This is a genomic window from Paenibacillus sp. TY11 (assembly GCF_059772165.1).
Genome location: NZ_JCBAIQ010000030.1, coordinates 1 through 57,671 on the forward strand (window position 1 = coordinate 1; position 57,671 = coordinate 57,671).

Sequence of the window (57,671 nt, forward strand, 5' to 3'; positions counted from 1 at the left end):
GTTGCGTCGCTTCCGCTGGAGCGGTCACGGCGGGCGCGGCGGCGGCGGCCTGCGCCACGCTCATAAGTGTGGCCGCAATGCATAGCGCGGATAGCTTCGTATTTATTTTCATACTAATATACACCCCCATATTCATATGTCTGCATAAACTGCACACGTTTCTATTATAAGAATTTCGCTTCTCGATTAGGTTGCTAAATTGTTTCTATTTGCCTTTTTTTGTTCATTCTGCACGAAGTTTGTCCGTATTTGCCGGGGACGATTGTTCTGACTGTTTCACCCGCTTTGCCTCCATCTCTTCCAAGGATAGTGACAGTTGCTTAACAGATCGGTCAAGCTGCTCCAATCTGCGACTTAGGGTGACGAGGATGTATTTTAACAGAATCAGACTTAATGCAGCAGGGAATCCGACATTAGTTACGAGCTCAATCATACCTTCAGTCGTTAAAGAACTCACAGATTCTGCCTCCTTTTTCATACATATATTCCATCGATAAGAACTAATGTTCCCATATTTATGGAAATCAATACGTTATCTTTTTTGCTGTCATGACAAAAAGAGCTCCGATTAGCCCGGAGCCCTTTCTGTTTTTGTTCATTCGAGTTTCATTTCAGCCAGCTATCGAACTACATATCAAGGAGTATATATATTCGGCTTCTGGGGCTTGGACATCCCTTCTCCCAGATAAAACCCGGTGTGCGGTGGCTGATTATAAGCTACGTTCTGCCAGGCTACACTCAGGCGGTACACTGGATCATGCATAAGCGTATAGAATCTGTGTTCTGACTCGTATGGTGTTGTGTAGATACGCAGCGCCGAATTATCACTTTTGCGCCAAATGACTTCCTCCCGCCAGTCACCGAACAGATCGGCCTGCAAGGACGGCGTTCCTTTGGTTCCGTTATTGGAACTCGTTCCTGTTGCCGTAAGCAAGTTGGAAGTAGTCGAGTTCGTATAGTTCCACTTGTCTATTTTTCCAGCGCTTGATGAAGTATGATCCAGCAGTTCACGGAGGAGATCCCCATCCCACCAGATGCCAAAATTAATGGAAGACGGTAGCGTATTGGTAATAAGCTGTCCCTTGGCTGAACGTAGCCCAATGCCCGGTGCCCAATGCTCGTTCCCCTTGGTCCGCGGGTCAATGTCTGCCGACATGCCTCTTCCGGTATCCTTACCTGTATTTACGCCCCATAAAATGTTTCCATTACGCGGGTCGTACATGGCAGCGCCATAGGTGGCATTTTTGTCTTCGTTCACCTTGAAGACTTCATAACCTGAACGGTCCGGGTCCAGATCCCCAACATGAAGTGCATCTCCGTGTCCCATACCCGTGTTAGCCAGCTTCGCTCCGTTATCGTCTACAACCAGCGAGCCATACACGATCTCATCCTTATCATCTCCATCCACATCCGCCACACTCAAACTGTGGTTCCCCTGTCCAGCCGTCCCGGCATTGGTGGAGCTGTTGCTGTCAAATGTCCAGCGGCGGCTCAGGTTACCGTTCCGCCAATCATATGCGACCAAAACCGTGCGGGTGTAATAACCACGTGCCATCACAATGCTGGGCCTCACGCCATCCAGATAAGCAACCCCGGCAAGAAAACGATCTACACGGTTACCATAATTATCTCCCCAGCTGGATACCGTTCCGCGCGGCGGCACATAGTCAATCGTGCTGAGGGCCTTACCTGTATTACCTGAGAACACGGTCAGAAACTCGGGGCCGTCCAAAATATACCCATTCGCGTTGCGATGATCAGCCGAAGCGTCGCCAATCTTTACACCTGTACCATCTACCGTGCCGTCTGCTGTTTTACATACGATCTCTGCTTTGCCGTCTCCATCAAAATCATAGACGAGAAATTGCGTGTAGTGGGCTCCAGCCCGAATGTTCCGTCCCAGGTCGATACGCCATTTGCGTGTTCCATCCAGCTCGTAGCCATCCAAAAATACATTTCCCGTATAACCGGATTGCGAATTATCCTTGGCATTGGAAGGGTCCCATTTTAACACAATCTCATACTCGCCATCTCCATCGAGATCCCCTACGCTGGCATCATTGGCGTGGTACGTGTAGTTTACATTATCCGGAGTTGTGCCTCCCGCGGGCTGCTGGATCGGAACATCCAAATAGTTGTTGTTCCATACCTTCACCGCAGGAGAAGCGGCCTGCTCTGCTCCATTGACCACGGCACGAACGGTATACGAAGATGAGGTCGTACCTGCCTTGTCCAAAAAGTTGGTTCTCAATGTAATCGGCGTATCGTTCACCTTGCTTGTCCCTCTGTACAAATTAAAGCCGACCGAATCTGCTTCCGTGCCCAGCAAGCGCCAGCTCACCAGTACACCCTCTGGCACCTTAACTGCGACGCCTCCCCGGTTCAGCTTTTCCATTTGCCTCGCAGAGGCAGCAGAGATCTGGCTATCCATCGGGGTGACCACTCCACACAACATTACACCGAGACAGAGCAACGCAGTATACCGAAACCTTTTGTTCATCTGAATCATTAGCTCCTTTCATTGGTTTGTATTTTCAATAAATTTATTTTATCTGACTGATAAGTTATTGTTGTTTAAATTTTATGATAGCGCTTACATTAATGTAAAGGGACGAATACGTCCTTTTTGTTCAAAAATCCGGGCTAATGCTTTAAAAATCAGAGGTCCATGAATAATCGTTCTTCATCCGCTATGCTCTGGATATCCTCCGAGCTAATACTGATATACTGATAGCCTTCTACCTGTTGTTTTTTTAATGCCAGTTCCTTCATAAAACGTGGACTGCCCTCTCCGGCATCCTCGTCGTAAACAAGTAATAAACCATCTGTTTTGCGAAAAAGCAGTTCATCCCGTGCCTTGAGTTGCCATATTCCCTGATAAGGCTGGCGGCTGACTACTCCCACATAGTCAACTTCATCACAAATCTGCTGAAAATATTCCTTTTTGTCCTCTTTCCATTTTTCCTCCATATTTTGATAAGCCATCATAATAGAGCATTTCAGGTGGGGATATTGCTGTTGTTTTAGTGCAATAACGACCTCACAGGCCCACAGATCCACCCCGTATTGGCCGGGGGTAATCACCCATTCCAGCCCTTCTTCGATCAGGGGAATAAGCCTGCCTGCAATCGCCTTTTTAATGTATGGAATGCCTTCGTGCTTCTGACTGAAAATATTCAGTTCATGGGCACGATAGCCCGAAACGAGCAAGTTTTTCATCATCTCAACGTCCTTCTCGGATTATCATAAAGGTTATTGTACCACTTCAGAGCAGGCCACTAAACACTTCGTTTTTTGAAGGAACGAATTGAATATATCGCAAAAGACGAACCTCTTCCATTTGGGATGGATAAGGTTCGTCTTTTGGAGTCTGGTGCTAATTCTGAATTGATGATTAATTAATCCCTATTACCTATTTTGAGCATAATCTTCGCTTGGTGTTTTCGTTAATACAACATACAGACTAGACGTGATATCTGCGCCGTTGCGATAAGAAAAACGCTCGTCCCCGGTGATAAGGATGATATCCCCTTGGACCACCGCCGTTTCCTTCCCATTGGTAGTTACAGTCCCATTTCCATCAAGCACCAAAATATAAACGTTAGCACCCGGATGATTATGGGTCGGCAGCTCGGCTCCTGGGCTAAAATTCAGCAGAAAAATTACATTGTCTGTTTCCTTGTGAATAATGCGTTTGGTGAATTTGTTCTCCTGATATTCTTGAAACTGGGTAAGATTATTCTTTTTCATTCCGTATCACTCCCTGTTTAAGAATAGTTTTCCATTCATTCGCGTACATCTTGAATTCTAATATTGCTACTAAATATACCGGCATCGCTACTTAGTTTGAACGACGGGTAACTAGGGTCTGCCTCAAGTCGCATTTTGCTGTCGAACTGCTGCTCTTGCTGCCGATCTACCCAAAAAGAATAGGGCACAGACTGAACTACTTTATCGGTTGCATTCGGCGTAGTGACAACCAAGATGACAAGTACGCCGTTACATCCGCAATCTTCCGTGTCATAAAACAACTTGAACATTCCCGGTCGCCCTGAAAGGGCCGTTTCCAGCCTTTCAACGGACAAGGAATCCAACTCTAAATGTATACTCATGAGAACTATTCCTCTCCTTTGTGAATGAGATGTTTGGAACCGTCGGCCCCAAAAAGACTAAATTTAAACTATGTATATATTATAGCCATCTTTTTCTATATATCTATGTGACTGCACTCACTACTATAAATGAACGCTCTTCATTACATTTTGTAAGTATGCAAAAAAGGTGTAACTCTCCATATGTTGGCGGGTTACACCTTTATATTTAATTAATGCCTGTTCTACAAGGGCAAAGGTCTAGTCAAGCATACCGATTATGGCGTATGCTTGCTGATGTACAGGCCGTGTCAGGAAGCCGTAGGATCCCATTGAAAGGTAGCCGCAGACTTGGATGGAAGGGTAGATTTGAAAACCTTGTTTCCCTGCCGAACCTTAAATGTCTTTGTGTTCTCTCCTGTATTGGCGGCAATCAGGACAAGCGTACCGTCGGGGTTACGATAGGCGACCGTTTCGATACTTCCACTATAATGTGTAGAATCAATACGTACCGCACCTGGACGGACAAATTTGCTGGCGTGCCCAATCGCATAGTATTCCACATTTTTAGTAACGGCACCACTTAACGGGTCGATGGTAACTACACCTCTACAGTTGGTGCACCCCCCATTGGTCGGACCGCCGGACGGGTCAAGTGCAATATTCCAAAAGAGGACATTTCGCGACCAGTTTCGGGGTGCACCAATGATCAGCTTGGACATGTCCCAGCTCAAATCATCTCCAAAGCCCGGACTCCACGCTCCCCCACTACATTCTGTCATGTATACAGGCTTATCAGGAAAAGCATTATGCACATCTGTCATCGCAGTCGGCTCTCCTTTGTAGCAATGAAAGGCCGTTCCGTGCGTATAGTTTCGAGCCTGTTCATCTCCCAACACAGTCTTGGCATATTCGCTTCCTGTATCCCAGTTATGATCAAAGGCAATAATGTGAGTGGACAAATGGTTTCGACTTAAGGCAGGGCCCAGATATTGTTTAATAAAATTCGCCTGTTCGGCTGCCCCCATACTCATGCTGGGATACTTGGACGTAGTGAATTCTGGTTCATTTTGAATGGAAATCGCCTGAATCGGGATCCCCTCGTTCGCATAAGCCTGTATATAACGAACAAAATAGTCAGCATACGCCGAATAAACGCGTGGATCATTATAGTCCAAATACCAGCCATTATAAATTTGCTCCCCATATTTCATCCAGGGCGGAGCAGTCCATGGAGTCCCCATAATCCTTAAATCCTGGTTTCTTCTTAAGATTTGCTTCAGCACATCGATCACATCGCGATCCTTGGCAATGGAGAAATGGTTTAGCTCATAGTCCTTGCCTGTTGCCACATCGTCATAGGTATAGCTGCCAGGCTGTCCCTGTTCATCTACGGAATAATCTGATGCCCCAATGGTATGGCGAATATAACTCAGTTGAATGCCACTGGCGGTAAACAAATCATTTAGCAACTGATCACGCTGATCCGCAGACATGCCGTGACTCATCAGGTAAGCGGACGAACCGGACACCGCTGCGCCAAATCCCTCCATCGTCTGGTAACGAATATCCGGCTTAATCTCCACCGTCAGTGTATCCGAATTCGCTGCATTTTCTTTACTGTCGTCATTTCTCCAATGGATTGGAGCTTGTTGCGTTAGGCGATTCGCCGGGTCCGGTGTTGTTAGCCACATGCTGACATCATTCTCGACTTCCATGTTCGGACCATTCTGCATAGCCATACTGAACAGGACAGCACAGATCAAAATGACTGCAACAGCTATAAACAGCCAGATGTTAGAACGTCGTTGCTTTTGGAGTTTCTTCATCTAATATCCTCCTCTCCCCATAATCAGTCTGCCTCATCCTTCCTACTATTTTAGCTTTCACTTGGGTTTCCCTTTGCATACCCATTGGACGTTACCTACCTATAGCAAAAAGAGAGCCGGTGCTTATGCCCGCGCTCTCTTGAATATAACCACTTTAAAACAAATGTAACGGGATTACTTTTTTGCCTTTTCTGTAGAGGTTGCCGGAATCGTAATACTTCCTGTCAGTCGCATATCCTGAGAGGAACTGCCTACATAAATTGGCACTTCTCCAGACGGCATAACCCACGCTTTGGACTTTTCATCCCAATAAGAGAAAGCTTTCGGGTCGAGCTCAATGCGAACCTTCTTCTCTTGGCTTGGCTTTAACTCTACCTTGGACCAGCCTGCCAATTGACGGGATGGGGTCTCTACGTTTGTCGGAAGCTTACCGCTGTACACCTGCACAACCTCAGCTCCGGCTGTTTTGCCAGTGTTTTTCAATTTAAGCGAAACCTCGACGGAACTCGTACGATCAGATTTCTTTCCACTCGCATGCTGTTTTGTTTTCAGATCGCTATATCCGAATGTCGTATAGGATAAACCGTGTCCAAAGGAGAACGCCGGTTGAATACCCGATTTCTCATACCCACGGTATCCTACAAAAATACCGTCCGAGTAGTCACCTATACCGTTCACACCCGGAAACTTCTCTGGTGAGGATACGGGTGTAGACTGCTCGTTAACCGGGAAGGTTACCGGTAACTTGCCAGAAGGATTCACATCCCCAAACAGGACGCGCGCTATGGCATTCCCTTGCTCTTGACCAGCAAACCATGCCTGTACGATGGCAGGAACTTTGTCCTGCCAGGTATCCATTTGCACGGCTCTGCCGCTCATTTGTACGACAATGGTTTTCGGGTTTGCGGCGGCAACCGCACGGATCAGACGATCCTGATTGTTCGGCAGCTCCATATCGGAACGCTCAACATATCCTTCGCTCTCATACGTACGCGTGACAACAATCGCAACATCCGACTTTTTCGCCAACTTCACAGCATTGTCAATCAGCTTGTCTGACGTATCTGCCGGAGGCTCCCACCCCAGACGAACCATACCACCGGAATCACGGCCATTTGTCGGATAATCGGCACGGTATTCAATACGTATCTTGTGCTTTTCACCCGCTTTAAGGGAGATGCTTTTCTTCGTAGTGCCCAGCTTTTCACCTTGATTATCCACGAATAGCTTATCGTCGAGATACAGCTTGCTTGATCCCAAACTGGTCAATGACAATGCATAGTCACCATCCTTGGGAGCTGCAATTGCCCCTGTCCAACGTGCAGATATCAAGCCGTTCAATGTCGTTGGTGTATTTGGAACTTTAGGGGACTTCGCATTGAAGCCCTGATAATTATAAAATCCAAGGTTCATATTGACTTGATCATCATTGCGCACAAGAATCGGATTGCCTTCCATCTTGTTATTCTTCCAGTATTCGCCTCGCAGTCCCTGTTCGCCATCTCCATAAGTAGCATATCCAACACTGATATCCTCTTTCTGATCGGATGTAGTCAACAGTGAAGATGGAACAGCCGATGGGCCTGGCATAATGTCTCCTGCAGAGATCGGGTCTGTGCCCGGTGCGTACTGGACGGTAACTCCTTTGCCGACACGATTACGGATGCCTTCTAAAGGACTCACGGTATATGTCGGATTCACCAACGAGCTGCCTCCGCCTGCCACAGTGCCGTTATCTGCATCAGGGCCAATCACAGCAATGGATTTGAGTTTATCTTTAGACAACGGTAATGCGTTATTTTTATTCTGAAGCAGCACCATACTTTCCTCAGCCAATTGACGGGCTGTCTTGCCATGGTCACGGGCATCAATTTGATTATTTTGAGCCGGGTGATCAAACAACCCTTTGCTGAACATTTGCACGAGAATGCGCCCAGCCTTATCATCAATCGTTTTTTCACTTACCTTGCCATTCTTGACAGCAGCCAGCAGCTGATCTCCCCATTTACCATAAGGTGTCCCCGGTGTTTCCAGATCCAATCCGCTATTGGCCGATTCGACTGTACTCAGGTTCGCACCGTAATCACTCATCACGAAGCCTTTGAATTGCAGTTCCTTCTTCAATAGGTCCGTCAAAAGAGTTTTGTTCTCACAAGCAGACTCGCCGTTGACCTTGTTAAAGGAGCACATTGCCCCTCCCAAATCAGCCTTGGCGATGACTTCTTGAAACGGGCGTATGTAAATCTCATGCAACGCACGGTCACTGACTTTGACGTTCGTCGTGAAGCGCTCCGTTTCCTGATTATTCATAAGGTAATGTTTTGCAGTCGCCAAAACAGGGTGGCTTTGTATGCCTTTGACATAAGCGGTCGCCATTTGCGATTGCAGTAGCGGGTCCTCACCCATAGATTCAAAGTTTCGCGATCCCCATGGAATACGGGCAATATCCATCCCCGGTCCAAGCGCAACATTATGAGTTGTATTATAAGCCTCGTCTCCGATCAGATCACCGTACTGTTTGGCAGCTTGAGTATCCCACGTTGCAGCCAGCGCAATTGGAGCAGGCAGTGCAGTCGATTGCTTGTCCTGTACATCTGGATTGGCAATACGCACACCCGCAGGGCCGTCTGCCATCGTCAACGCCGGGATACCCAGACGCTCCATCGAATTATTATAAAATCCATAATAATTGTTGACCTTACCAGTCACCAAATCTATTTTTTCTTCCAGCGTCATTTCCTGTAACAGCAGAGCCGTCCGTTTCTCTGCCGAGAGGGACGTGTTCATCCAGGGCCGATCTGCCTGGCTTCCTGCCGCTCCTGCAATATTCATCGGTCCGATCACAACAGCCGCGATAACTGTCATCATCACCATGCGGAATAACCATGTTGATTTCACTTTCACGTTTGTAATTCCTCCTTGATATTTGGTCATGAAGTGAATGCGCCTATTCACTTTCACAGGCTTGCAAAGGCTCTCGATCCTGCGAGCTCCGACAAGAAACAAGAGCCACGGGATAAGCAAGCAAGTCAGCAAAAGCCGCAATGGCTCAAGTGACACGTTTACCACCCTACCGCACATTTTCGAAAATTTCATTGAAAGTTTTTGGAAATACAGCACTAGGACCTTCATTCGTTTTCATAAAAAGAGAGCGCTAACAATTCAGTTAACCGATAATAAAATTACACTTTTGTAACTTTTTAATGACGGTTTTTTAACTAATTCAAATCGCTAAAAATGATTCATATGACCCACTCTTTGACATGCTCATATGGCGTTTCCTAACGTGTGACCAAAGTCGCTATTTTGAAATTGGAAATACTTATGTATGAAATTACAACGATAAAAAGCAAAAAAATTCCAGAGAACCTGAAAGGTCCCTGGAATTAATGTGATTATTCAAACGGATATCGAAGTCCCCACTGTGAACGAATCTGATCCATCAGTTTCATAATTCCTAATGATTCATCCAAAGAAATAGTGGAACTTTCGAGCAAACCTTCGCTCAAGCAACGTCCGACTTCTTCTGCTTCAAAGGCATAGCCCGTAGAGGATCGGTCATCCTGAAAGTTTTGTGTCTCTTCACCGTCCACAACTAAAGTAGCCGATGTACTATTCAAGAATGACGGAATGTGGATATGACCCTTTGTTCCATGGATATATGCTTCATTCGTCAATCCGAGACGAACAGCCCCGTTAAGCATAGCCGTGCGCCCTTTTCCATAATCCAGCAAGATAGAAAATGTCTCGTCAACGCCCGTTTCCCCGATATGAGCGGTACTCCATACATGCTCAGGTTCAGGGCCGAAGATCATCGAAGCAAAAGAAACCGGATAAATTCCTGTATCTAATAAAGCACCTCCGCCCAGATCGGGATTCAATAATCTCCCCTCCGGGTTCCAATCTACACGAAAACCAAATTCCGCCTTAACCAGCTTTACCTCACCAATGCGTCCCGCATGTATCCACTCCCGCACTTGGCGAATCGGAGGCAAAAAACGTGTCCACATTGCTTCCATCAGAAATAGCTTACGCTCACGCGCAAAGCCGATCAGTTCCTCCAGCTCTTTGCTATTGACGGTGAAGGGTTTCTCACACAAGACGGCTTTGCCCGCCCGAAGAGCTGTCAGAACATTTTCCTTATGATAAGGATGAGGAGTCCCTATGTAAATAGCATCCACTTCGGGATCTTGTGCTAATTCCTCATAGCTTCCGTAAGCCTGTGAAATTTGATGCTTCGCCGCAAATTCGGTAGCGTTTTCAATAGTGCGTGATCCAACGGCATACCCTTCTCCATTCGTAACATGCGCCAAATCCGTCACAAATTGATCTGCGATCCAGCCTGTGCCGACAATTCCCCATTTAATCTTTTGGCTCATACTTGTGTCCCTCCCAGCAATATGGTTAACGTTGACTTACAACATACCCTTTTATTCTAGCAAACCCCTGTCCTAAACAAAAGGAGCACCTGCTTGACGGCGCTTTCCTTTGTGGTCCAGCAGCATCTTCGTTTATACCCATTATTGAATAACGTATTTATAAAACTTTTTATCCACTTTCATAACTGGAAAACCAATCGGCAATTCACCAAGAGCTATACTAACAAAGCCGTTCTTCTCATAAAAACGATGAGCTGCTACGAATTGCAGTGTTGTTCCAAGATAGATTTGTTCAACAGACCTTTCCCTGGCCCATCCTATGGCATGATGTAATAATTGATTCGAAACATTGATTGTTTTACCTCTATAGTTTTGTTTTACAAACATCTTTCTGAGCGCTGTCTTATGGTTCCCAATATCTAACAAAGCTACAGTCCCTACTACGGTCCCTTCACTAAGAGCTACCCAGAAGTTGCCGTTACCACGCTGATAAAAGTTTTCAATATCAAGCAGATCTGGCTGCTCTTCTTTGGTTATGGCGATATTATATTCATTTTTTTGAATATGCAAAATTAAATCGATAACTTGTGATTGATACTCGGTTGAGTACTCTTTTAGAAAGATACTATTAAACATCGTTGTGTTCTCCTATTAACGTCAATTGTTATACTGTTAGATTCCCATCAAACCACAGAACCTAAAATATTACCCATATCTCCTTATTCGCGCTTGATACACGCTCAATATTAAATAACTCAACCTCCGCAACTAAACTATGTTTCCACCTACACAGTAGAGGATTTGAAACCATTGTCTAGGTGCGAACGTTGAGTTAATGTTGAATCTCTATATATCAGAATTCTATTCTACGCTTGAAGCTGTGTAAGAATTTGCGGGTCCTTGATCTTCTGATCCTCGGCCAACAACACAATTTTGGATAGAATCTCCGCTGTTCTTGGGTCTTCGTCCAGAAACGGCAGGAAGATACGTCCACGATGCTGGGAATGCACCGGAATAATATGCAGTGCTCCCTTCGCTTGCTTGTAGACACCCCCGCTTCCCAGATGCACAGCATATTCGCCAAGAGTCCCATCTACACGTGCATAATTGCCATCCAAGCGTACATTGCTAATTTTCAGCAAGCGAAGTGATTCCTGCACAATGACCCTACGCATTTCAATGGTCGTAAGACTAGCCTCTGGATCAACGCCGCCTACATGAGCAACACTGACAACCAGATCCACGTCCCTCATAACTTCGGAGAACAGAACAGGAGGGACTTTGTCCAACGGCACGCTCTTGTACGTTGTCCGATCAAAGAACTGCACTGTCTCCAGCGTAGGAGCCTCGGTATCCGCTGGTGAGAACCAGTCCGCCATTGCATACAGGTTCGCAATCAGATTCTCAGCATAGTATACCTTTTGCAGTCCGTCCTCATAGCTGACCGTCCATTGTCGACCTTTTAGTAGGGATACCGTTTTATTCGGCTGTACCTGGTGTCCCGCATATCGACGAGAAACTGTCGCGTTTGCACGTTCATCTGCATTCGGCAGGTACAGCTCACGGAACACCTGCTTAAATGGCTGGCGTATCTGGCGGTCGAATAAATCCTTCTGGAAGTCGCTCCAACGACCACTTTCGTACAAATGAAGTGGGTGAGCGATAATCAGCTTGTCCTCTTCTTCTATAGTATGCTGTTCAGCAGAAAGGGCAGTCAACGCTAACGTTTCCTCATTAAAATATCCGAGGTGATCATCAGCCTTGAAAACCAGTGTCCGCACCAACGGAGCAAGCACAGGATTACCCAGCAGTCCTCTCAATTCCTTCACCATAAAGGTCGTACCAGACTCCATAGAGCGTTCCAATTCTTTGCGAGCTCTGCGGTACTGATCCACTAGATCTCCTTTAAGCTCCTTCAGCGACGTAACATACTCATCCTTCTTGAAACGAGCCGGAATGGATTTCAGCTTCTTCCCTTTGCTGACAATTTCAATATCTGCCGCTCCTTCATCATCAATGACGAGCTGTACTGTTGTAGCCTCTTCCAAAGCATGTGGCTCAAAATAAGACCGGAGATCATCCAGCTTACGAGCTTCCATGTCCCAGACGAGACGGGTTACGTCATCATAACCTGCGTTACGTGCCAAATTCCCGAGAGCAATCCGTGAAACCAGAGCCTCACTGGCTTTACGCTGTGCCCCGAATTTTTTGCTTTGTTCCAGAAACCTCTGGATGAAATCATAGCGTTCCCGTACATCTGATTCAGGCGGCCCTGCAAGTGGAATCAGACTGTAGGTCAGCAAATGGTCTTTGTTTCGCTTGTCTTCCACCGATTTTTCCATTTCACTCCGTTTCAGCTTACCCAGCGTCGCATCCGCAAATAACTGGGATCGGCGATGATTGGCCCCGGCCGAAATATACTTGGCACAATCGTACAGCAGATTAAATCGTTCCTCGCCCAACGTCTCATAGGCCTCATGAAACCAGTGAATATCGAAGGCACCATCATTAAAATCTTGCGGAGCAATCGGCGAATAATGAGCTACAATCGTTTCCTTCTCGGCCGAAAAACCTTCATTGATATGCGCATGGAAGTACCATGCCGCACTGCGAAGCCCTTTCCACCCGAGATAATCCGCTACAATCTCAATCCACTGTGGAGCATACATTGCCGCCTCCAGCAGACGTTTATCTGTAATTTTAGTGTTTTTCAGCTTTTCCTTGAGCAACGTAGCATCCTCGCCATCACTCGGATAACATACCTTGAGCAAGTGGCTGAACGATTCCTTTTTGGTAATACGATCACCGTAGCCGTACACATAACCACGCACGAACGTTTCCTTGTCGAGACCCTCCAGAATACGGATAAAATAATCCATACCTTCAATCCGGCTCAATCCCATAACCTTTGGCGTAGCCTCAGTAGGCAAATCACCTCGAACCAATTCAACCTCCAACACTCGGTCAATAACCGTACGACGTATCTCCAAAAATTCCGGCGTGCTGGCAATCCATGTATTGCGAGCATTTGTTAAGGAACTCATATGTCTTCTGCTTTCACTACCAACCAGCAGTTCCCGATACACTTCCCCTACACTGATCAACCCTTTTTCATATGCTTTGAAATAATCCTCCAGATCCAACGGTGAATAAAAACGATTTTGTGAACCTGACAGTTCTTCGTAGTTCACAAAGGTATGGAAAAAGCGTTTAAAGGACTCATCATCATGTACACGCCCCTTCTCCAGTTCTACCCACGGTCTAGATAGCAGGTCTAGCATTCCCATGTCCTCAGCAGGTCTGTCCTTTGGCATAGCTTGCATCAGTGTATTCAATGATCGGTCAATGGTATCAAAGGTTTTCTCGCCAGGAGTGTCCAGGAAATAAGCGTTAATCAGTGTGCTTACCTGATCGGCATACGTCAGCTCTGTTATCCATTGCTTAATCTCCTCAATTCGTTCTAAAGGATACATTTGTTCAGCGAAGTCTTTACGCCATCCTTCTAGCAGCTTGTGCTTGCTCAATTCTGAGTAGTTCATATTATGGGAGAAAAAACTGTAGTAACGATCTAGGGTCTTATCCATAGAAACCAATCGGTCATACACAACAAGCTCTAGCAGTTCACTCGCTTCCATGTCACTCTCCTGCAAATAACAACTCCATTCCTCGTGAAGAGGATATAAAGACAACAGGGAAGTTGCTTCTTCATTAGGCTGGACCATCCGTACGGTACGAAAGTTAGCGCCGACTAGCAACGTTTCTTTGTAACCCGAATAATACTCAGCAGTATATTCTACATCACGATGCTGGTGGACAAGCTCATCCAATCCACTCAGGAATCGCTTCATTTTCTCCAATGAACCAACAAAAACATCGCTCAACTGGAAATCACTCAGATCAGGCTGCTTCTCCAACCAAGCCTCCTTGGCATTGGGCTCGTACAAACCAAAACCGTTAGCCCCAGTATAAGCTTCCTCCTGTCCCAGCTTGGACAACATCTGTTCTTCCTTAGCCGTCGGTTGCTGAATGATATCCGCCAAAGACCGAAGGCTCTCATACTGTTCGGCACGATCTGGGTCTGCATATATCTTCGTTAATATTTCCAATCCACCCAATCGTTGCAGTTCCGCCTTAGCACGAAGCAAGCGTTCCAATGAGCCAGCGAGCGGCTCCTCCGATTGTGAGAGCAACACACCAATGACACTTTGTCGCAACGAGCCCGTCTTGAGCTTTAATAAGGCCTCCATTTGTTGCATTTCTGGTTCCGTCAGCGTCAGCTTACGCACCTTGGCCACGGCGAACTCACGGATGCTCATACTTTTGTCGGACAAGCTGGAAAAAATAAAATCACGTTGTACCGTATCCTCAGGGTTTTGCACAAAATGGTTCAACAGCTCGCCACGCAGATTAGGGCTAATCTGCTCCTTTAAGGCTACGATTTCCCCAATCCAGGAAGCGTCCATATCATAACCAGCGAGATACAGCATTTTTTGAATAGGTGCATCTGAGCGATGATAGAGATTTACAAAATCCAGCACCTTGGAGGGCTCGGTGGACTCACCCTTTTTCATATGTACAAACAGGTTATGAAGTCGTTCAAAATCCTTACGCCTCTCCTCTTTGCTTGCCAGCAAAGGAGTGCGCACCACTTTAACGATCCGATCCGCGACCGTCCCGCCTTCTACCCATTCATAAAAATAATTGCTTGTATAGTTCGTCAGTATCCAATATTGAAGCTCCGGGTCCGTTTCATCCAGATATTCTCTCGCAATTCCGAGGCGCACATCCTTGTTTTCACTGTTAGACAGTACATAAAGTGCTACGATCTTCTGGTAAGGTGCTCCTTGCTCCATGAGTTTCCGAACCTGTCCATACAAATCACGTTCCTCATGTACTGCCGTAGCCCACAAACTCATATATACTTCATTGGCATTTGCACTGGTCAGCCATTCTTGGCGCAGTTCACTATGGGTCAATGCTTCATATGCCTGTTCGATCAGTTGACGAACGACCCGCTGATTGGCGGACTCCAGCCCCATGCCCGTCCATACTGCAAGCGCCCGCACTACCGAGCTGTAACGAATGAAGCCTTGGTCGATGATCACCTTCAACAGATATACAAGAGCCTCGGGAGTCCCTTCATCCATTTGTTCCACGATGCTTTGACGCAATCCCTCCTGAAGCTTGGCAGCTGCCAAAAGCTCGCCGATCATGTGATAATTCTCCTCCTGATGGCTTAAGAGCATTCCTTTAATCATGCAGCGTGTAAGTAACGCCGCCTGATTATCCCCATAAATAATAGCTTTTAACGCCTCCAACACCTGCAAATTACCCTTGTCCAGCTCATAGGCAATCCGATGACTAATCGTCTCTTGAATCCGATAATCCCTGCCCTGTTCATATTCCTTTTTCGTAAGATAATCGATCATTGAGAAGCCGAGGCAGTCCATTCGGATCAGCTGCACCATTCTTTCATAAATCCGCGTAGTATGAGTTGTGATATCCGAAGTACGAAACGGTTTACGTTCATACCCTTTGCTGTACGGATATTCAGTCACATGATCCGTTATATAAGCAAACACATCACCTGTCGTTTGTCCCACTAACTGACGCATCACCTCTGCCAGTGGCTTGAACAGTGGCTCTCCGCTTTCTTCTGCCATTGCTTTCAATATGCGCTGGCATTCGTTAAAAGGCTCCTCTTCCTCGTGTATGTAATGAAGCTTACTCAGTTCCACAACATACTGAGCCAACTCCTGTTGTTGTCCATCCAGTTGCGCCGCGCGCTCCTTCAGTGTGGCGAAATACTCTTGCTCATTGTTCTCCTGATGCATATTTCGTTTCCCCCTCTACCATAGGCCTCCAGCCAGCATTGTGAAGCGTATAAATACAATCTCATCCTCATCCTTAAGCGATAAAGGAGCATCTAGTTCAATAGTTTCCTCGTCACATACAAAAACCCTGTATAAACCATCTTCAAAAGCCTGCATCGCCGTGTTCACGGCATCCTTAATATCCGAAACAGCATCATTATATATGGAACCGAATCCTACTTTGCCTGTCTCGCCTTGTGCCTGAACTTCCTCTCCCGTGAGGAACGGAATCAGCGCAACGCTCTCCTGTTTTTCCCGTAGCTTTTGAACATTCAGGGCAACGGTTGCAGTAATCAAATCTCGCAATGTTTCTGGAGCAGAACTCAGCTCCATTTCCTGTCGTGCGAGTGCTGGCTTGCGCTTTCCCAGACTTTTGACAGTTACAAACAGCTTCATGTCGTTCCCCTTCCTTTTTATTCACGCTTTTGGCCCGTTGTCAGCTGAATTTTTTGACCCATATAAAAACACCGTTAACGAAATCGAAAACGAATGTTTGTTCGTATATTTATTTTAATATGTTCCTCAGCATTACTCCATCGCCCTATATGACCAAAATTCACAGCAGTGTAACACCCTAAAACCTTAGAAACTAAGGCTTTTTACCCTGTTTTCGATAAATTTTATCCATATTAAGGATGGAAAAGAAAAAGACCTGCACAAGGAATTTCATCTGCTCTTCGCAGACTTCATTACCTTATACAGGTCACATTTCATCATAAAACGATGTTTCAAAATATTTATTTAAAATGCTGGAACAACGCTATCCTTGTAATTGTCCTCAAAAAATTTGCGAACTTCCGGTCCAGTCATTCGCTTTGCCAGCTTTTGAATGGCATCGGAATCTGCATTATCCTTGCGCGCTACCAGATTAATGGCAAAGTGTGTATCGTCTTTTTCGGTAATCAGCGCGTCCTTCTTCGGTGTAAGACCGAGCGGCTTGGCATATGCGGGATACATAGCAGCCATGTCCACATCATCCAGTGACCGCGCCAGCATCAACAAATCCACTTCTTTAAACACAAACTTTTTCTTATTCTCAATAATATCAGCCTGTGTAGCATTATAGCCTACGCCTTCTTTAAGCTTGATCAAACCGTTTTGCTCCATCATTACCAAAGAACGTCCTGTGTTGGCCGGGTCATTGGCAATGGCAATAGTCGCACCTTCGGGCAGGTCTTTAACGTTCTTGTATTTTTTGGAGTACGCGCCATAAATGGCGTTATAAATTGGTTTTATTGCTACCAAATCAGACTTGTTGCTTTCATTATATTGTTGCATAAACGGAGCATGCTGAAAGAAGTTAGCATCCACTTCATGGCTTGCCAGTGCGTTGTTCGGTTGGATATTGTCTGACAGCACGACGATTTCCAGATTGACTCCGTCCTGTTTAAGCAGCGGCTTCACGATATCCAGCACATCTGTCATGGGTGGGATTAGTGTTGCTACTTTCAGGGTCACTTCTTTTTGGGAAGTTGCTTCTTTAGACTGTGTTTCTTGAGCAGCCTGCTTTTGACCACCGCATCCGGCAATCAGCAGCATAACCACTGCAAATAGTGTAAGTAATTTCAAGTTCGTTTTCATGTTGTTTTTCCGACTCATTCGATGAGGAACCTCCAAGTAAATTGTGATTGGGAAGATAAAAATGAGTTACAGTACAGCCGCTTCGCGAATGATTTGATCTTACGATCGCTGTTGAAAGGGGATTCTCTCTGATTTATAAAGTAATTTATAGGTTAGAATCCCATTTCAAAGGCGAACGCTGACGCTTCTCCAGAACAATTCTGCCCGCTCCGCTTTTGAGGTACTGTAAAGTCATTTTTATTTCCCATAGTGAGTTGTGCAAGTGTAGCGAAAAGTTACATTTCTGCCCTATCGTTTGTCGATCCGGCGGGATATGGTGCTTCCGGTGAACTGGATCATTTGTACGAAAATAATCATGACGACGATGGTGAACGCCATCAAGCCTGTTTCAAAGCGCTGGTAACCGTAGCGGATGGCAAAATCGCCTACCCCGCCGCCGCCCACAATGCCCATCACCGTGGAGTAGGAGATGAAGCTAATGGTGGACGTAGTCAAACCCAGTACAAGCCCGGAACGGGCTTCCACGTATAGAAATTTAAAAATAAGCTGGAGGGTGGATGCCCCCATAGAAGTAGCGGCTTCAATTACACCCTTGGGTACATCCAGCAGTGATTGCTCCACCAGCCTCGAATAATAGGCGATGGCCACCACTGACAAGGGAACCGTAGCAGCCATCGTGCCCAGTGCCGTGCCCACGACCAGACGTGTAAATGGAATCATAAACACGACGAGCAGCAAAAACGGAAACGATCGGATGACATTGACCAGACTGTTCAGTATGGTGAACAGCAGTCGATTTTCATATTTTTGCCCTTTGCCGCACAAATACAAAATCGTTCCTGCCGGAAGACCTAACAGTACAGCTGCTGCGATAGAAATACCCACCATGATAAACGTCTCTCCGATGGCTTTCCATATCTCTGACTGATACTGCACAATGATGTTCAACATTTCATTCATCAGCTTCACCTGCTTCCGCTGTTGAACCTACCGTAGGGTCCGCTACCCGTTGCGTTGAAAGCAGATGCCCATCCCGCATCTCTGATACGCGGGTACAAATATTGCGTACCACGTCCATATCGTGCGTTACGATCACAATTGTGACCCCCAACTCGCGGTTGATCTCCCATAACACGCCCAGAATATCCGCGGTCGTCTGTGGATCAAGCGCCGAGGTCGGCTCATCACAAAGCAGCACCGCAGGTCGATTTGCCAGCGCTCTAGCAATCGCCACACGTTGCTTCTGGCCTCCGCTCAGTTGTGCTGGATACTGTTCTGCCTTGTCAGCTAAACCGACAAATTGCAGGCATTCACGGACGCGTTCCGCTCTCTCTTTTTTCGGGACGCCCGCCAGCTCCAGCGGCATTGCCACATTTCCACTTACCGTCCGATTGTGAACAAGATGATAGTGTTGAAAAATCATCCCTATGGATCGCCGCGCTTCACGGAGACGTTTTTCCGGCATGCGAGTCAGGTCTTCCCCATTCACAACCACGTTTCCCTCATCCGGCCGTTCCAATACATTCATCAACCGGAGCAACGTAGACTTGCCGGCACCGCTGGCACCTATGATACCGTGAATTTCCCCCTCCTCCACTTGAAGGGACACGGATTGAACCGCATGAAATTGGCCGCTTGAGGTGGTATAATGCTTGCTTACCTGATGCAGCGTAATCATGAAACCTGGCCTCCTGATGATCCATTTCTCCGGGAAAATGTAATAAGCCCGCCAGCCCAGGCGGGTCTGTACGAGCCGTCAATTCCCATTGCATTAATATACCACAGAGCGGAAACCGGGCAAAGCCTTTTGGCAACAATTAACGTACATCCCACACCCCCACATAAGGAAAGCGGATACCGAGTCCCCAAGCCAGCGTAAGCATCACTACAAAATAGAAAATAAATACAATATCTACAGCCGAATAGCCGATCGCATAATAATACGTGCGCTTGGTTTCATTAGCAAAACCCTTGGCTTCCATGGCAATAGCAATTCTCTGCGCACGCCGGATACTTTGAGCGAGCAGCGGAATCGCATACCTGCGAAGCGTGGCATACATATTCCATTTGGACACATGCTGATGTAAACCTCGAATACGATGGGCATGTCTCAATGCCTGGAATTCCTCCAGCATCATTGGCATCAACCGCATGGCTGCCAAAAAGCTGTACGCATACTTCGGAGGAATCTTCCATTGCTGCATCAGCGAATAAAAAAGGTTCACCGGACGAGTCGTTAAACCAAACAGCAATCCTACCGCAGCCATACTCAGCGCACGAAAGCCCAGATGCATGCCCCGGTAAAAGCTTTCCTGCGTAATATGGATCAGGCCCCATGTCCACCAGGTCGTCACCCCTTTACCGAACATCATCATACCTGCTGAGGTTGAAATAAACACCAGGATAAAGGGAGATCCGTACAGCAGCAGCCGCTTCCACGGATGGCCTGACCAGATAAGCAACAGCAGCATAGCACACGCTATATTAAACATGACGTTCGGATCATGAATGACTATAACGACCACAAACAGCAGGGAAAACATAACGAGCTTTAGGCCTGGATTAACACGATGCAGCCATGTTTCATGATGGGGAAAGGACAGGTTCATACCGTAGTTCCCCCTTCTGAATCCGCCATATATCGGTGCAATATCGACGGACAATTTCCGGGTCATGCGTGACCATCACAATTGCTGTGCCTGCCGCTCTAAGCTGCTCCAACATATCCAGCATGACAAAGGTATTACGCGCATCCTGCCCAAAAGTCGGTTCGTCCAGCAGCAGCACTTCCGGCTCACGGATCATAGCCGTAGCAATGCTCAACCGCCTTTTTTGGCCCAACGAAAGCTGATACGGATGACGCTCGTCCAGCCGCTCCAATCCGAACTGTACGAGCATTCGATCAACCCGTTCCCTGCACTGTTCAACGGTAAACAAGCTCTTGGGTAACGAATACTCCAGTTCCTTCCGTACGGTGTGCGCTACAAATTGCAGCTCGGGATTTTGAAACGCGAACCCCATACGCTCTGCCAGTTGTTCCGTACTGCCTGCCTCAACTCCGCGCACGCTATAACGTCCCTGTGTGTGAAGTAAGCGCATCATGGAGAGCAGAAGCGAGCTTTTACCAGCCCCGTTTTCACCGACCACGCCAATCCAGTCGCCAGGCTTCACCTGCGCTTGCTCCACATGAATGACTGAACTTAAACCCCGAAGGCCGCTAAACTGTTCCAGCTCCAGCAAATCAGTTTTAGGTGCCGAGGTGGACGGACGATCGACACGTCCCGCACCATTCTGCTGCGTCACCGATTCACTCCAACGTGGTGAAGACGATTCATTCCATACCCCCGGATACCACACACCGTACTCGGACAATGCCTGCCGATGCATATGAAATACTTCTTCCGCCCTTCCGTCCGCAATGATCTCCCCTTGAGCAGAAAGCACCACAATCCGATCCACATCATGGACAATTTCATTAATTTTATGCTCTACGATCACCAGTGTCTGGTCTACCGAAATGTTGCGAATGGTATCCCATACCTGTGTGGTGCCTTCCTCGTCCAACAAAGCCGTCGGCTCATCCAGAAAAAGCACTTCTGGCTCCATAGCCAGCACAGACGCAATCGCCAGCCGCTGCTTCATTCCCTGTGACATGCTGCCAATGGGCATGTGTATATCATCCGTCGATAGACCAACCTGTACCAGCAGCTCGCGAATACGAGATCGCATCTGTTCCCGGGGAACCTGATTATTTTCCAACACAAAAGCCAGTTCCTCGTCTGCATACGACATACAAAACTGCGTATCGGGATCTTGAAATACAATACCGGAAAGAGCCGGAATTACGGCAGCATCCCATTTCATAGGCACTTCTATCATGCGTGGAATCAGACCACTTAACACTTGAAGTAGCGTTGATTTGCCGCATCCGCTCGGTCCAAGCAGCAGCAGCTTTTCCCCCTTGTGGACAGACAAAGACATATTGTGAAAAAGCAGCTCCTGCTCACCGGGGAATTTCAACCGAAGACGGGTGATCGAAGCCACCACATCTTCGGTTGCCCAACTCATCAATCCAACCCCTTATAATCTTGTTCCGTTGCAGGTCTCAAACTTCGCGTGACCCCGGTTACCTCCAGTGCCTCAGCCAGATAGAACGCGAATACTCCGGCAATCACAATGCTGCCAATCATGCGAAACCCAATATACAAAACATAGTTCCAGGTCGATAGCTGATCAATATACCCATAGCTGAAGTCTAAAATCAGAGAAGCGACAGCCGCCCCGGCCGCAGCTAGTGAAGTGACCCACAGGTTTGCGTTCCGATACAGAAAAGCCGCAAAGAACAGCTCTGCTCCCAAGCCTTGGATCAGGCCATAGTACAAGGTGGACATTCCCCATTCGCTTCCCAAAAAAGCACTGACCGTTGCCGCTGCCACTTCTGCCAAAATCGCAACCCCCGGCTTGCGAATGATGAGATAAGCAAACGTGCCTGCCATAAACCACATGCCATACATCAGTTGCTCGGCGTGCAGACCGAATGGTTTCATCAAATCATAGGCAGGCCCCCATATTTTATAGACCAACCCGAACACAACAGATATCACAATCGTGACCAAAATATCTGTCAGCTTCAACCCTTTGGACGCTCTTACAGCAGTATTCATTATGATATGCTCCCCTTTTTCATTAAAATCGGCCTCATGGCCATAAAAAAAGCTTGTCTGGAGCTGAATCTCCAGGCAAGCTTTATGCGCAGTAAAAGGTGAAGCACCATACAAAACATCATTCGTCGATATGCCTTATATAACCAGTAGACTAAACTACTGCACTGATACCAAGCCAAAGTCAGGGTCAAAGCAAAATGCTCCATGGATGTAAGTAGCATTTTGCAGTCCCGCAGGCGTATAGCTTGATTATAGGACATACATTGAATCTACGACAACCGCAAAACAAGCGGCATTCCTGTATAGTGTTCTAAGTTTCTCTACGCTGGCATTACCCAGATCAGATTTCACGGTCAGTGGCAAGGGCCACCCTCTCAGCCTGACTTTCTCAAGCTCCCGACAATGCTTTTTAATTCACTATAATATATACCTTATCTATGGCTTTGACAATCCTATAATCTGAAGAAACGTTTGGCCGTCTCCGTCGTCGCGATTTCGATCTCCATCATGCTTCGGCCTGTACATTCGGCAACCGTAGCAGCAATGTGAGCGAGATAAATCGGCTCATTACGCCCTTCTTTCGGCTTCACGGGCAGATTACGCGGGGTCAAAAATGGAGCATCCGTTTCAATCATCAGGCGGTCCAAAGGAATATCCCTGACCAGTTCACGCAGATGCTTGCCGCGCCGTTCGTCGCAAATCCAGCCGGTAATACCGATATACAGTCCCATTTCTACATACGTATGCAATTCCTGTGCAGTGCCGGTAAAACAATGCACCACCGCTTTATCGACAAGCCCTTGATGCTCCCGCAGCATAGCGACAAAATCCTCATGCGCATCTCGTTCATGCAGAAATAACGGCATATTCAGCTCACCCGCCAGTTGGATTTGCTCCCCAAACCATCGGCGCTGCACATCACGCGGAGAAAAATCACGGTTATAGTCCAGTCCGCATTCCCCTATGGATACGACCTGCGGCTGACCCGCCAACTGGCGGAGCTGCTGAATCGTATCCGCATTGCAGTCTTTGGCATCATGGGGATGCACGCCAGCCGTCGCATACAGCTTGCCCGGATAACGTGCTGCATACTGAGAAGCCTCCCGACTGCTGCGGAGACTGGTCCCGGTAATAATCAGCGGTGAAATCCCTACGGCTGCCGCTCTCTCTACGACCTGCTCCCGATCGGCATGAAACGAACGGTGCATCAAATTCACACCAATATCAATCAACGGTGTACCCATACCCATCTAAATCCCTCCTTTGTTAACTACAATCTCGGATCAATCGGTTCCGATTCCAGCGACAGCGCCGCAAGCACGCATTCATGAATACGCTCCACTGTATCCTTGCGTACGAAACGTTCCACGCCTTCCATACCAAGCGCTCCCTCCATCAAGGCATGCCGCTCCTTTTTACGGGTTCGTCGCTGCTTCAGGCGCTTTAAATTCTCAGGCGCAAGATAATCCATGCCGTAAATGATGTGCAAATACTTGCGGCCTCTCACCTTGAGTGCAGGCTGAATCATCATGTCCTGGTGTTTCATCAAAAAGCATTCTGGCTTGATCACAATGCCCTCATGACCATCCTCTGTCATCTCGCTCCACCAGCGAATGACCTCTTCCTCGCTTGCCTCGTCCGTGATAACCCGATACTCTGTCTCCATAAACAGGGAAGACAGCCCGGCCAGCTCCCGGTTTTGCTCCATATGCCAAATGTGAGAATGGTCGAAAAAAGTCCTTTCGCTGTGTGCCAGCGTATGAAACGGTGCAATGCGAATTTCATCCAAACCGTCCACATCCCAGCAATATTTTTGAAAAGCCTCTTGAAACGTTACGGCATTCGCATATTTCCGTTCTATTTCCTCCAACCAGTCTTCAACCTCCCGACCTGCAACCTTTGCCTGCTTCAGCTTGTCTACCAGCTTACTGCGATCCAGCAGAGCTGCTTCACCCACATGCGCATACTGTGAAGCAATCAGTTCCCGAGCCTTGAGATTCCACGGTACAATTTCCGCATCCAGCAAAACAAACTCCGTTCGATTCCGTTCAAAATACCCGTTGGTCCGAAGATCCTCATTCAGCTTCTTCAACACCTGCTTCCCGATGCTCGGTTCAAAGAAAACCCTCCCGCTCCGACTGTAGATCGTGCCCAATGTCGGGTAGCCTACATATTCAACAGCGGCCTGTTCGTTTTTGAATAATAGCAAAATCGCCCGGCTACCCATATGCTTTTTCTCTGCCACCATCGTTTGTACTCCTAGCCCACGATAATAAGCCAGCGCCTCACGCGGATGCTCCAGATACCCTTCCTCTGCAGACACCGTTGGAGCAGGACTCATCGTCGGTGGAATATACACCAGCTCCTCCATGGGTATAGTCACATGTGACACGGTATCTATAGCGGATTTGATCCATTCTCCTTGTACGCGCACTTCGCCATACGATTCCGTCAGCACACTGTAACCAGCGATTAGTTTGCGTAAATTCGGAGGGGAAAACCGTTTTCTCTGCCACCGGACAAGTGGGCTATCGGGATCATTCGCATAGTTCTCATGTGCCGGAACGCTGACAAATTCCTTTTCCGGATAACGATAAGCGGTCAGCATACCGCCAAACACCACACCCTGATCAATATTCACCGTCTGGTTCACAAGGGTAGGCTGCGGTCTCGGATCATGTCCCCATACCACTATTTCTCCCGATTCATGGTCTACGAACCAATCTTTGCGGATCGGTTTTCCGTTCGCATCCTGCCCTTCCGTATCTCCATAACGGCAATAATCTGAAATACGTGCCGACTGTTTGCCAATAAAATGATCCTTAATCCCGGCATGAGCCACGACCACATGTCGCAACCCATTTCTGCCAAAAATAAGATGAGAGGGTGCATTCAGCAGAAAATCCCTCAGCTCGCTTCTAAGCTGTTCTGCCGCTGCCTTGCCCGCTTTTTGTTCATATTGGACCAGTTCCTCTGCAAATCGTTCATCTCCATGACTGAGAGTAACCTTTCTCCCATCGAGGTAACGGCCGATTTTCCAGCCATGATTGCTGTCAATCATATACGCTAGTCCGGCATCCACGTGTTTTTTCCAGAACTGCATCGCTTGTAACGATTCCGGACCACGGCTCATCACATCCCCGACAGATACCAGTCTTCTGCCTTCTGGATGATGGTATAGTCCTTCTGTATCTTCCGTATATCCAAGCTTGTCTATCACTTCCAGCATCTCATGGTAGCACCCATGGATGTCACCAATGATGTCAATACCTGCACCAATGTCATGAAACAGTGGATCAGCACGGCGTACAAAGTTCATTTCTTCTACATCCTTGAGGACATAACAAGCGTTAAAGCCTTCCTCACGGATACCGCGCAGGTTCCGTTTTAACAGCTGTGCCTGCTGCTTGACCCGTTGGCGGCCACGCGGATGCTCCCTACCTGAATCACGTTCCAGCAGCACAGATTCGGGTACATCCAGCACCAAGGCCATAACAGGAACATGAGCCTTGGCTGCCAGCTGTACATATTTTTGACGGTCCTCAGCATACAAATGGGTGGCATCGACAACCGTCAGCTTATTCAGGCGACAGCGCATGGCCAGAATGGTATCCATCGCCTCAAACGCCTTGGCCGACATCTGCTGATACTCATAGAACAGCACGTCCGACTCCAGCCTTGGAAGTCCACGCCAGTCTATAAATTCTGTATCTCCGACCAGCTTGCGAAAATGATCCGAGGATACAACTTCCGTCTCCAGCAAAATCCCTTCGCTCACCAGCCTGTCCAATAAAGTGGTTTTACCACTGTTGGAGGCACCCACCAACACAACCAGTCCAGCATGCGGTAAATCAATCGTACGTTTGGATGAAATGCTCATGCTTCCTTCTCCTCCTTTCTGCACGTAAATACAGCCATTTGGGTCGGTTGTCCAAAGCCTTCGACCTCTTCCCCGATCCCCTTTAGCGCTAACGAATAAGGAGCTTCGACAATCCATTGCTCGCATCGTTCCTGAAACTCGCTTCTACTCCATTCAAAACGGTGATCGCCATGCCGCAGCTCTTGCTGATTCATACGATATACTTCATTATATTCACGATTGGGAGTCGTCACGATCAGCACACCCGGCTGATACTCCGCTACAATCGTTTCCATTACCCGGTTTATTCGATGCTCATCCACATGCTCAATGACCTCACACAGGATCATCACATCTTTGCCCCGCAATTGTTCATCATAATAAAAGAGAGAGCCCGTCACTGGTGTAGGACTGATCGCGTCGGCATGCCGTTCCAACTTGGCAAAACGCTCCATGGCTCTCACCTGTGCATACGCAGACGGCTCCACCGCCCAAATCTCTTCAATGCCCGTCATTCGGGCCATCCGAGCCGAAAGCTTCCCTTCCCCTGAACCAAAATCTACAATTTTCTGTCTTCGGGGCAGCTTGCGAATCACGTCCATAATGGTTTGATACCGCAGCTCATTCAGCCGTACTGCAGGCTGTGGCTTCACTTCCTCCTGTGACTGTTCTTGCTGCTGAACCTGTTCGTGCCCATGCTTTTGATCTTGGTTAGCATGTTTTTCAGTATGTGTTTCATCACAATCAGACTGCTCAAATTGCTCAATCAGATTCGTAAAACGAAGCGTGCGTCGAATGATCAGCTCGCGCAGCGGATGCTCTTGCAGCCAGCCTTCACCATAACGTCTCAGCTTGTCAAACTCTTCTTTACTAATGTAGTAGTGCTTATAATTATCCAACACCGGAATCAACAGCAATAACTGACGCAACGCATACTGCACCGTCTGATAACCACTTAACGTGATATATCTAACGGTGCTTCGATTCTTCAGCTGAAAAGAATAATCGGCTTCCCCTCGTTCTATGGCCACTTGATAGCCCAGCGGAGCAAATAGTCCCTCCATCACAGAATCCGGCAAATCCGAAGCAACGGGTCCAAACGATAACTCCAGCGCAAAAGGGTGCGTCACCCATTCTGCATAGTCTTCCTTGGGTTTGCCGTTCAAGGCCGTGCCGAGCGCGCCACGAATATAGGTGCAAAATAAGCTGCTGGTCACAAACTCCCGGTCATTAATATATTGTGTAATGTCATAGCTGTCCGGACTGTTTTTGACCAGATCAATCGAATCTGGCGAAGCATGAATGACGATTTCAGCCTCTTCCTCGGTAAAAACGGTGTATACCATGCGTACACGTGCGCCTTTTTCCGTGCGATCATACGTATTGTAAGGGTTCTTAGCAAGCAAATGCGAAATCATCCCTGCATTTGTTCCGGTTGCTTTTAGCGTGATGTGCATACTCCTCTTCTCCTTCCCAGCTTATGCTTTCCATACTTCATTCACCGCAGCGCGGAACAAATCATCCAATTGCTGATCACGTCCACTCTCCATATGCTGAAGCAAGGGCGCTTTTTGTTCAAAATAAGCAATTTGCTGCTGGATAAAATCATTCACCACCGAAAGCTGTGGCTCAATATCCAGTTCCTCGCCCGCTTTTTTACGTTGCAGCAAATGTCCGATCACGTGATAAAGTTCTGTATCTGCCGGAATTAATTCCTCTAGCAAGTCTACGAATTCCATCGGAGGCATGCTATTGTAACGTTCAATCCAGCCACAGGCCAGCAGCGGGCGCAGCACGTAAAAATACTTTTTAATCTTCACCTGTTCTCCTTGCAAATAATCCCGATAGTTTCCCCGCGCCATATTCAGATAGTGGTACATACAGGACTTCGGAGAGAAGGTTAACGGCGATATAGCGCGAATCTGATCAGCCACTGAATACTGCTCCAGATAGGGAATCGGAGATTGCAGCCATTCCAGCAAAGGTGGATTGGACTTGCGAAACAAATGGAGTGCCTTTTTCAAATCCCAGCCGTTCATGTCCAGCAAATCGCTGATTGGCCGCTCAATCACATCCCGCTTATCAAAAATAGACAAATACCATTCCACGGGTCTTACATAGATAAATCGCACATCATAGTCACTGTCCTGTGAAGGAAAACCCCATGCCCGACTGCCTGATTCACAGGCGTATACAATGCGCACCTGCTCCTCCTGCTCCAAAGCGCGCAGCTCACGCAAAATCGTTTCGCGCATTTCCGGTTTAATGAAACCCTGCTCATGCTTCATATCTGCCATGCTGTTCCCTCCCTAATCATTTAAAGTATTTCCCGAATCTGTTCTCTAATCGACTCCTCCGTTTCATCTGCCGATAAGCGGCGAAGGCGCTCTGTCGTTTCCTCTCCCCACATCTCAGAAGGCCATACCTTGAGTACATGAAGCGCTGCACACCGATTGGAGGTCACTGAACTCCAAAGTCCGGCAGCAACTAACGGTTGTCCCAATCCTTCGTAAGAAGACAATATTTGCAACAGCATACCCAGACATTGATGGGCTTCATACTCCGGTCCAAAGCCAGGCAAGTCAGCAGGGCCGGAAGCAATCTCTCCCAAAGGCAAGTGCTTTTCTGCAAAAGCCACCAGCTTACCAATCCGCTGTTCATCCTCTGTCTTGATTAGTTCAAAGTACAAAGTAGGTTTGACTCGGTATTTGCTTAATTGATCAAATAGCACGGGCCATACATCTAGTGATAGCATTCGAGCTACGCGAATGGCATAGTGGAGATGAGGTGAATCTGCATGTTGTAACTCCTGCTCTACTAGCTTCACCCACTGCGGATCGTTCATCATCTGCTGGCAAAGCGATCCGTAACGTTGACGCAGTTCCGGTGTCCATTCATGCTCATAACGTGCCTCCCATGAATCGTCCTCTTCATCCAGGAAGTCTGCAATATCCATGATCATCGTAAAATGCTTCACAGTAGTACACATGGTCTTGGCGTGACGAAGGTAGTTACCAATGACCATAGCGGCATGCTCATAATCATCTATACTTTCCGCAGGCCCGCCTGCTGCCAGCAAAGCCGAAAGAATGTCGCCTGCTCCATCAAACAACTCCTGATCAATGTGCGGTGCTGCCATGGCTGTGTGCAGCTCCCCTTTACGAGCGCACTCATAAGCAAGGTACTCATACATGACCTCATTGCGGAATCCTTCGCGCAATAGCCAATCACGTATTTCCTGACGCGTAGGCTCCAGCCGTTCCACTACGTGAATACGTCCCCATCCATGTACCTGACGTGCTAACGTATACAACTGTTCATTGGCCTGCTCCGAAATATTACAGATTGCTACAGCCGCATATAGCGTGAATTCATCATGCTTCGCTAGCGTTAAAATAAGCTTGTGGTGCTGCTCTGTCTCCAGCAATCCAAGCAACGCAATACCGATCTTCACCACATTGCGATGTGCTCCGTGTTCAGCCAGCCAACGCGCTTCCTCATACAATCGATCCGGCTGAATTGCTGGATGCTGGCGCACCGCATCCAGCAACGGATCAATCAGGCTGAGCGCATTTTCCTCCATCAAGCGTACATACGTCTCCCGTCTCGTCTTCATCCCTGGCTTACGACATTGTCTGGACAACAACTGCGCCAGATCCTTGATTTTGTCGGCCTCTCCATCTTCTCCGACGCCATGATGCCCGAATGCTCCATCCAACCCTCCTGCCACCCAACGCATCGTGTGACCTGCCCAGTATTCTTCATCATCCGGCAAATGATCATCAGTCAGCCTGCCCTGAGTGTCCAGTCCCTGCATAATCGTTTCATAAATCGAAAGTTTGCCTACCCATGGATATAACTCTTCATTTTTGCGTCGTCCAAACATGTTGCATCACCCTTCTGTTATGTATTGCTTCTTACTCATCGTGCTACCTTGTATCCCTATGATCCTTTATTTTGAAAGTCGTGAACATGGTGAAAGTATTACAAAGAAGAATAAATTCCCTTTTTCCTGCATCTCTTCCCTGTTAGAATAAAGGGATACTTGTTTTCGGAGAACGGCTACAGAAACGGGGAATCCATCATGGCGAGAGAGAGTTTTGATAAAGAAATTCAATTCCTGCGCATGCTCACACTGACTAGCGGCGCTTATAATCGGCAGCAATTTGCAGACAGACTTGGCATTTCGGTGCATACCTTTGATAAAACGATCCGGCGTCTCAAGGAAATTGTCCAATCCGTACAGCAGCAGTTGCCTGCGGAGCAGGGACATGATTTTAATGAGATGCTGCGCTTTAATTATTACGAATCCGCTGATCCATTACTGCTATTCCTGTTTCGGGCCAAATCGCTCAAGGAATCGGAAAGCGTCCGCTTATCTCTTCTGCTGACAGCGCTACAGTCACAGCCTCTGACCACCATGGAGCTGCTGGATGCCTGCTGCGACGGGCTGCCTGCCGACAGTGCGCTGCCGGATGAGAAAACGATCCGTTCCGATCTGAAATATCTCGTCGAAGTCGGCGTGGTACGCAAGGAGCCCGGCGGCAGACCTTACCACTATGCTGTCCGCAATGATCTGGTTACAGGACTGACGGACGAGGAATTACTGGATTTATATGATTTTGTAGACATTATGGCCAACACCCAGCTTCCCTCTGTTCAGGGATATCTGTTGCGAGATCATCTTAAAAAAGCCATGCGCCGTCAAGCTGGAGATCGGGATATGGCAGAACCTTTTTTATATAAATACCACTATTATTCACGCATTCTGGACGAAGCCCATATTCATCCGCTTCTGCATGCCATTCGGCAACGTCGCTGTGTAACTTTTTTATATTTTTCGACATCCAAACGAAGCATGTACGGGTCACAGAACACAAACCCGCTGTTTGAAAAAGAGACCGAAGGCCGTGAACACACCATTCTCCCCTTGCAAGTTATCTATGATCATCAATACGGACGTTGGTATGTGCTCGGTCACGTAGGCGGCAAAGGAATCATGAAGTTTCGTATGGAGGGTATGACTCAATTAGTAGAGGGCAAACCTGTCCCAGAGCAACTTTATGCTGACCTTCTAGCGGTGTTGGAAGAAAAAATGCGGTACAGCTGGCTTGTTGATACCGGTCGCCCCGTGAAGGTACGGGTACGTTTTTTTAATCCTGAGGGCGCGAAGCGCAACTTTATTCGGGAACGTGTGCTGTCACAGGGACAGTGGGGTACGATTACGGAGGAAGAAGGTGAATCCTTTATCTATGAAATCACAGTGAATGGAATTACCGAGATTAAACCGTGGATTCGCAGCTTCGGATCAAGCTGTGAGGTGTTGGATCCCCAGCGGCTGCGTAAGGAATTCAGACAGGAATGGAAGGAGCTGCAAGCCTATTATGAGCCTGTTCGAGAAAATATTTAACTACCAGATCGTCTCTCGGCTGGATGAATCGGGCGCTTTTGCTACCACATCGCAGGAAAGAGTCTGGCTCCAATCTATGCTGACAGACTCGGCAGCTATAGAGGCTTTTACCCCGTCTACACTTGATAAGCTTCGGCAGATGCTCGCAGATGACGAGCCTCTGGAGGCCGATGGCAGTTTGCGGGAAAAAGCAGGTATCCCTGCTGTCTCGGTGTATCATCCACTCTTGCGTGAATTGCGTCCCATTCTGCGGTCCCGTTCAGGCATCTATATGACCTACAAACTGCGCAACGGACGCATGCATGAACGGATGTCCGGTTTTCCATATAAGCTGGAGTTTTCCATGGTCAAAAAAGAATGGAGCCTGCTGTGGTATAACCGCAGACACCGCGCGCTCATGTCTACCAAGCTGTCTAACATCGTGAACGTCACGGAAAATGAGCTTTTACCTGAAGAGGCTGAAAAATTCACCCAACGTATACTAGGTATATTGGAGTCGCGCAAAGAGCAGGGCATTATCGAAATTATTCCTGTATACAACGGGGAAATGTCTCGTATTTTATATGCTTTTTCCTGCTTTGAAAAAGAGGTCGAATATGTTCAGGAAGCAGATACCTATCGTATTACGCTCACTTTTCAGGCAGACGAATGTGAATATGTGTTATCCAAAATCCGTTTCCTCGGCAAACGTGTCAAGGTCGTACAAGGCTCCCGGCTGATTTCACGAATGAAGGAGACAACGGCCAAGGCCCTCGCAAGATACGAAGAGGAATAGCTGCTGAGGAAATATAGGATGCATCCACGTAAAAAGGCCCTCCCTGTCCGTTCATTAGACAATGGGCAGGCCTATTAAACCACGATTCGTATAACAAATACACTTACATACACATAGGCCTGCTGTAACAAACTGTCCGCGGTACGAGTTACGGCAAGGCTTGTCCGCGCGCACTTACATACAGTTCATACCATTCCTCACGGGTCATCAGCTCGCTCTGGCGTTCCGCATCCTGACATGCCTTGATTCGTTCAGGATTGGCGCTGCCAATGACGGGCTGAATCCGTGCCGGATGCTTCATAAGCCAGCCAAGGACGATCGCTTCACGTGTCGTTTCCTTTTCAGAAGCCAGCTTCTGCACCAGCTCTGCCGTCTTAATGACATGCTCCGGCTCCCCTTCCAAAGAACCTCCGCTAAAACGTCCCTGCGCCAGCGGTCCCCATGCTTGGAGCTGAATATCCTCCGTTTGGCAATATTCCAGCAAACCTTCACCAAAATGTACATTCGTCCCCGCCTGCTGGTTCACATGCACTGTCTGATCTACAAAATGCAGATGCGCCAAGCTCATCTCCAGCTGATTAGCGATCAGTGGCTCCGTCAGGCTACGCTCCAGAAACCGAATTTGGCTTACATTCATATTGGAAACGCCAAAATGCCGTACTTTGCCGGATGCCTTAAGCTCGCTGAACGCCTTCGCTACTTCTTCCGGCTCTACCAGCGGATCGGGGCGATGCAGCAGCAGGATGTCCAAATATTCGGTACCCAGGCGCTTCAGGATACCGTCCACGGACTCCATAATATGAGCATATGAGAAATCAAAACGACCCGGAAGCGTACCATCCGGCAGAAAAATGCCGCATTTGGACTGAATTACGATTTGTTCACGCAAGCCGGGCTGACCCTTTAAAACCCGACCGAAAATTTCTTCCGCTTTCCCCATACGATAGATATCCGCATGATCGAACATCGTAATCCCAATGGATTGTGCAGCTTCTACAGCTCTTTCCGCTTCAATGACATGCTCCTGCGTAAACGGTACATGGCTCCATTCTCCACCAAAAGGCATGCAACCGAGCGCCAGACGACTATCGGAGATTCCACGTTTCTGTAAAGGCATAATCTTCATGCTGCTCCTCCTTCAATCCTCAAAATATTCCCTGCTTCATCAACATATGAATAGCCCGTGAAACCGCTATCACACACCTATTTTACCACTTACTTATTGGGCGTGTATCACTTTGGTCCCCATTCGCATCTTTTTTATCCGAATATCCCCATGCTCAGATAACGCTCTCCGGTATCCGGGGCAATGCAAAGCACCCGTTTGCCTGCCCCCAAACGCCGGGCTTCCTGAATGGCCGTCCATATCGTAGCTCCGCTGGAGGGGCCAACGAGAATCCCTTCCTGGGCAGCAATCGCCCGTGTCATTGCAATCGCATCCTCATCCGAAACCTGCACGATTTCGTCATAAACCTTCGTATTCAGCACGGTGGGAACAAAGCCTGGACTGGTCCCAACCAGCTTATGCGGACCGGGTTTTCCCCCGGACAGCACGGGCGAACCCTTTGGCTCGACTACAACAATCCGCAGATCCGGCAAATGCTGGCGCAGCACTTCACCCGTTCCCGTAATGGTACCGCCCGTTCCCGAAGAAGCGACGAACACATCCAGCTTCCCTTCCGTCTGCTCTAAAATTTCAAGTGCCGTCGTCGTACGGTGGATATCCGGATTTGCCTCATTTTCAAATTGATGCGGGATAAAGCTCCCTTCAATTTCAGCCCCCAGTTCGAGTGCCTTGCGAATCGCTCCTGGCATCCGTTCTTCCGCTGGTGTCAGTACGACCTCAGCCCCGTAGGCTTTCAAAATATTGATCCGTTCCTTCGTCATATTCGAAGGCATCACCAAAATCGCGCGGTAGCCTCGGGCTGCCGCATTCATCGCAAGACCGATTCCCGTGTTGCCACTGGTCGGTTCAATAATGGTGCCTCCTGGCTTCAGATGCCCCGCCTTTTCCGCCTCGGCAATCAGGTTGCCCGCCGCCCGATCCTTAACACTGCCGCTTGGATTAAAATACTCCAGCTTCACATATACTTCTGCATCTTGCGGCCCTGTGAGCCGTTGGAGCCGTACACAAGGCGTATCTCCAATTAAATCCGTAATACTATGTACCACTTTAAGTGTCATCGTTATATCCTCCTTGGATCGTTCCCTACATCGTCATTTTCGATCTTAATATCATACTACCAAAATAACATACTTAGCTCCTTCCTGCCGCTTTTGTAAATTGCATAAATCTTATCAAATTAGTATGTAAAATTTTTGCAAATGAGTCGCCAGATATCGTCTGTAGTGATATACTCGCATTACTATTTTTTCAGGAGGATACAAGAAACTTATGAGTACTCAAGAAAATATGACAGCTAATCGCTTCCCCCCCTCCTTGCTATGGTTGACCCTTGGTGCCTTCGCCATCGGTATGACCGAATTCGTCATTATGGGACTTCTGCCTAATGTAGCCCATGATCTTCATGTTACGATTCCGCAAGCCGGGCAGTTAATCACCAGTTACGCGCTTGGTGTCGCCATTGGCGCACCTGTGCTTACCGTATTAACCCACAAGGTACCGCAGAAAAAGCTGCTATGCTTGCTAATGACCATATTCATTTTAGGCAATCTATTTTCCGTCATTGCTCCCAACTACGAACTTCTCATTGCAGCCCGTATGGCTACTGCGTTATCACACGGAACCTTTTTGGGAGCCGGTTCCCTGATCGCCGCCCGATTGGTTCGTCCTGATAAGCGGGCAGGTGCTATTTCTATGGTGCTGACCGGATTGACCGTCGCGAACATTATAGGCGTGCCCTTTGGTACCTTTATCGGACAACAGCTCGGATGGCGCGCTTCCTTTGGAGCCATTGTTGTGATCGGCTTGATTTCTCTCTTTGGTATCATTCGATACATTCCGGTGATTCATCAGGACAAGCCTTCCAGTCTTAAACAAGAAGTCAAAAGTCTGTTTAATCCAAAAGTACTGCTGATGCTGCTCACAGGTGCAGTTGGCTGTGGTAGCCTGTTCTCTGTCTTTACGTACATTACGCCTTTGCTTACTGACATTAGCGGCTTTGCCGAACATAGCATTACCTGGATTCTCGTCCTGTTTGGCCTGGGCGTAACGATCGGCAACATCGTTGGCGGCAAGCTCGCAGATTGGAAACTGCTGCCGTCCTTGATCGCAAACTATGCTGTACTGGCTATTATTTTGGCTATTCTGACGTTTACGCTTCAAAGCCAGGTACTGGCCGTCATCACCGTCTTCATCTGGGGCATTGCCGCGTTCGGCATCATGCCGGGTATTCAGGTTCGCATCATGAATCTGGCCTATGAAGCTCCTTTGCTTGCCTCCACCTCCAGCCATTCCGCATTGAATCTGGGTAACGCAGGCGGCGCTTTTATCGGGGGAGTCGTTATTAATCAAATGGGGCTGGCCGCCATTCCATGGGTCGCATCTCTAATCACTGTCGGCGGCCTGCTACTCATGCTGGTCAGCTACATTATCGATCGCAAAACAGCTCATACTGAAGCTATAGCGAAGATACAGTCATAGAAAAAGGGACTTTCGTTCATTTGAGCGAAAGTCCCTTTTTTATGTTTAAAATCCACACACTCTGCCTCGTCATTTAGCTTAACCATTGATCAAAAAAGTCCCGATAGCCCTGCTTCATCACCTGACTCGAAAACTGCTCCATTGCGTATGCCTGATTTTCTTTAGAAACCCGGCGCGGTGAGGCGGCAGCCATATTGACCAACTCGAACCAGTTATTCTCATTCCCTGAAAAAGAATGCGTAGAGCTGATATGTCCGTAGCAAGGATGCTCTGGCTTCACGACGATTTTACCCATAGCCAGCGCTTCGGTCAGCGGCATCGCGAACGTGTCGAATTTGGAGCAGCTCCAATACACCTTCGCTGTGTTCATCAGTGCAAACACCTCATCTTGCGTCAACGCAAATTGAAGTTTTACATTGTCTGGGATGTCGTACTTCTTCATGCTTTCCTTGTAGCGTTCACCGCCAAACACCATATAGACATCCTTATCAGGATTATGCCTCGCATACTCCAGCACCAGATCAGGCCGCCGATTCTCCTCATCTCTACCAATCCACATCACCCGGTTCTCTACGACTTGTGAGGGATCAAAATGTTTTTCCACCAGCCGCTCATTAAATCCGATCGGGATGACTGTCACATCGGTTACGCCAAACTTGGAGGCCATCTCCTGCTTGAGAAAAGCAGTCTGCACAATAGCCTTGTCCACGATCTGATAAAAAGGCTTCATCATCTCATAGCCTGTAAGCGCCGGATCAGGAAAACTGTGCGGAAAAAGCACGCTGTTTTTAAAAAACATGTTCAAATAGGTAAAGCCGGATACCGTATAAATAACGTGCTCAATCTGCTGCTCATGGAGTTGGTCCAGTACGACGTCATAATTGACCAGGTCGCCCTTTTCGTGCTCATAGCCCGGAAGCCAATCATGGCTGCTCACATGGCGCTCCGGTGATACAAATACAATGTCCACCCCCAATTCCAACCCAATCTGCTTCAAACGTTCTGCAAAAATACGAGGACCCTGCGCTTCAGCAAATTGTATTTTTCTCATGACCAAACCGACTTTTTTCATGGATTTCCCCACCTTCTTTTGCTAACTAAATACAGCCTATGTCTTAAGCCACTATTTACATGGTTGGGCTTGTCCCCAGTCCATCATCGCTGCACATTGGTTCAAACAGGCTAACGTTTCATCCAACTGGGCCTCTAATTGCTCTTTTGACCATTTGTCACCGTTTCTATGCAGGTCCGTTCCAATCCTTTGCAAATCACTTGTGATTAACAACAGCATCCAGAGCGAAAATACCACAGCAAACATGCCATATTCCAGCATAAATGCCGTTCGATCCACTCTTATCCCCAACAGCTCCAGCTGCTCCACATAGGTGTCCAGCATACGAATACGCAATTCGGGCGTCATGCGTCGGGGAAACAACGGATGGGACATGTCGATCAGGTGATATACATCCCAAAGCGGTGTGTTCAGATGAGCATGCTCCCAATCCAGAACCATAAGCCGTTCCCCACTCAGCGCATAGTTACCCGGATGAAGATCACCATGAGACAGTACAAGCTGCTGTGAAAAAGATAGATGCTCCAGCTGTACATAAATACGCTGCATCTGTTGCTTAGAAAATCCTAGTGAGCTGCAAAGCTTTAACACATCAGGCTTGCGCGTGTACAACTCGGAAACCATTTCCTGAATGAGTGGCTTCGGTCCCCGCAGTGGCATCCCAGCAAAACGATCCGGCGGCAAAGCATGCCACCGTGCAACAAGTCCAACAGCTCGCAATAGGGTTTCGTCTGCGTGTAGATGATGTAACGGACCAAGGTCCTCAAAAACCATCCATTCTCCTCCGCCATCCGCGCCTGCATCAGAACAGGCTAGCAATCGGGGATAGATCGGTGATAACGCAGGAAGTACATGCTCATACACCCATCTCTCCCGCCCCTTCTGATCATCGTTGGTTAGCGGTTTGAATATATAACTTTCAGAGGATGACACGTAAAAACGTTCCACATGCCGGCCATTCGTACCTGTATATAAAATTTCACGATTCCGTACCAGCATATCATTCAAAGTACCGTCAGCATTCACATATTGATGAAATAGATTCATAGCTACCCAACTTTTTTGTATAAAATGTAATAGCACGATCATATCATAGTCCTCGTTCCGAACGAAGCCCGGATCATCTTTGGGTACCTCAATGTACCAAAAAAGGAGCTGTCCAATCAGATCATACGACCTGTTGGACAGCCCCTTATCATATCCGTACTCCTATCCTATACCGATTAATATTGAGTATTGCCGGACTCGCTCGTATTACTGGATTTAAAGCCTTTGAACAATTGTTTCACATTGTGATAACGAGTGTTTGTAATTTTAGCTTTGCTGTTAGGACCGTCCGATCTCAGGATCGAATCCTTTACATTGGAAATATCCGAGTTATCCAAAGTCATATTCACTCTGAAGGTAGAGCCGCCCAGCTGGCGAACCAGTTTTCCGATATCATCGGCTCTAAAGTTTTTAATGTTAATCGTGCCCTCTGCATTGATTTGGAAAACTTTATCATACGCATGGAACGCTCCACCGCCCGTAATGTTTACCGTGCCTGGTTCTTTAAGCGTCAAGGCATCTTCACCTACATCCTCCCACGTTACGTTGGAAATAGTTCCGTTGCCATAAACATGCACACCGTCCGCCGCAGGTGCAGCGATGATTACATTTTTCAAAACCGCATTATTTTCAAGCTTGAAAATAGGCTTTTGAGCCTCTTTCTGGCTTCCGTCACCCAAGGTTTTGGGATCAGCGACTACCGTCTTCCCTTTACCATCATAAGGTTGTCCAGCTTTTACAATTATGGTCTCATGAATGACTTCTGGAGCTGCATGAGCAGAATAATTGCCGACAAATAAAGCGACCAACATACCTGATAAAGCGATACTCATTCCCTTTTTCAATACTTTAGCTGTGTTTGTGTTCATTTCAATTCATCCCTCTCGCAGATAGTTTTTTATTCCTGTCTCACAATTCTTCGTTGACTAGAGCGCGTAGACCGTATCACCACCTTCGTTCAATGAACCCATTGACCGATACACGTCTGTGAAAGATATATTATTATTTGCATATGTATACTTGGTATTTGGTTCAAAATTATCGAATCGCATAAATTAATCAAACACAAATTGTAAATACAGCGATTACATTTACAATTTGTATAACTCTATTATAATCATACTTCCAGTAATTTCAATATATTTTTCGGCAAAATATGTCCTTTTTTTCAATTAAGTACACAATATTGCCTTTTTTATGCTTGTACAAGTTGATTTTTCGTCAAATTATGCATCTATTAATTTCATGATCTAGTCTCGCTTGCATGCTCTACATCACCAAAATGGTAATCAGAACCTCTTTCGTCCTATACCTCGTTTTTGATGTGATCTATACTATTGAATGACACGTTTGATGAACGTATAATGTATTTAGTGCTTTGAAGCGTTACATCTCAACATTACTGGTGAGAAAAGAGTGGTTATGGTGCAAAACAATAGTGAGATTCCATTAAAAGAACAAAATATTGTGCTCATCGGCTTTATGGGCGTAGGCAAAACAACGATCGGTTCCCATCTAGCGCGCAAGCTATATCGAGATTTCGTGGATATTGACCAGGAGATTGAACAAGAGTACAACATGCCAACAACAGAGATTTTCAAAACTTACGGAGAGAAGCGTTTCCGCGAGATCGAAAAAGAGCATATTCTGAAGTTGTGCAGCAACACACGCCTTAAAATCATTTCCGTTGGCGGTGGTGCGTTTTTACAAGAAGAGGTGAAGCAAGCTTGTTTGGCTTCATCCATTGTTTTCTTCCTGGATTTAAATTGGGATTCCTGGAAAGATCGGCTCAAGATGTTGATTGACACTCGTCCCAATCTGCAAAACAAGACTTTAGGGGAAATTGAGGATCTTTTCCGTTCCAGACAGGACATTTACGCGGTGAATCACTCCAAGATCGATACGGATCAGTTGGATGCGGAAGAAGTCGCAGACTATATTATCCAAACTCTGAATCTGGGTTGGGAGTTGTATGAGCCTACTCGGGGATTGAATTAAGAGTTACAAAAAAGGAGGGCTCCAGCATGCTTCTCGCATGGGAGCCTTCCTTTTTTGTTCACTGCGGATATATGCTGGCTGGCAGTAATGCCATGCGTCTTTAAGAATGACTATGCAGTACCGTCAATATCTCTCTCAGTTCAGTGACAGGAATCTGCCCTGGCGCGGAAGCTTTCTTAGCGGCACCAAATGTCAGAGCCGAACCAAACAGTTCTCCGGTCAGACGGCTCACTACACCTTTTCCCGCCATCGACATCGTGATGATAGGCCGATCCGCATGCTCTTCTGCCATGATACGCGTAGCATCCAGCAAGGTCAGTACATCGGCTGTATTGGTTGGCATCACTGCTATTTTAGGCAGATCGCCTCCCAATTCCTGTGCCTTACGTAACCGGGACACTATCTCCTCCTTCGACGGCGTCTTATGAAAATCATGATTAGATATAATCACATACACGTTATGCTTATGTGCTGCTTCCACCAGCGTTTTCACATCAGCTTCCTCATTAAAAAGCTCTACATCAATAAGTTCGACTTGCCCCGTTTCGGCTACCGTGCGGTTCAATTCCACATAACTCGCCGCACTGATTTCCTTTTCTCCGCCTTCCCGAGCGCTACGGAACGTAAATACGAGCGGAACATTTACTAAAATAGACCGAATTTCATGTAAGGCAGCCTTAACCTTTTCCAAATCCTCCACATGCTCGAAAAAATCGACTCTCCACTCCACGATATCCAGGTCGAGCGTACGCAAATGGGTAGCTTCTTCCTTCAACTGCTCCAACGTTTCTCCCACCATGGGCACACAAATTTTTGGCGCTCCTTCACCGATCAGAACATCTTTCACCTTTACGATTTTTGCCATCTCTATCTCACTCCCAAATTACAGTTTCAAGTCGAACATGTACAATAATTCATAGTATAACGCATTCTGAATAAGCATGCAGATGATTAGGTCCAGTCGTCATTTATTTGGTATCAAGTACAATTTTAGGGGACAATTTGCGACTTGCTGGAAAAACTAAACTGTACCGAAAATTAACAAACACCGCCAGTGCGATCCCTAGCACATTCACAATAATAGCTAGCATAAAAACACTGGATATCTGAGAATGTTTCAAAAGAAAGCCTGTAAACACAGGAATGATCGTGTATGACAGCGAGGTTGCTGTATAAACAAACCCGGTAATCTGTCCTTTTCGTTGACTAAAAAATTCACTCATTACGGTTAATGTCAGCTGAAGTACACCTGATATTGAAAACCCGATGACACTCGCACAAATAATGGCCGCAGCCCCTGACTTGAATAGGAGAAGCGCTCCAAAAGCCAAGAGAGAAATACATGGATAAATAAGAATAATGTGAACAGGTTTAACCCATTTTCTTAACACAATTACCAATACAAACACGGAAATCAGCGAACCGACATTGTAATAAACTAATAATCTGAGAGACTCTGATTCGGTCATACCGATAAACTGTTGTCCAAAAGTAGGCAGCCATAACTGCACAATATAAAGCAAAGTCGGTCCGGTAAATCCGAGCAAGATAAGGCATACCCCTTCCTGCCAAAATCGCGGCTTACTCCGATCATTTGCCTCCAATTTTACTGCTTGCTCAACGCTCGATACAGAAGTATCACCAACTGGCTCCTTGGGTGACTGAACCCGCATGTCTGGAAACTTCATTCTGAACAAGTAGATTGCATTCAAAGTAAATATGAGGGCTGGTAAAAAGAAAGAGAACCCGTAGAAAATGTCGTGATTCATAAAAAAGATAATCATTAATGGTAAAAATGCCGCCCCGATGGATATAAAGCCTCTCACCAACACTGTAGCCGAACCAGAGGATTGGGGAAAAGCTTCGATCAGCGCTGGATAAGTACCTGAATCAAGAAAAGAATTCGCCACACCTGCCAGCACAGCCAGTACGATCGCCATCTCAAAGCTGGGACTCAGCGGTATACCGACCAAGAATACGGCCATCAGTAGCCCTGCTGCCACAATAAACGGCTTACGACCATAACGGTCGGAGAGCACGCCGGATATGTACAGCGTAAACAGCCTGCCAAATCCCATCGCAGAAACCAAGAGACTGATGCCCGCCTGATCTGTATGCAAATGCTCTGTTAAAAAAGACATGTGGGACGCCAGCATAATATTAAACATGCCGAACAAAAGATAGTTTACATAAAGGCCTGTCGCCACTGGAAAAGAAGAACGTTTCATCATGAATTCACCTGCTTTTGTGAGTAAGTCTTGTAGTATTAAAATGTGAATCATTTCACATTACCTGTGTCGATGATGAAGTATAGAACACATTTTAAAATTTATCAAGTTTAAATATTGCGGGACCTAGGTTTAGACGCGCTGATGCGTTTTCAGATAAAACTCCTTGCCGTAGCTTAGTGCAAAGTTCCGAAAGTCCACTACTGCCGGGGATAAATATCTATTTTTGATGCTGGCCAGGTAGATAAAACGCTCGTATTCTGGATTTACAATAGGCAATGTTTTGACGTTAAAATAATCTAACGATGAAATTCGGGGCATAACCCCAATCCCGTAATTGACAGACACCAGCCCTGCCATTGCCGTATCCTCTTCAATCTCGCAAATAATCTGTGGCGTAACGCCCGCTTTGGCGAACAAATTTTCAATAATGGGCCGAATCCCACTTTTTTTGTTGAAGAAGATAACCGGGTAATCTGCCGTATCTTTGAGATCAATCTGGTCCAGAGAAGCCAATGGATGATCAGGTGAAACAATGACAACCAGCTCCTGCTGAGCCAGCGGAATAAACTCCACATCCGGTTCATTTTCCATGTGAGAGCAGAACGCCACATCATAATGTTCCTGCTTCAACCCCTGGATAATATCGTTCGTATTTCCTTGGTGAAACGAAAAGGAGATGTCTTTACGGGCATCCAGAGCTGAAAAGGCTTGAATGATCGCTGGAATGAAGTGTGAACCTAACGTGTAAATGAACGCCAAATCTATATTCCCATGGCTTGGACTCACTAATTCCCGTAAGTTGTGCTCCCCCTTTTCTAATTCATCCATCGCGTGCTCCACGTACTTTAGGAAAAATCGTCCGTATTTGTTTAGCCGAACATTTCTCCCCTGCTTCTCAAACAGGTGAACTCCCAAATCCTTTTCTAATTCTGAAATCGCATGACTTAAACTGGGTTGAGTAATACATAGTCGCCCAGCTGCCTGGGTAAAATGCTCCATCTCTGCAAGTACACGAAAATATTGTAAGTGCTTCAGGTTCATAATTATGTAGTCTCCTTCTTTAATTCATATTTTAAATTATAGACCTAAACTATGAAAAACGATAGAAATATGCATTGGATTTATAATAGCACCCCTTATATAATAAAGACATAGAAACAATGTGAATAATTTCACTTATTTGTAGGCGTACTGTAATACAGGTGGACGATGCCTACCTAGACCATTGATCTAAAATTTAAGTTGGGAGTTACACTCATGAAAAATCCTTATATCAGAATGGCAGCAGGGCTTTACATCAACTATTTTCTTCTGGGTATGATCAATGTTATTCTCTCGTCGAATATGAGCTTTCTAACCGTACAATTGAACACGGATAAAGCAGCCATCGGCTATCTGGTGTCAGCGATTGGGATCGGTAAGCTGCTCGCTCTCGGGGTAGCCGGAAAAATGTCAGACAAATACGGAAGAAAACCACTCATTGTTATTGCATCATTTGCTTATTTAATCTTCCTGATCGGCATTCCGCTTGCACCAAACTATACGTTGGCATTCGTGTTTGCCATTATCGCAGGGCTTTGCAACTCTATGATGGATTCGGGAACGTATCCTGCATTAATTGAAGGCTTCGGAAAAAAAGCCGGATCTGCAACCGTGCTGGTCAAAGCATCCATCTCTATCGGTGCCATTGTTATTCCGTTCATGATTGCATTCTTTATCAATCACGATATGTTCTATGGATATTCATTCTTTATTCCAGCAGGGATTTATCTGCTGAACGGTATCTTCTTGTCGATGACAGCTTTCCCCAGCCACAAAGCAGAGGAACAAAAGGCTCCAACCGAGGCTGCCCAATCCACAGACACTTTCCGCAGCAAGCCTAAGTTTTGGCAAGAAGGTTTATCTCTGATTATTATCGGTTTTACTTCCACTGTATTGTTCATGATCGTGCAGCTATGGCTTCCTACCTTTGGACAAGAGGCTCTGGGCATGGACAAAGCCAGCGCCATTAAACTGCTGAGCTACTATAGTATTGGTTCATTGGTTTCCGTTATTCTGTTAGCTGTGGTACTTGGTAGATTCATTAAACCGATTACTGTCATGATTGTGTATCCGCTTATTGCCCTGCTTTCTTTGCTGGCTTTAATTACATGGCACAATCCTGTCGCTACTTTGATCAGTTCATTCTTGATCGGCTTGTCTACCGCAGGCATATTCCAAATTGCCCTCACGGTTATGACGGAATTTTTCCGTAAGAACAAAGGAACTACGACTTCTCTCGTGAATATTGCAGCCAGTCTTTCGTTCATCCTGATGCCTTTGGCTACCGGGGGCATGTCCAAAAGTCTGGGAATTACCTCGGTATTCGTTCTGGATATTGCGATTGCCTTAGTCAGTATTTTGCTCGCTGTGTTTGTTGCTTATCGATATAAAAAAGTGTTTCATTAGATTACACAGATTACTTGGAGGCTTATATCATGAAAAATGCTGGACGTATTGACGGAAGAACACAATTAATCGGACTGCTTGCTACACCGATCGGACACTCTTTGTCCCCAGCTATGCATAATCTTGCGTTTGAAAAACTGGGCCTGAACAACGCGTATATGGCCTTTGAAGTAGGAAATGAACAACTCGAAGAAGTGGTACGGGGGATGCGTGCTCTGAACATACGCGGTTATAACGTGTCCATGCCTAACAAAACAGCTATTTTACAGTACCTTGATGAGCTGGACGACAGCGCTAAATTTACAGGTGCCGTCAACACCGTCGTGAACACAGATGGTAAGCTGAAAGGCTACAGTACAGATGGATCTGGTTATGTTCGCAACTTGCGTGAACACGGCATTGACCTGAAAGGTAAGAAAATGACACTTGTCGGCTCTGGCGGCGCAGCTACACCGATTGCTATTGAAGCGGCTCAAGCAGGTCTGGCTGAAATTTCAATCTTTGCCCGTAACGATCAGTTCTTTGCTCGTGCAGAAGAGAATGTCCGTATTATTAATGAAGATATGAAACACACCCAAGTTAAGGCGAATATCTATCCATTGGAAAATCAAGAACAGCTACATGAAGAGATCCGCACAAGTCATATTCTCGCTAACGGTACAGGTGTTGGTATGAAACCGCTGGAAGGCAAAAGTGTGATTGAAGATGTGTCCATGCTTCGTTCCGACCTGATCGTAACCGATGTAGTGTACAGCCCAGCTAAATCCAAGTTGATGGAACAAGCCGAATCCGTAGGTGCAACCGCCATTAACGGTCTGGGCATGATGCTGTGGCAGGGCGCATTGGCCTTCGAACTGTGGACAGGCCAAGAAATGCCCGTCTCTTATATTAAAGAACAGCTTTTTGCTGACAAACTGTAAACATAGAGCTACTAACAAACGCATCAAGCAATGAATTCCTTCTATTATATACTCATTTATGTACTCAAAAGACTATGCTTGGCAAATGAAACTTCTGCCGGGCATAGTCTTTTTATTAATCCTTATAAGGGTCAAATTCGTTGGCCCCAGCCATGCATACCCCTATAGGCTTCAGCTCATGCAAAATTTCCACAGTCTCAGAATGAGCGTCCAGTACCTCACGCAGTTTACGGTAGACGAACGGGCTTTCATCTGTACCGGCTCCGCGCAGCTCGACACCATAGTTCCGAACGGCCTCCTTCATCTGTACGTCCGTGATTTGTCCACCACTCCGTGTGCGGGTTTTCCAATTCATTTTACCGGCTGCCTGGGTACGACTCATAATACGACCTGCCCCATGAACTGTACTATAGTAGGAATCCCGATTTTCTACCGTATCTCTTCCGCGTACAATCACCGAAATATCGCCCATGCTTCCTCCAATAAAGCCCATTTGACCAGGGGCCGAGGGAGTAGCGCCTTTGCGGACCACAATGGTGGCACGCCCATCATGCTGTTCTTTCCATGCGTAATTATGGTGGTTATGCACAGTAAAGTCTGCTTCGGTCCCCATAATACCAAGCACTTGTTCTATCACATAGTCACGTCCCGCATAGGCATAGCGTCCAGCAAGGCGCATCGCACGGTAGTACATGTCCCCCAGCTCACTGTTCATATCCAGCAGCACAGGCGGCTGATCCATATGCTCTCCCGGCGCCTTTCCGAGAAACTCTCGTCCAGCGGCCAAGTTTAGAAACCCACTTGCTGTTTTGTGTCCAAAGCCCCGGCTGCCAAAATGATTGGCAATCCAGACCTGTCCTGTCGCTTCCTCCACGAATACATCAACAAAATGATTGCCACTCCCTACTGTACCCAGCTGTTCTCTCGCCAAGGACTTCAGTTTGTCATGTTCTTGTTTCCCAATCGCTGCATATACCGCCCAGTCCGGATCATCGAACAGCTCATGGTCTACCTGAATCGCATTAACACGGCCTACGCCAAACGAAATTTGACGTGCAATCTCATCCATCACGGCTGATATACGCGGCATAATATCTGCTGCAGACAGCTTGGTTCTTACCGCCTTATTCCCGCAGCCGATATCATACCCAACACCTGAAGGCGAAATTTGTCCGTCATACACCATCACACCGCCAATCGGCTGACTGTAGCCTTTATGATGATCTGCCATTAACAGCGCCTGAATCACATTCCCGTTTTCGGCACATGTATGGGCTTGAGATAATGCCCCTGGATCAGGTGCTCCCCATACTCGTACTCCATTGATTTCTTGATAAGCCATCGCCGTTTCATCCTCCTGTAAGTCACTCCATGATTAAACTTGTAAAGTCGTTAATTGCATTATGTACGTTTTACCAGCTTCCGAACAGGGCGTAAGTATTACAAGTACAATAGTAGAAATCCCCTAAGAAAATGAAAAAGGATATCCATGCAGCCAAACAGACTGTAGGATATCCTCTTCAACTATAACACTCATATTAGACCGCTCTGCTATGCCCTGTGTGGATTTGGCTTACTGTGCCGATGAATGCGTACGCTTAAAATCTTCCTTCACCGCAACCAGTAGTGTTTCATTCACCAGCAGCTCCAAGCCTGACAAGGCTAACGCTTTGGCTCCAGTCACTAAGGCTTCCTCCCCCTTCTCAGAGCCAGCCGCTTCACGGAATTCTACCGTATGAGCGATGAGATCATCCGGACCAATTTTAATGTAAGCATGTGCAGTCGGGATAACATGGCTCACATTCCCCGCATCCGTCGAACCCAGACCAGCACGAGGACCACGATCCAGCTGTTCTCCCAGCGCTTCTAGTTCACGACCTACTACCTCGTCCAGCGTATCGTTCAGAATGAAATCACGCACTTCATTTTGAAAACGTTCGATTTTCACAGTGGCTCCTGTTGCCAAAGCAGCAGCATCTGCGATATGGCGAACTTTCGTGGAAACCTCCTCTGTGCGCTGCCAAGTGCTTGCCCGAATGAAAAAGCGTGCCGACGTATAGTCCGGAATGATATTGGGCGCGTCTCCTCCATGCGTAATGATGCCATGAATACGCACATCGGTCGGCAGTTGCTGACGCAAAGCATTGATACCGCTGAACAACTGCAGCACCGCATCGAGCGCATTGATTCCCTGCTCTGGTGATCCTGCGGCATGAGCCGCTTTTCCGTAAAAATGAAAGTCTAGCGGGTCAACTGCCAGACTCGGTGAGGTCAGCCGGGTCACACCGGATGGATGAACCATCAGCGCAGCATCAATCCCTTCGAACAGCCCGTGCTTCACGAAGCTGCCTTTTGCACTGCCATTAGGACCGCCTTCTTCCGCTGGTGTACCGAACACATACACCTCGCCTCCCGTCTCGTCGATCACCTGCGCCAAGGCGATGGCTGCTGCCGTGCTTGCGGTTCCGATAATATTGTGGCCGCAAGCATGGCCCAGACCGGGCAATGCATCATATTCAGCCAAGTATCCGATTTTCGGACCTGGTCTAGCAGAAGCCTTACGGGCAATAAATCCGGTTTCGTGTCCCGCTACATTACGAGTTACCTCAAACCCCGCTTGCTCCAGAATACCCGTCAGTGCCTGGGAAGCTTGAAATTCCTGATTGCCAATTTCGGGATTAGCATGAATAAACCGGCTCGTTTCCGTGTAAAGCTGACGAGACTCCTCAATTTTCTCAATAATCCGCTGTCTATGTGTATCGACCGTATTCGTTGTACTCATCGCAATCTCTCCTCTTTTCGAAAATAGATTAGTATGCTTCCAACCCTACTTCTGTTCAACATTCTTATTTCTTTTGCGCTTTAACATCTGCTACCAGCTTATCCAATGTGGCCTGCAGCTCTTCGGCAGACTGGTCTACCACGACGTTAGCTCCTTTGGAATCCTGTTTTACCGCCTCGGCTACATCAGCATCATGGTACAAATCCACGATCGTTTTGTAAGTCGCATTATCCTTATCCTCCGCACGGGCAGCAAACACGTTCACATATGGCTTCGCTTCTTCGCTGCTTGCATCATCCTTGTAGATGGCTCCATCCAGCTTGAGCCCGGCATCCGTAGCAACGCCGCTGTTCACGGCTGAGGCGGCTACATCAGACAAAACGCGCGGCGTCTGCTGGGCAACAACTGGAACAATCTCCAGCTTCTTAGGATTACCTTCTATTTCATCCGGGGTCGGATACAGGCCCGCGTCCTGCTTCAACTTAATCAGCCCGGCAGACTGGAGAAGTTTCAAAGCCCGTCCCTGATTTGAGGGATCATCCGGTATAGCAATTTTGGAACCGTCAGGAATATCCGATACGTTTTTGAATTTTTCAGAATACAGTGCCATCGGAGCGATAATCGTTGCACCAATAGGGACGATATTCACATCATTTTCTACATTAAACTGACTGAGAAAGGCCAAATGTTGAAAGGAATTCAAATCTACCTCTTTATTGGCGAGCGCCTTATTGGGTAATGTATAATCCGAGAAACTGATCAGCTCAATTTCAATATTTTTGGCCTCTGCTTTCTTCTTGAGCACATCCCAATACGTGTCCTCAGATCCTGAAACCCCGATTTTAACATGTACTTTTTCATTTGCATTTGAGCCCGAACCGTTAGCTGAGCAAGCAGATAGAACCGCTACACTAAGAATAGCTAGTAAACCCAAGCGAAATATTTTTTTCATTTTCATTTCCCCCTTAATCGTTATGTATAATACTCTGTTCCCATTAGCGCCGTAGAAATTTACGAGACAAGTAGTTCCCCGCATATTGGGCGACCTGTACAAAAAGGATCAGCAAAACAATCGTGACAATCATGACCGAAGTATCGAATCGTTGATAACCATAAGTCATTGCCAGATTCCCCAGACCACCTCCGCCCACCGTACCAGCCATGGCAGAGAAATCAATCAAGGCCACGGTAATAAACGTCAACCCAAGAATCAAAGGTCCCAGCGCTTCCCGAATCAACACACCCGTGATGATCTGAAATGGAGTCGCACCCAGTGCCTTGGCAGCTTCTATCATGCCCGGATCTATGGAGACCAGATTATTTTCCACAATTCTCGCGACAGCAAAGGCCGCTACAATAGTCATTGGGAAAATAGCCGCCGAGGTTCCAATCGTGGTTCCCATGATTAAACGCGTAAACGGGCTAATCGCCACTAAAAAAATGATAAACGGAATCGGGCGAATGATATTAATCAGCAAATTCAGAAACATAAACACAAATTTGTTTTCAAACAAGCTCCCTTTACGTGTCACATACAGTACTAAACCAATCATAAGCCCCAGAATACTGGCAAAAATCAGCGTGACAACAACCATCAAAAGCGTTTCCCCTGTAGCCTCCACTACCTTGAGCCAAAATGTATCCCAATTAACTCTCATGATCGACGACCTCCCTGACTTCCACCGTCGTTCGTAGTTCCTCCACGACCTTGTTAACTTCATCGTCTGCACCGATTAACTCGACAATTAAGCTTCCGAACAGCGCTCCCTGTAGCTCATTAATACTTCCATATACAATGTTGTAATCCAGATTATGCTTCCGTGTCGCTCTAGAAAGCACCGGTTCACTGGTCGCCCCACCCCGAAAAACAAGTCTGTACAATCGGCCAGCGTGATGCTCCCGAATCTTGCTCAGCAGTTTGGGTGAAAGCTGATCATTCAGTACAGAGCGAATAAAATTTTTCGTCGTCTTCGTCTGTGGATTGGCAAATATATCGAAAACACTGCCCTGCTCAATCACCCTACCATTCTCCATCACCGCCACACGGTCACAAATACTGCGAATCACGTTCATTTCATGAGTAATAAGTAAGATCGTAATCTGGTACTTTTCATTTACTTTTTTCAGCAGCCTCAATATATCTTCTGTCGTTTCCGGATCGAGGGCCGAGGTCGCTTCATCACAGATGAGAATATCGGGCGAATTCGCCAGTGCTCTGGCAATGCCGACCCGTTGCTTCTGCCCGCCAGATAACTGCTCTGGATAGGAATCCGCTTTGTCCTCCAATCCAACAAATTGCAGCAGCTCCTTAACACGAGCATCTATCTGTGTCTTGGGCAGTTTAGCCAGTTTTAGAGGATAAGCCAGATTCCCATACACAGTACGAGAGTTAAACAAATTAAAGGTTTGGAATACCATCCCGATCCGTCTTCTTAAATTCCTTAGTTCCTTGGGACGTATCTGAGTAACATCCTGATCATTAACGACAATTCGTCCCTCTGAGGGGCGTTCCAGTAAATTGACAAGCCTCAGCAGCGTACTTTTACCTGCACCGCTAAAGCCAATCACTCCGAAAATTTCTCCCTTTTCAACCGATAACGAAACCTCTTCCAGTGCATTTACCTTACGATTGGATAAGGTAAATATTTTGCTAACTTGTTCAAACTTTATCAAACTACTTCCCCCTTACGCCTACAATGTATGTATTCCTCCGCTCTATTTTAGTAATCCGGTTGATTTAATCGGATTTACGCCCTAAAAAAAGCTCCCTAATCTTCGTTCGGCCGAAGATGGGATTATTTAGCTGTATATTGCATTGTTAACACCTTAAGACAAGAAGGAGAATCTGTCAATAAAAAATGAATATAACCTTCTGACTCCTGTCATCATAATTGGTTACACTTTTAGGGCTACAAAGCCAAATAAGGCTAACCGTATATTTGCAAAGTTTGCAAAATCGGCAGCCCTTTGTGCATTGCAATCTCGATCATTCCACTGACTAATGTGTAGAAGTATTTTTCAAATCTGCTTCATAACGAAGGCCGAATTGTTGTCTTGCCTCCTCCATCACTTCAGCGACTGTAAGTGAACACTCCAAGGAGTTAATGGAACTGTTGCGTTCACCACTCTTGATCAAATCAATAAATTCCTGAATTTCATAATACATTGGCTCACGCGTCTGAGCTTTGGTCAGATCCTCAATCGTGCCGTCCCGATAATGAATTTTCACCTCATAGGGCTGACTGATTTTGTCGATCACCATCGTTCCATTCTCACCCTGAATTTCAGCAGGCAGATAGGAATCTGTAATTTTGGAATACATGACGATAGCATCCATATCAGGGTACTTCATCACGATACTGCCCTCGCCATCGACACCAGAGGATAAAAGTACACCTACCGCCCGAACCTCCTCAGGTTTGCCGAACAAAGTCACCATAGGATACAAACAATACACTCCAAGGTCCATCAAGGAACCATTGGAAAAGGCCGGATTAAACGCATTCAATACCTTACCTTGCTTAAAAGCATCAAAACGTGAGGAGTATTGACAATAGCTTGCAAAATAACGCCGAACCCGGCCTATTTTATACATATGATCCTTTATTATTTTAAAGTTAGGCATAAGTGTGGATTTAACGGCCTCCATCAGCAGAACATCGTTGTTGCGCGCGGCTTCGATCATGCTCTTCACCTCTGCTGCATTAGACGCAAAGGGTTTCTCACACAACACGTGCTTTCCGTGATTCATACATAAGATCGCCTGCTCCGCATGTAAGGAATTGGGGCTGGCAATATATACGGCATCGACCTGATCACTTGCGGCCATTTGCGCCAGGTCTGTAAAAACCTCCGGCTGGCTGTTATATTTGTCAGCAAAAGCTTTGCCCTTATCCTCTGTGCGTGAGTATACCGCCGTCAGAGAAAATTCGTCCGTCTCCATCGCAGCTTGAATAAACCTCTCTGTTATCCAGTTGGTTCCAACAATACCAAAACGCATCACAGTATCCCATCCTTCCCGTGAGTCATTACAATTCATATGTACCTATTCTCGCATTCCAGCCTAAACTTGTCCACTATACCGTTAGTCATATCTCATGCTTTAACATGTTCATTCGACAAAAAAAGACTGCAGTCTATCAGCTTAATTTATACTGATTGTACCACAGTCTTTATAAGTTTTTTGGGGTTTACACCTTCAGTGCACGAACTTCAGACTCGGTTAAACCGGATGCTTTTGCAATCACTTCGATTTCAAGCCCCATATTCAGCATATTCCGTGCAATTTCAAGCGCTTTTTCGCGCTCTCCTTCAGCTTTTCCTTCAAGCTTTCCCTCAGCCTTACCTAGCTTTAAACCTTCTTCCCTTGCGCCTTCGATCATGGAAGCCTCATCATGCAGATACTTTTGTCGGGCTTCGTACTGTAAACGCGCCTCTTTATCCTGACTTAGAAACTCCAGCGTAGTCATCGCCTTTTTCAAACTAGGTTCATTCATGGCTAATACCTCCCATTGAGATGGATTACTTCCCTTTAGAAACAAAAGCCAATTGACCAAGCTACTGCCACCAGCCGGAATCTCGTACTCATCCAGTTTGGGAAGTTCCAAAAAATGCAACTCCATATCATCACTAAACGGAATGCCTGTACGGTCCTCTGTCAAATGAAACACATTATGATATCGGCTGTTCGGCAGGAAAGAGTAATTCAAAATGTTGATTGTTACACACTTTCTCAGCAGTTTGTAAGATTGGCCTTCGTATAATTGTCCCGCATACTGCTTACTCCAATAGAATAAGGTTCGTTTATCCATGTCATATTTATTAAAAAGTTGCATCTCCACATTAATAAGCTGACCTTCCGACGTTCTGGCTCGAATATCCAAAATAGACTGCTTATCACGCGGGGCGTCTTTATCCGTATACGGATTCAGAAGTATAATTTCTGTTAATGAAGGTTTCCCAGCCTCCTCAAAGGTACGATTTAGAAAAGTTAAAAGAACATCACGGTTTTCCTCGCTTCCGAATATGCGCTTAAACAAAAAATCGTTGCGGGGGTCCAGCATTTCTACCAATAGAATCAGCTCCATCTGCTCATATTATACCACGCCAATAAATAAGAAAACACAATAAAGAACATATGTTCCTGTATTTATCAATCGATAATATATCATCTTTATGAGTGTCAAGCCACATTCCTGATGGATCATTTTCAGTATGTCTACCTGCACATATGTGCAAAGCTTTATAGATGTTAAACACGAAAAAACCGTCCTCGCGGACGGTCAATAATCTCTATTTTTTGGATATCACTTTGCCTACTTCTGCCAAGATGGCATCCATGGAAGCAGGGTCGTGTACATCGTACTCATCAATGTTCAGGCGCAGCACAGGACAGGCATCAAATTCGTTGATCCAGTTGGAATATCTGCGATGCATTTGCTCCCAATAAGATCGCTCAGTCTGGATCTCCATCTCGCGGCCGCGTTCCTCAATCCGACTCAGTATGGAGGGCAAGCTGCCTTCCAGATAGATCAGCACATCGGGGTGCGGGAAAAACGGGGTCATCACCATCGCCTCAAACAGGCTAGTATATGTTTCATAATCCGTTGGGTTCATCGTTCCCTGATCGGCATGCATTTTCGCAAAAATTCCTGTGTCCTCATAAATGGAACGATCCTGTACAAAACCTCCACCAGACAAGAAAATATTCTTTTGCTCCTTGAATCGTTCCGCGAGAAAATAAATTTGCAGATGAAAGCTCCATCTTTCGAAATCGTGATAAAACTTTTCTAGATATGGATTATGATCGACCTGCTCCAAAGAGGTTTTAAAACCAAGGCGTCCGGCCAAAGCACCGGTCAGCGTGGATTTACCTACACCTACCGTGCCCGCTACCGTAATTAGGGCATTCGCAGGAATGTTGTAATTGTTCACTATATAAGCTCCTTTACATCGGAAACAATTTGTTCAAATTGTGCCTGGTTTTCTACAAAATCAATTTCATTCCCGTTCACGGTCAATATACGAGGGGAAGGGGACTGCTCGGCGAGAAACTGAATGCCTTTATCATAATCTGTAATCAATTGCTCCAGGTAGGCGGGGTCCATCTCCTGTTCAAAGGAGCGTGCCCGCTTGCGAATTCTGCCCAGCAAGGTATCCAAATCTGCTTTAATATAAATGATAATGTCCGGCTTAGGCATATCATCTGTGAGCAAATGATAGATTTGACGATATTTTTCGAGCTTCACACCCTTAAGCGTGCGTTCAGCAAAAATCAGATTCTTGTAGATATGATAATCAGAAATAACAGGCTGAGCTTTCTCGATATATTGCAGACCGGTATCCTCCAGCTGCTTATACCGATTGCAGAGAAAGAACATTTCCAGCTGAAAGCTCCACTCATCTATATTTTGATAAAATTTATCGAGAAATGGGTTCTCCTCGACAATCTCTTTGATCATCGGCAAATGTAGCTCGGTTGAAAGCATTGAAGCCAACGTCGTTTTACCTGCTCCGATTGGCCCTTCAACGGCTATAAATGGGGCTTGTTTCATGCGGTTCTGCTCCTCCTTGTACTCCAGTCCATCCTGTGGACAACTATCCTATTGTATCACAAGGAAGTACGCTAAAGGCATACCAAATCTATGGATAAAACAAAAAAACAGAGCTGCTACGACTTGCTTCATAGCCTCCCTGTTTCTGCCTAGATAATTCTGTCTTTCCCTCATTTAAACCAACCTTTTTCATTAAAACGTGTAATCGCCTCAATCCGGTTACTGACACCCAGCTTATCGAGAATGACTGAAATATAATTGCGCACCGTCCCTGTCGTTAAATACAATTCACCAGCAATCTCTTTTGTGTTCTTTCCGTCAGCAATGAGCGCCAAAACGGTCTTTTCACGCTCAGTTAGCGGGTTGACTTCGGCATAAGCATCATCGACCAGTTCCGGGGCATAGATACGCCGGCCTGCCATAATACTGCGAATGGAAGAAGCCAGCTCTTCACTGGGACTGTCCTTGAGCAGATAACCGTGTGTACCCGCCTTGATAGCTCGTTCAAAATACCCGGGGCGAGCAAACGTAGTTAAAATCAATACCTTGCAATTCAAGCCTTTGAGTTCCTCAGCCGCATCCAATCCGCTCTTTATCGGCATTTCGATGTCCATAATGCATATGTCTGGCTGATGCAGCTTCACCAGCTCTATAGCTTCTTCCCCGTTGCTTGCTTTTCCGACTACTTTCATGTCCTCTTCCAAGTCCAGCAGGGAGGCTAGAGCACCCAGCAGCATACGCTGATCTTCCGCGATGACAATTCGAATCATGGCCCCACCTCCTCATTCGGCTTTTCAGTGATATTGGGCACTTTAATAACCAGGGTCGTTCCCTGATCTGAACGCAGCTCCATACATCCGTTCACGAATTCGAGCCTTTCCTTCATGCCTTTCAGGCCATTTCCCCGAAAAACCTCATTTTCCCCCGTAACGCCGACTCCATTATCCTGAATCCGCAGGGTTAATTCCTTACGAGACGGCTCAATGGTGATGGAACAAGCGGTGGCTCCACTGTGCTTAACCACATTGGTCACTGCTTCCTTCATACACATACTAAGCACATTTTCATTCATTAATGACGTATGCTCCAGCTTGGGGTCGCCCTCCAAGGTCAATTCAATGTGAGCAGCCTTTAAAATCTGCCGAATACGTAGTAGCTCATCCTCTAGTCGCATGCCGCGCATTTGAGTAACCATTTCCCGCACTTCTTTTAACGCGCTTCTCGCTGTGAGACGAACATCGTTAATTTCGACATGAGCCCGCTCCGGGTACTGATCCATCAGTTTGCCGGCCAAATCGCTCTTCAGCCCGATGAGTGACAGCTTCTGACCTAAGGTATCATGCAGGTCGCGCGCAATTCTTTGCCGTTCCTCCAGCTTAATCAATTCCGATATTTTCTTATTGGCATCCTCTAATTGGACTTGGAGCCGATCGCTTTTGTTGCGATTAAAATTCGTAATCGGAAGGAGAATCACACCGATCAGATTGAGTAAGATAAAAGGAATCTGCTTAATAAAAACTGGATTCTGAGAAACAAAACCATAATTAATCAATCCAATAGTAATAACCATTAAAATAATATACAGCGTCGTAAATGCAGCCTTACTTTTAATATTACCGATCAGATAGGCGATAAATATTGAAAAATACATATAGCTAAACAGCAGCGTCATTGTAATCGATATGGCAATCTGTACACTGGTCCAAAAGTATATGAGCCAGCCCTTCGAGACAAAAGCCAGTACATAGCAAGCAAAAAACACCAAAATAATGGCGGTACCCAGAATAATATGACTTGTAGATGAGGAGCTAAAAAAGTAAAAGGGCAGGATATAAAAGACGACCCACACATAAGGGCTAAGTCCCGTATTTCTTTGGAAAATCTGATACCATTTTTGCATCCTGCCCACCCTTTTCTACTTCACATGACTTATATCCCTTATCTTATCATACCAAATTCCGTACAAAGTTATTTTCTTTCCGTGCCTACAACAGGTGTAGGGATGGGTTTCGTAACTGTAACACGTTTGCTGAGGAGCGGCTTCACTTGTTTAAAGGTCAAAAAGGTTTTCGTGCTTTCATCCCAAAGTCGGAACTTCAAAGATTGCAGACTGCTACTCACCGTGATCGTGGTCGCCTTTTGAAGTAACGGTGTCGCTTCATGTGCTTTCTCCAAATTGTAATTTGGCACTTTTGGGCTCAAGTGATGAACGTGATGAAACCCGATATTGCCCGTAATCCATTGTAATACTTTAGGAAGCTTGTAGTAAGAACTGCCTTCTACGGCTGCATTAATATAACTCCACTCTTCATCATGCTCAAAATACGAATCCTCAAACTGGTGTTGTACATAGAACAGCCAGATTCCCAACATACCAGATACAAAAAAGATAGGTGCCTGTACGAGAAGGAATGCCTGCCATCCAATAGCCCAGCACAACAGTGCGTACAATACAGCAATGGATATATTTGTCACATGAGTGTTGATTTTTTCCTTACGTTTGGCTGTCTTGATATTAAACCGGTAGGAAATCAAAAAAGTATAAATCGGACCT

The 57,671-nt window shown here is 46.6% G+C and carries 48 protein-coding genes and 1 riboswitch (1 of these 49 running past the window's edge); of the genes, 6 read left to right on the plus strand and 42 right to left on the minus strand.

Translation table 11 applies throughout. From position 1 onward, the window contains the following. Positions 1 to 223: 223 nt before the first annotated feature. From AC6EJC_RS24130 to AC6EJC_RS24235, 22 genes are all read right to left on the minus strand, one after another. Complete coding sequence (locus AC6EJC_RS24130) at positions 224 to 457, minus strand: hypothetical protein (protein ID WP_444956113.1); 234 nt, start codon at positions 455 to 457, stop codon at positions 224 to 226. Between the two features lie 177 nt (positions 458 to 634). Beyond that, the gene (locus AC6EJC_RS24135; protein ID WP_444956114.1) at positions 635 to 2,500 is read right to left on the minus strand and encodes a rhamnogalacturonan lyase; all 1,866 of its coding nucleotides are present in this window, start codon (positions 2,498 to 2,500) and stop codon (positions 635 to 637) included. Between the two features lie 158 nt (positions 2,501 to 2,658). Next, positions 2,659 to 3,219, minus strand: a complete 561-nt coding sequence (locus AC6EJC_RS24140) for an SLOG family protein (RefSeq protein WP_444956156.1) — start codon at positions 3,217 to 3,219, stop codon at positions 2,659 to 2,661. 189 nt (positions 3,220 to 3,408) lie between these two features. Continuing rightward, positions 3,409 to 3,750 (minus strand): cupin domain-containing protein, encoded by a 342-nt coding sequence (locus AC6EJC_RS24145; protein ID WP_444956115.1) that lies wholly within the window; start codon positions 3,748 to 3,750, stop codon positions 3,409 to 3,411. A 35-nt stretch (positions 3,751 to 3,785) separates the two neighbouring features. Continuing rightward, positions 3,786 to 4,112, minus strand: coding sequence for an iron-sulfur cluster biosynthesis family protein (locus tag AC6EJC_RS24150; protein ID WP_444956116.1), 327 nt, complete (start codon positions 4,110 to 4,112; stop codon positions 3,786 to 3,788). 290 nt (positions 4,113 to 4,402) lie between these two features. Continuing rightward, on the minus strand, positions 4,403 to 5,920 hold the full coding sequence (locus tag AC6EJC_RS24155; protein WP_444956117.1) for a glycoside hydrolase family 30 protein: 1,518 nt from the start codon (positions 5,918 to 5,920) through the stop codon (positions 4,403 to 4,405). A 174-nt stretch (positions 5,921 to 6,094) separates the two neighbouring features. Continuing rightward, positions 6,095 to 8,824 (minus strand): glycoside hydrolase family 3 C-terminal domain-containing protein, encoded by a 2,730-nt coding sequence (locus AC6EJC_RS24160; RefSeq protein ID WP_444956118.1) that lies wholly within the window; start codon positions 8,822 to 8,824, stop codon positions 6,095 to 6,097. A 491-nt stretch (positions 8,825 to 9,315) separates the two neighbouring features. Next, positions 9,316 to 10,299 carry a Gfo/Idh/MocA family protein gene (locus AC6EJC_RS24165; protein WP_444956119.1) on the minus strand — a complete coding sequence of 328 codons (984 nt, stop codon included), beginning with the start codon at positions 10,297 to 10,299 and terminating at the stop codon, positions 9,316 to 9,318. A 141-nt stretch (positions 10,300 to 10,440) separates the two neighbouring features. After that, entirely contained in the window at positions 10,441 to 10,935 is a 495-nt protein-coding gene (locus tag AC6EJC_RS24170; RefSeq protein WP_444956120.1) for a GNAT family N-acetyltransferase, read from the minus strand. 230 nt (positions 10,936 to 11,165) lie between these two features. Next, complete coding sequence (locus tag AC6EJC_RS24175) at positions 11,166 to 16,133, minus strand: DUF4132 domain-containing protein (protein WP_444956121.1); 4,968 nt, start codon at positions 16,131 to 16,133, stop codon at positions 11,166 to 11,168. A gap of 15 nt (positions 16,134 to 16,148) precedes the next feature. Beyond that, entirely contained in the window at positions 16,149 to 16,568 is a 420-nt protein-coding gene (locus tag AC6EJC_RS24180; protein ID WP_444956122.1) for a hypothetical protein, read from the minus strand. A 345-nt stretch (positions 16,569 to 16,913) separates the two neighbouring features. Further along, positions 16,914 to 17,771, minus strand: coding sequence for a MetQ/NlpA family ABC transporter substrate-binding protein (locus tag AC6EJC_RS24185; protein WP_444956123.1), 858 nt, complete (start codon positions 17,769 to 17,771; stop codon positions 16,914 to 16,916). Between the two features lie 270 nt (positions 17,772 to 18,041). Then, the gene (locus AC6EJC_RS24190) at positions 18,042 to 18,713 is read right to left on the minus strand and encodes a methionine ABC transporter permease (protein ID WP_444956124.1); all 672 of its coding nucleotides are present in this window, start codon (positions 18,711 to 18,713) and stop codon (positions 18,042 to 18,044) included. Next, positions 18,706 to 19,431 (minus strand): methionine ABC transporter ATP-binding protein, encoded by a 726-nt coding sequence (locus AC6EJC_RS24195; RefSeq protein ID WP_444956125.1) that lies wholly within the window; start codon positions 19,429 to 19,431, stop codon positions 18,706 to 18,708. Before AC6EJC_RS24195 ends, AC6EJC_RS24190 begins: the two co-directional genes overlap by 8 nt. 139 nt (positions 19,432 to 19,570) lie before the next feature. Beyond that, entirely contained in the window at positions 19,571 to 20,362 is a 792-nt protein-coding gene (locus tag AC6EJC_RS24200; protein ID WP_444956126.1) for an energy-coupling factor transporter transmembrane component T family protein, read from the minus strand. Further along, complete coding sequence (locus AC6EJC_RS24205) at positions 20,337 to 21,821, minus strand: ABC transporter ATP-binding protein (RefSeq protein WP_444956127.1); 1,485 nt, start codon at positions 21,819 to 21,821, stop codon at positions 20,337 to 20,339. The genes AC6EJC_RS24200 and AC6EJC_RS24205 overlap by 26 nt, the downstream gene beginning before the upstream one ends. Continuing rightward, positions 21,821 to 22,417, minus strand: coding sequence for an ECF transporter S component (locus AC6EJC_RS24210; RefSeq protein ID WP_444956128.1), 597 nt, complete (start codon positions 22,415 to 22,417; stop codon positions 21,821 to 21,823). Before AC6EJC_RS24210 ends, AC6EJC_RS24205 begins: the two co-directional genes overlap by 1 nt. 300 nt (positions 22,418 to 22,717) lie before the next feature. Then, positions 22,718 to 22,827, minus strand: a riboswitch (TPP riboswitch). Between the two features lie 42 nt (positions 22,828 to 22,869). Continuing rightward, positions 22,870 to 23,667, minus strand: coding sequence for a TatD family hydrolase (locus tag AC6EJC_RS24215; RefSeq protein ID WP_444956129.1), 798 nt, complete (start codon positions 23,665 to 23,667; stop codon positions 22,870 to 22,872). A gap of 20 nt (positions 23,668 to 23,687) precedes the next feature. Beyond that, positions 23,688 to 26,297 carry a polynucleotide kinase-phosphatase gene (locus AC6EJC_RS24220; RefSeq protein ID WP_444956130.1) on the minus strand — a complete coding sequence of 870 codons (2,610 nt, stop codon included), beginning with the start codon at positions 26,295 to 26,297 and terminating at the stop codon, positions 23,688 to 23,690. Then, positions 26,294 to 27,733, minus strand: coding sequence for a 3' terminal RNA ribose 2'-O-methyltransferase Hen1 (locus AC6EJC_RS24225; RefSeq protein ID WP_444956131.1), 1,440 nt, complete (start codon positions 27,731 to 27,733; stop codon positions 26,294 to 26,296). Before AC6EJC_RS24225 ends, AC6EJC_RS24220 begins: the two co-directional genes overlap by 4 nt. 21 nt (positions 27,734 to 27,754) lie before the next feature. Then, entirely contained in the window at positions 27,755 to 28,573 is an 819-nt protein-coding gene (locus tag AC6EJC_RS24230; protein WP_444956132.1) for a nucleotidyltransferase domain-containing protein, read from the minus strand. Positions 28,574 to 28,593: 20 nt separating this feature from the next. Next, on the minus strand, positions 28,594 to 30,162 hold the full coding sequence (locus AC6EJC_RS24235; RefSeq protein ID WP_444956133.1) for a limonene hydroxylase: 1,569 nt from the start codon (positions 30,160 to 30,162) through the stop codon (positions 28,594 to 28,596). A 198-nt stretch (positions 30,163 to 30,360) separates the two neighbouring features. On the opposite strand from AC6EJC_RS24235, the gene AC6EJC_RS24240 reads away from it, so the two are divergent. Further along, positions 30,361 to 31,686 carry a helix-turn-helix transcriptional regulator gene (locus AC6EJC_RS24240; RefSeq protein ID WP_444956134.1) on the plus strand — a complete coding sequence of 442 codons (1,326 nt, stop codon included), beginning with the start codon at positions 30,361 to 30,363 and terminating at the stop codon, positions 31,684 to 31,686. Next, a complete protein-coding gene (locus AC6EJC_RS24245) occupies positions 31,661 to 32,461 on the plus strand; it encodes a WYL domain-containing protein (protein ID WP_444956135.1) in 801 nt (266 codons plus the stop codon). The genes AC6EJC_RS24240 and AC6EJC_RS24245 overlap by 26 nt, the downstream gene beginning before the upstream one ends. 148 nt (positions 32,462 to 32,609) lie before the next feature. On the opposite strand, the gene AC6EJC_RS24250 is transcribed toward AC6EJC_RS24245, so the two are convergent. Together AC6EJC_RS24250 and cysK are read right to left on the minus strand one after the other, a co-directional pair. Continuing rightward, positions 32,610 to 33,587 carry an aldo/keto reductase gene (locus tag AC6EJC_RS24250; protein ID WP_444956136.1) on the minus strand — a complete coding sequence of 326 codons (978 nt, stop codon included), beginning with the start codon at positions 33,585 to 33,587 and terminating at the stop codon, positions 32,610 to 32,612. A 134-nt stretch (positions 33,588 to 33,721) separates the two neighbouring features. Beyond that, a complete protein-coding gene (cysK, locus tag AC6EJC_RS24255; RefSeq protein ID WP_444956137.1) occupies positions 33,722 to 34,645 on the minus strand; it encodes a cysteine synthase A in 924 nt (307 codons plus the stop codon). Positions 34,646 to 34,856: 211 nt separating this feature from the next. Here cysK and AC6EJC_RS24260 point away from each other — a divergent pair, with 211 nt between their 5' ends. Then, complete coding sequence (locus AC6EJC_RS24260; protein ID WP_444956138.1) at positions 34,857 to 36,065, plus strand: MFS transporter; 1,209 nt, start codon at positions 34,857 to 34,859, stop codon at positions 36,063 to 36,065. 73 nt (positions 36,066 to 36,138) lie between these two features. Here AC6EJC_RS24260 and AC6EJC_RS24265 read toward each other — a convergent pair whose 3' ends face one another. The 3 genes from AC6EJC_RS24265 to AC6EJC_RS24275 form a co-directional block, all read right to left on the minus strand. After that, on the minus strand, positions 36,139 to 37,137 hold the full coding sequence (locus AC6EJC_RS24265) for a glycosyltransferase (RefSeq protein ID WP_444956139.1): 999 nt from the start codon (positions 37,135 to 37,137) through the stop codon (positions 36,139 to 36,141). A gap of 51 nt (positions 37,138 to 37,188) precedes the next feature. Continuing rightward, complete coding sequence (locus AC6EJC_RS24270; protein ID WP_444956140.1) at positions 37,189 to 38,226, minus strand: aminoglycoside phosphotransferase family protein; 1,038 nt, start codon at positions 38,224 to 38,226, stop codon at positions 37,189 to 37,191. Positions 38,227 to 38,360: 134 nt separating this feature from the next. Then, positions 38,361 to 39,053, minus strand: coding sequence for a pectate lyase (locus AC6EJC_RS24275; RefSeq protein ID WP_444956141.1), 693 nt, complete (start codon positions 39,051 to 39,053; stop codon positions 38,361 to 38,363). A 556-nt stretch (positions 39,054 to 39,609) separates the two neighbouring features. Here AC6EJC_RS24275 and AC6EJC_RS24280 point away from each other — a divergent pair. Next, positions 39,610 to 40,182: a shikimate kinase gene (locus AC6EJC_RS24280; protein WP_029517614.1), complete on the plus strand. Its 573-nt coding sequence runs from the start codon at positions 39,610 to 39,612 to the stop codon at positions 40,180 to 40,182. Between the two features lie 100 nt (positions 40,183 to 40,282). On the opposite strand, the gene aroD is transcribed toward AC6EJC_RS24280, so the two are convergent. The 3 genes from aroD to AC6EJC_RS24295 form a co-directional block, all read right to left on the minus strand. Next, positions 40,283 to 41,047, minus strand: coding sequence for a type I 3-dehydroquinate dehydratase (gene aroD / locus AC6EJC_RS24285; RefSeq protein WP_444956142.1), 765 nt, complete (start codon positions 41,045 to 41,047; stop codon positions 40,283 to 40,285). 103 nt (positions 41,048 to 41,150) lie between these two features. Continuing rightward, the gene (locus tag AC6EJC_RS24290; protein ID WP_444956143.1) at positions 41,151 to 42,413 is read right to left on the minus strand and encodes an MFS transporter; all 1,263 of its coding nucleotides are present in this window, start codon (positions 42,411 to 42,413) and stop codon (positions 41,151 to 41,153) included. A gap of 129 nt (positions 42,414 to 42,542) precedes the next feature. Then, a complete protein-coding gene (locus tag AC6EJC_RS24295; protein WP_444956144.1) occupies positions 42,543 to 43,454 on the minus strand; it encodes a LysR family transcriptional regulator in 912 nt (303 codons plus the stop codon). A gap of 216 nt (positions 43,455 to 43,670) precedes the next feature. On the opposite strand from AC6EJC_RS24295, the gene AC6EJC_RS24300 reads away from it, so the two are divergent. Together AC6EJC_RS24300 and AC6EJC_RS24305 are read left to right on the plus strand one after the other, a co-directional pair. Beyond that, complete coding sequence (locus tag AC6EJC_RS24300; protein WP_444956145.1) at positions 43,671 to 44,861, plus strand: MFS transporter; 1,191 nt, start codon at positions 43,671 to 43,673, stop codon at positions 44,859 to 44,861. Positions 44,862 to 44,890: 29 nt separating this feature from the next. Continuing rightward, positions 44,891 to 45,781, plus strand: coding sequence for a shikimate dehydrogenase (locus AC6EJC_RS24305; protein ID WP_444956146.1), 891 nt, complete (start codon positions 44,891 to 44,893; stop codon positions 45,779 to 45,781). Between the two features lie 115 nt (positions 45,782 to 45,896). Here the strand turns inward: AC6EJC_RS24305 and AC6EJC_RS24310 are convergent, their stop codons facing one another. From AC6EJC_RS24310 to desA, 12 genes are all read right to left on the minus strand, one after another. Next, a complete protein-coding gene (locus tag AC6EJC_RS24310) occupies positions 45,897 to 47,123 on the minus strand; it encodes an RtcB family protein (RefSeq protein ID WP_444956147.1) in 1,227 nt (408 codons plus the stop codon). Positions 47,124 to 47,354: 231 nt separating this feature from the next. Next, positions 47,355 to 48,563 (minus strand): M20 family metallopeptidase, encoded by a 1,209-nt coding sequence (locus AC6EJC_RS24315; RefSeq protein WP_444956148.1) that lies wholly within the window; start codon positions 48,561 to 48,563, stop codon positions 47,355 to 47,357. A 64-nt stretch (positions 48,564 to 48,627) separates the two neighbouring features. Then, positions 48,628 to 49,515, minus strand: coding sequence for a MetQ/NlpA family ABC transporter substrate-binding protein (locus AC6EJC_RS24320; protein WP_444956149.1), 888 nt, complete (start codon positions 49,513 to 49,515; stop codon positions 48,628 to 48,630). 43 nt (positions 49,516 to 49,558) lie between these two features. Beyond that, entirely contained in the window at positions 49,559 to 50,221 is a 663-nt protein-coding gene (locus AC6EJC_RS24325; RefSeq protein WP_023987133.1) for a methionine ABC transporter permease, read from the minus strand. Then, positions 50,211 to 51,236, minus strand: a complete 1,026-nt coding sequence (locus tag AC6EJC_RS24330; RefSeq protein ID WP_444956150.1) for a methionine ABC transporter ATP-binding protein — start codon at positions 51,234 to 51,236, stop codon at positions 50,211 to 50,213. The genes AC6EJC_RS24325 and AC6EJC_RS24330 overlap by 11 nt, the downstream gene beginning before the upstream one ends. Before the next feature lie 325 nt (positions 51,237 to 51,561). After that, positions 51,562 to 52,563, minus strand: coding sequence for a Gfo/Idh/MocA family protein (locus tag AC6EJC_RS24335; RefSeq protein WP_444956157.1), 1,002 nt, complete (start codon positions 52,561 to 52,563; stop codon positions 51,562 to 51,564). 190 nt (positions 52,564 to 52,753) lie between these two features. Further along, on the minus strand, positions 52,754 to 53,650 hold the full coding sequence (locus AC6EJC_RS24340) for an Rpn family recombination-promoting nuclease/putative transposase (RefSeq protein WP_444956151.1): 897 nt from the start codon (positions 53,648 to 53,650) through the stop codon (positions 52,754 to 52,756). A gap of 205 nt (positions 53,651 to 53,855) precedes the next feature. Beyond that, complete coding sequence (locus AC6EJC_RS24345; protein WP_322162439.1) at positions 53,856 to 54,497, minus strand: deoxynucleoside kinase; 642 nt, start codon at positions 54,495 to 54,497, stop codon at positions 53,856 to 53,858. Further along, positions 54,497 to 55,117 carry a deoxynucleoside kinase gene (locus AC6EJC_RS24350; RefSeq protein WP_444956152.1) on the minus strand — a complete coding sequence of 207 codons (621 nt, stop codon included), beginning with the start codon at positions 55,115 to 55,117 and terminating at the stop codon, positions 54,497 to 54,499. Before AC6EJC_RS24350 ends, AC6EJC_RS24345 begins: the two co-directional genes overlap by 1 nt. Positions 55,118 to 55,287: 170 nt before the next feature. Then, complete coding sequence (locus AC6EJC_RS24355; protein WP_017426246.1) at positions 55,288 to 55,887, minus strand: response regulator transcription factor; 600 nt, start codon at positions 55,885 to 55,887, stop codon at positions 55,288 to 55,290. After that, positions 55,884 to 57,017 carry a sensor histidine kinase gene (locus AC6EJC_RS24360; RefSeq protein WP_444956153.1) on the minus strand — a complete coding sequence of 378 codons (1,134 nt, stop codon included), beginning with the start codon at positions 57,015 to 57,017 and terminating at the stop codon, positions 55,884 to 55,886. Before AC6EJC_RS24360 ends, AC6EJC_RS24355 begins: the two co-directional genes overlap by 4 nt. 68 nt (positions 57,018 to 57,085) lie before the next feature. After that, on the minus strand, positions 57,086 to 57,671 hold the 3' portion of the coding sequence (desA, locus tag AC6EJC_RS24365) for a Delta(5) desaturase DesA (RefSeq protein ID WP_444956154.1). 470 nt of this gene lie beyond the right edge of the window; the window shows 586 of its 1,056 coding nt (coding positions 471–1,056); the start codon falls outside the window, past its right edge; the stop codon is at positions 57,086 to 57,088.

Coding starts and splice junctions, on each gene's coding strand:
- AC6EJC_RS24135 (WP_444956114.1), bottom strand. CDS start 2,500: ATGAACAAAAGGTTTCGGTATACTGCGTTGCTCTGTCTCGGTGTAATG.
- AC6EJC_RS24140 (WP_444956156.1), bottom strand. CDS start 3,219: ATGAAAAACTTGCTCGTTTCGGGCTATCGTGCCCATGAACTGAATATT.
- AC6EJC_RS24145 (WP_444956115.1), bottom strand. CDS start 3,750: ATGAAAAAGAATAATCTTACCCAGTTTCAAGAATATCAGGAGAACAAA.
- AC6EJC_RS24150 (WP_444956116.1), bottom strand. CDS start 4,112: ATGAGTATACATTTAGAGTTGGATTCCTTGTCCGTTGAAAGGCTGGAA.
- AC6EJC_RS24155 (WP_444956117.1), bottom strand. CDS start 5,920: ATGAAGAAACTCCAAAAGCAACGACGTTCTAACATCTGGCTGTTTATA.
- AC6EJC_RS24165 (WP_444956119.1), bottom strand. CDS start 10,299: ATGAGCCAAAAGATTAAATGGGGAATTGTCGGCACAGGCTGGATCGCA.
- AC6EJC_RS24170 (WP_444956120.1), bottom strand. CDS start 10,935: ATGTTTAATAGTATCTTTCTAAAAGAGTACTCAACCGAGTATCAATCA.
- AC6EJC_RS24175 (WP_444956121.1), bottom strand. CDS start 16,133: ATGCATCAGGAGAACAATGAGCAAGAGTATTTCGCCACACTGAAGGAG.
- AC6EJC_RS24180 (WP_444956122.1), bottom strand. CDS start 16,568: ATGAAGCTGTTTGTAACTGTCAAAAGTCTGGGAAAGCGCAAGCCAGCA.
- AC6EJC_RS24185 (WP_444956123.1), bottom strand. CDS start 17,771: ATGAGTCGGAAAAACAACATGAAAACGAACTTGAAATTACTTACACTA.
- AC6EJC_RS24190 (WP_444956124.1), bottom strand. CDS start 18,713: ATGAATGAAATGTTGAACATCATTGTGCAGTATCAGTCAGAGATATGG.
- AC6EJC_RS24195 (WP_444956125.1), bottom strand. CDS start 19,431: ATGATTACGCTGCATCAGGTAAGCAAGCATTATACCACCTCAAGCGGC.
- AC6EJC_RS24200 (WP_444956126.1), bottom strand. CDS start 20,362: ATGAACCTGTCCTTTCCCCATCATGAAACATGGCTGCATCGTGTTAAT.
- AC6EJC_RS24205 (WP_444956127.1), bottom strand. CDS start 21,821: ATGAGTTGGGCAACCGAAGATGTGGTGGCTTCGATCACCCGTCTTCGG.
- AC6EJC_RS24210 (WP_444956128.1), bottom strand. CDS start 22,417: ATGAATACTGCTGTAAGAGCGTCCAAAGGGTTGAAGCTGACAGATATT.
- AC6EJC_RS24215 (WP_444956129.1), bottom strand. CDS start 23,667: ATGGGTATGGGTACACCGTTGATTGATATTGGTGTGAATTTGATGCAC.
- AC6EJC_RS24220 (WP_444956130.1), bottom strand. CDS start 26,297: ATGAGCATTTCATCCAAACGTACGATTGATTTACCGCATGCTGGACTG.
- AC6EJC_RS24225 (WP_444956131.1), bottom strand. CDS start 27,733: ATGCACATCACGCTAAAAGCAACCGGAACAAATGCAGGGATGATTTCG.
- AC6EJC_RS24230 (WP_444956132.1), bottom strand. CDS start 28,573: ATGGCAGATATGAAGCATGAGCAGGGTTTCATTAAACCGGAAATGCGC.
- AC6EJC_RS24235 (WP_444956133.1), bottom strand. CDS start 30,162: ATGTTTGGACGACGCAAAAATGAAGAGTTATATCCATGGGTAGGCAAA.
- AC6EJC_RS24240 (WP_444956134.1), top strand. CDS start 30,361: ATGGCGAGAGAGAGTTTTGATAAAGAAATTCAATTCCTGCGCATGCTC.
- AC6EJC_RS24245 (WP_444956135.1), top strand. CDS start 31,661: ATGAGCCTGTTCGAGAAAATATTTAACTACCAGATCGTCTCTCGGCTG.
- AC6EJC_RS24250 (WP_444956136.1), bottom strand. CDS start 33,587: ATGAAGATTATGCCTTTACAGAAACGTGGAATCTCCGATAGTCGTCTG.
- cysK (WP_444956137.1), bottom strand. CDS start 34,645: ATGACACTTAAAGTGGTACATAGTATTACGGATTTAATTGGAGATACG.
- AC6EJC_RS24260 (WP_444956138.1), top strand. CDS start 34,857: ATGAGTACTCAAGAAAATATGACAGCTAATCGCTTCCCCCCCTCCTTG.
- AC6EJC_RS24265 (WP_444956139.1), bottom strand. CDS start 37,137: ATGAAAAAAGTCGGTTTGGTCATGAGAAAAATACAATTTGCTGAAGCG.
- AC6EJC_RS24270 (WP_444956140.1), bottom strand. CDS start 38,226: ATGATCGTGCTATTACATTTTATACAAAAAAGTTGGGTAGCTATGAAT.
- AC6EJC_RS24275 (WP_444956141.1), bottom strand. CDS start 39,053: ATGAACACAAACACAGCTAAAGTATTGAAAAAGGGAATGAGTATCGCT.
- aroD (WP_444956142.1), bottom strand. CDS start 41,047: ATGGCAAAAATCGTAAAGGTGAAAGATGTTCTGATCGGTGAAGGAGCG.
- AC6EJC_RS24290 (WP_444956143.1), bottom strand. CDS start 42,413: ATGATGAAACGTTCTTCTTTTCCAGTGGCGACAGGCCTTTATGTAAAC.
- AC6EJC_RS24295 (WP_444956144.1), bottom strand. CDS start 43,454: ATGAACCTGAAGCACTTACAATATTTTCGTGTACTTGCAGAGATGGAG.
- AC6EJC_RS24300 (WP_444956145.1), top strand. CDS start 43,671: ATGAAAAATCCTTATATCAGAATGGCAGCAGGGCTTTACATCAACTAT.
- AC6EJC_RS24305 (WP_444956146.1), top strand. CDS start 44,891: ATGAAAAATGCTGGACGTATTGACGGAAGAACACAATTAATCGGACTG.
- AC6EJC_RS24310 (WP_444956147.1), bottom strand. CDS start 47,123: ATGGCTTATCAAGAAATCAATGGAGTACGAGTATGGGGAGCACCTGAT.
- AC6EJC_RS24315 (WP_444956148.1), bottom strand. CDS start 48,563: ATGAGTACAACGAATACGGTCGATACACATAGACAGCGGATTATTGAG.
- AC6EJC_RS24320 (WP_444956149.1), bottom strand. CDS start 49,515: ATGAAAAAAATATTTCGCTTGGGTTTACTAGCTATTCTTAGTGTAGCG.
- AC6EJC_RS24325 (WP_023987133.1), bottom strand. CDS start 50,221: ATGAGAGTTAATTGGGATACATTTTGGCTCAAGGTAGTGGAGGCTACA.
- AC6EJC_RS24335 (WP_444956157.1), bottom strand. CDS start 52,563: ATGCGTTTTGGTATTGTTGGAACCAACTGGATAACAGAGAGGTTTATT.
- AC6EJC_RS24340 (WP_444956151.1), bottom strand. CDS start 53,650: ATGGAGCTGATTCTATTGGTAGAAATGCTGGACCCCCGCAACGATTTT.
- AC6EJC_RS24350 (WP_444956152.1), bottom strand. CDS start 55,117: ATGAAACAAGCCCCATTTATAGCCGTTGAAGGGCCAATCGGAGCAGGT.
- AC6EJC_RS24355 (WP_017426246.1), bottom strand. CDS start 55,887: ATGATTCGAATTGTCATCGCGGAAGATCAGCGTATGCTGCTGGGTGCT.
- AC6EJC_RS24360 (WP_444956153.1), bottom strand. CDS start 57,017: ATGCAAAAATGGTATCAGATTTTCCAAAGAAATACGGGACTTAGCCCT.